Below are 57,309 nucleotides of genomic sequence, written 5' to 3' on the forward strand. Positions count from 1 at the left end.
GGTCATCTGGGTCAGGTCGGCGCCCTGCACGCGGAGCTTGGCGTACTCCAGCGCGTTCAGGTAACCGGTCGACAGAGTCGCGATGGCCTTGGTGCCGACCATCATGCGCGCGTTCTCGATGACGTCGAACATCTGCGCGATGCCGTTGTGCACCTCGCCGACCAGCCAGCCCTTGGCGGGCACGCCGTGGCCGCCGAAGGTGACCTCACAGGTGGCCGAGACCTTGATGCCCATCTTGTGCTCGACATTGGTGACGAAGACGCCGTTGCGGTCGCCCTTGGTGTTGGTCTCGAAGTCGTAGTGCCACTTCGGTACGTAGAACAGCGACAGGCCCTTGGTGCCCGGTCCCGCGCCCTCGGGGCGAGCCAGCACCAGGTGCATGATGTTCTCGAACAGGTCGTCGGAATCGCCCGAGGTGATGAAGCGCTTGACGCCCTCGATATGCCAGGAGCCGTCTTCCTGCTTGATCGCCTTGGTGCGGCCCGCGCCGACGTCGGAGCCGGCGTCCGGCTCGGTCAGCACCATGGTGGCGCCCCAGTTTCGGTCGGCGATGACCTCGGCCCACTTCTTCTGCTCGTCGGTGCCGTTGTTGTAGAAGACCTGGGCGAAGCCCGCGCCCGCCGCGTACATCTGGGCGGGCGGGTTGGCGCCGAGGATCATCTCGCCGAGCGCCCAGCCGATGACGCTGGGGGCGCCGAGGCCGCCGAGCTCCTCGCGGACGGGAACCTTGGACCAGCCGCCGTCCTCGAGGGCGCGGTAGGACTTCTTGAAGGATTCCGGCAGAGTGACCGTGTGGGTCTCGGGGTCGAAGGTCGGCGGGTTGCGGTCGCCGTCGGCGAACGAGTCGGCCAGCGGGCCCTCGGCCAGCCGCCGGACCTCGCTGAGCATCTCCTTCACCGTGTCGGTGTCCAGGTCGCCGTAGGCGCCCGCGTCCAGCAGCGATCCCAGGCCCAGAACCTCGAAGAGGTTGAACTCGAGGTCGCGGACGTTGCTCTTGTAGTGACCCATTTCGGTACTCACTCTCCGTTGAGTTGGTGCGGTCGGTTGTCTGCCGTTCCCGCCCGTTCTTCGCTCCACCGGGTAGCCGGTTTTCCGCATGCTACTCGCGGGTAACTTACCGATCATATTACCGGCCGGTAATCGACTCGGCAAAGGCTGGAGCGGGGAATGTGACGTGGAAAACACCGCCACGCCGTTGCCGCGCCGAGTCTCACCTAGTAGGCCGAAGCCGTGTGAGCGCCCGGTGAGGCCCCGACACCGGGATTGTGGCCGGTCACAAGACCCCGTTGGCGATACGGTGACGTATGCAGATCGAGACGAGTGCCGGGCCCGCCGAGATCGAACTCGTCAAGCCCCGTGGCGCGCGCTTCCTGTTATTGCTGACCCACGGATCCGGCGGCGGGGTCGACGCCGCGGACCTGCGCGCGGTCCGCGATACCGCGCTGGAACTGGGCGGCGCCGTGGCGCTCGTCGTGCAGCCCTACCGGGTGGCGGGCCGTCGCGCGCCCGGCTCCGCGATCGTGCAGGACGCGGCCTGGCTGGAGATCGTCGCCGCCCTGCGGAAGAAGGTGCGCAAACCGCTGATCCAGGGCGGTCGCAGCAACGGCGCGCGTGTCGCCTGCCGCACCGCCGTCGCCGCGAAGGCGCGCGGTGTGCTCGCGCTGTCGTTCCCGCTGCATCCACCGGGTAAGCCGGAGAAGACCCGGCGCGAGGAATTGCTCGCGGTCGGCGGTATCGAAGTCGTCGTGGTGAACGGGGCAAACGACCCCTTCGGCGTACCCGATCCCGCCGACGCCGCCGAAGTTCGCGTCGTACCCGGTCAGCCGCATTCCTTCCGAAGCGGATTCGATGTCATCACCGCGACGGTGCGCCCGTGGTTGGAGCGCTGGTCGCAGTAGCCCGCGCTCGATCATGGAGCGGTCGCGCGGTGTTCGGCCCGGTCGTGGTGTTCGACTGTCCCGCTGGAATGGGCCGCCGCCCTATTCGATCGACGCGGCGGGTGTCTGGGGACGGGTGGCGATCACCAGGGCGTCGATCGCGTCGCGGTGTTCGGTGGGTCGGTGGATCCGCTCGGCGACGCGGATGTCGAGGTGGGCCGGGACGAGGTCGGTGACGACGTCGTCGGGGGTGAAGTGGATGGCGGGGTCCCGCGGGCCGCCGTAGCCCTCGGTGAGGTTGAGGGTGTCGTGGCCGAGGACCAGGAGGGTGCCGCCGAGGGAGAGGCGGTCGGCCGCCGCGCGCAACACGGTGCGGCGCTGGTCGGCGGGCAGGTGCAGGAACACCATCAGGATCAGTTCGAAGGGACCGCTGATCTCGGCAGCGTTCAGGTCGGTGACGTCGGCACACTGCCAGATGATGCGGCCGCGCACCGAACGCGACAGCCGGGTCGCGACGGTCCTGCCCTTGTCGACCCCGACCTGGGAGTAGTCGACCGCGTGCACCTGCCAGCCGTGGGTCGCCAGCCAGAGGGAGTTGCGCCCTTCGCCGCACGCGAGATCCAGGGCGCGCGGCAACTCGGGGGGAGTGCCGCCGGGGGTGTCGGGCAGCAGCGGGGTCGCGCGTTCCAGTCCGTACACGTGCTCGACCACCGTGGCGTTCGCGGGCGCACCCCACACCAAATCGCCCTGCGCGTACCTGGCGTCCCAATCAGCGGCCTCCATGCTCGGAAGTCTATTGAGCGCCGGGCGTGAGCCGATGCGCGGTGCGCCGCCGCTCGGACCGTTCACGGGCAGGCCGCCGAACCGGCGGCCACGGTCATGTCCACCGGATAGGCGAACTCATTCGGGCAACCACTCGACCGGTGAGGTCTCTCGTATGTGAACGAGCACGTCGAAGGCGTCGAGCAGCGCGTCCACCGTCATATTGGCCTCGGAATCCTTCGACTCGTCGTAGATCCCGCTGATGACACGCATGGCGGCCGGTTCACGCCATCGACGGGCCACCGCGTCCGGCGCTTCGGCGTGCGGGTCGACGAAATACGCGTCGAGGTCCACGTGCCCGAGTTCGGCGTCGAGCAGGTCGGGCGCGGGGTCGGGAGCCCGCCCGGTCCCGAGATCGCCGTGATGGAAGCCCAGTGCGACCGCGACGTATCCGGTGTCGAGCCGAGCGCGCAGATGGCTGCCGGTGCTGACGAAGGCGTCCGGATCGGTGCGGCCGACGCCGACCGGGATCGCCGAGATATGCGCGATTCCGTCCCAGTAGACGATCCGGGACGCGGCGGCCCGCTCCAGAATCCTTCGTGCCGAACGGAGTTCGTCTCCGGCGAATCCGCCGCGGCCCGCCACGCTGTTCTCGTGGAATTCCACGATCACCCGCGCGTGGTCGAGCGCCGCGTCCCGGGCCGGTGACGCGGGCAATCCGTCGAGCACCGCGTACGCGTCACGGGCGTGTTCGGCGAACGGCCGTCCCGGATGGACGCCCCGGTGCCGCTGGACGTGTTCGTCCATCCGGTGGGCGGTGCGGATCGGCGTGAGATGGGCTTCGACGGCGGGTACCAGTTCGGGCGCCGCGACGCGCAGATGGTCGAGAACCGCGTCGTAGTCGGCGGATTCCGCGTCCGGTGGTCGCACGCCGAAGATCGTGACCGGATCGTGCGGATGCTCGATGTTGTACGCGCGCAGCCACGCCATCGTCGCGATCGTCTCCGCGGTGCGCAGCGGACGCCAGGCCTGGGCGAGCACATCCTCCGGCGCACCGGTCCCGCCGCGCACATAGGCGTCGAACCGGTCGCCCGAACGCGCGCTGTCCTGGATCGCGAGCGCGCGGAATCCGTGCCGGAGCACCAGTGCTCGCAGGATCCGCTCGCGCACCCCGTAGGTCTGACGGGAGAAGCGGGTGGATTCGCCGAGGCCGACGACGGTGGCGGAGGCGAGCCGGTCGATCAGCGGGTCGAGATCGGGGCCGGTGTGATCGGCCTCGGTCGCGATGATCGCGGATGCGTTGGCGCGCAACCAGTGACGAACGGCCGCGGTGGTCTCGGGGGCGGACAGGGCGGTCACGGATACCTCCTGGGGTCGACGAGTGGGTCTGCGAACCCAGTCGAATACATCAACCAACCTCGAGGTCAAGCCGTACGGGGAAAACAAAGGACCGGTGCTCGCCCGTGGCGAACACCGGTCCGGTCTCTCGTCGTCTCAGAGCGTGCTGCGCATGAGCACCACGTTGTACTGGCTGTGCACGGTGGTCAGGAAGTACAGGTCGCGTCCGGTCTGGTACGGGAAGATCGACGGCGCGTACGCGGTCGGGAGCTCGCGGGTGTCGATGAGCACCTCGGGCGGGCTCCACGGGCCGACCGGGGAGGAAGCGCGACGCATCACGACCGAATTGAACGCGTCGGTGGTGAGCGAGATGAACTGTCCGAGATAGGCGTTGTACATCACCGAGAGTTCGCCGACGCCGCCCATGATGGGCGCCGCGGCATTCACGTCACCCTTGCGCGACCATTTCTCGCCGTCCCAGTACTCGTATTCGCCCAGGTTCTGGATATCGTTCTCCGCGACCCTCCCGACGAACGCCGCGTTGTTCCGGCCGGAAGGGGTTCCGTATTCGTAGACGTATCCGCCGTCCTTCAGGAAAGCGTTCATCTGGAAGTTGGCGTTGCCGCCTTCGTTCGGGCGGCGGGTGTTGCCGAGATCGGCCCACGTCTCACCGTTGTCCGCCGACGCGGCGAGCCCGGAGAAGTTGGTGGTCCACTCGCCGACGTTGTCCCATGTCTTCACCGACATCAGGCTCATGTACTGGACGCCGTTCACCGCGATGCCCGCGGTCGGTATCCGGCTGATCTCGATGAACGGGATCTTCGGGCTGGGGACGAGATCGCGTGCCTGACCGACGATGTCGCGGACGACGCTGTCGAAGTAGATGCCGCCGGAGGGGTCCTGGGTATGGCTGCGGACCAGGATATTGCTGCGCCACGCCCAGGTACTGCCCGCGAGCAGGTTCGGGACTCCGACACCCGCGGTGTCGCCGAAGGCGGTCAGCATCTCGCCCTGGCCGTTGTCCCACATGATGCCGAGATCGGTGCCGAGGACGTTGTAGGACTGGGTGTTGTTCGGGCTCGCCATGCCGGTCACCTGGAATACGGCCTTCGTCCGGCCGCCGAGGTTCGGCAGGCCGGTCGTGCCGTTCAGCACCGGGATGGGGTTGATCGCGTTGGGGTTTGCCGCGGCAGGGGTAGTCGCCGTGAGGAGCAAAACCGTGGCACCCGCCAGAGTCGATAGCAGGATGGATGCGGTCTTGTTCAAGGTGTGCGGCCCTCCGGGGGTCTCGCCGAAGTTGGCACGATCCACAACCCCCGTTATGTGTTTCGAGCCACATTTCAGCTGGCTGGCAAATCGAGCAAATGCTAGCAGTAGAACCGACCGAATTGGTGACATGTATCCCGAATCAAACCAAAATGGCGGCTAATTCATCATCGATCGCCGCGTCGACCGGCAAGCCTCACAATCAACGGCAGTTGCGTGGCGCGCTCTATCGCGAGCGTACGGCGAGTCGATGCCTGCCAGGACCGCTCGAACAGCCGTTTGGCGCCCGCGACGGCGTGCGGTGAGCGGGTGGCGATGCGGTCGGCGAGTGCTTCCGCCGTCGCGATCGGATCGTCGCTCACCTCGGTGACGAGACCGATGCGCGCGGCGTAGGCGGCGTCGACGGTATCGGCGGTCATCGTCAGCAGTAGCGCCTTGTCCATGCCGACGAGCCGGGAAAGCGTGGCGGCGCCGGTCATATCGGGCACGAGTCCGTGCCTGGCCTCCATCACCGAGAATTCGGCATCGGGGGTGGCGAAACGGATGTCGGCGGCGAGGGCGATCTGGAGACCGCCGCCGAAGCAGCGGCCGTGCACCGCCGCGATCACCGGTACCGGAAGTCGACGCCAGGCCCAGCAGGCTTCCTGGAAGGTGTTGGTGCCGCGCCAGGGCAGCGGGATGAAATTCCGCGCCATCGCGAGCGGATCGCCGGTGGCCTTCGCGACGTCGAGACCGCTGCTGAAACTCGGGCCGTTGCCGGAGAGGATGACCGCGCGCACGCCGTCGCGGCGTCCGACGGTGCGCGCCGCGTCGACGAGACCTTCGAGCATGCCGATCGTCAGGCCGTTGTGTTTGTCCGGCCGATCGAGGGTGACGTAGGCGCGGTCGTCGTCGAATCGCACGGCGATATGGGAATCCATTCCCGGATATTACCCGTGAGTCAGTTTTATCGACCGTGACTATTGCCTGTTCCCGCCCCGCTCTGCTGTACTCGAACCCGAGTTACCGTCAATATTGACGGTAACTGAGCGAAGCGGAGGAATGATGCTGCCAGCCGGAATGGATCCGCGGACGCCGGTACTCGTCGGCGTCGGCCAGGTGGTGCACCGAAGCGGCGACCCCGGCCTGCCGGGACCGGTCGAACTCGCGGCCGAATCGCTGCGCCGCGCGGGCGCGGACAGCGGCGCGGGCGCGCGCCTGCTGCGTGACGCGGATCTGATCGCCGCCGTCGCCCCGGTGAGCAGGCCCTACTCGGATCTGGGCGCGCTGGTCGCGGCCGAAGTCGGCGCGAATCCGAAACGCACACTGCAATCGGTGCGTTTCGGCGGTGACGCGCCCCAGCGGCTGCTGAACCTTGTCGCGCGATCCATCGCCGAGGGGCGCTCGGAGATCGCGCTGATCACCGGCGCGGAGGCCGTCGCGTCGTGGAACGCGGCGAGTCGGGGCGGTATCGCCGTCGACTGGCCGGAGCAGCCGGAGATGGTGCTGCCGACCGAGATCATCGGTTCCGACCGCGGCCCCAATTCGGAGATGGAGACCGCGGCCGGGCTGTGGGGACCGGTGTACTTCTACGCGCTGATGGAAACCGCGCTGCGCGCCCGGCTCGGACTGAGCGAGGCTGAACACCTGGACCGTATCGGCGGGTTGTGGTCGCGTCTGTCGGAGCTGGCGGTCGGCAATCCCTATGCCTGGATGCCGACGCCGCGCTCGGCCGCGGATCTGGTGACGCCGACGCCCGCCAACCGCGCGGTGTCGAGCCCCTACACCAAACTCCTCGTCGCCAATCTCACGGTGGACCAGGGCGCGGGGCTGATCGTGTGCAGTGCCGCCGCCGCCGACGCGGCCGGGGTGCCGAAGGACCGCTGGATCTTCCCGCACGGTGGGGCCACCGCTACCGACGAATGGTTCGTCACCGAACGGGCCGACATGGGCGCCTCACCGGCCATCGCAGCGGCCGGAAGCGCCGCGCTCGCCGAAGCCGGTATCGGCATCGATGACGTCGCGCATCTCGATCTCTACTCCTGCTTCCCGATCGCGGTGCAGGTGGCGGCGGAGGCGTTCGGCCTGCCGATCGACGATCCGGGCAGGCCGCTGTCGGTCACGGGCGGACTCACCTTCGCCGGTGGACCGGGCAACAACTACGCCCTGCATTCGATCGCGACGATGGTGGGACTGTTGCGTGCCGAACCCGAGACCTACGGTCTCACCACGGCTCTCGGCTGGTACATCACCAAACACGGTGTCGGGGTCTTCGGGGCCCGCCCGCCGCGCTCGCTGTTCCGCGCGGTCGAGGCCGAACCCGTCGCCGCCCGCCGCGAGATCGCCCCCGGTTACACCGGTCCGGCGACCGTCGAGGCGTACACCGTCCCCTATCGCAAGGCCCGCGACGGCGGCGACGAACCGGAGGCGGTGGTGATCAGCGCACTGAACGCCGACGGCGCCCGCATACTGGTCAGGGCCTCGGACGCCGACACGATCGCGGCGTTCACCGGCGGTGACCCACTCGGCGCGCCCGTCGAGATCGCCGCTGCCGATAAGCTCACTCTGCTCTGAGGAGAGGACACCGATGACCGACCTGATTCTGGTCGAACGGCGCGATGCCATCACCGTGCTGACCGTGAACCGTCCCGAGGCGCGTAACGCCATCAATCTGGCGACCGCCCAGGCCATCGAGGCCGCGGTGGACGATTTCGAGGCCGACGATTCCGCGCGCGTGCTCGTGCTCACCGGCGCGGGCGGAACCTTCAGTGCCGGAATGGATCTCGTCGCCGCGTCGAAGGGTGAAATGCCCATCACGCAGCGACGGGGGCCGCTCGGCATCAGCGCGCGTCCGCCGGTCAAACCGATGATCTCGGCGGTGGAGGGGTTCGCGCTCGCGGGCGGTTTCGAACTCGCGCTGTCCGGTGACCTGATCGTCGCGGCGGACAACGCCCAGTTCGGCATCCCCGAGGCGAAACGCGGACTCGTCGCCGCGGGCGGTGGTGTGCTGCGTCTGACCCAGCGGCTGCCGCGTCCGATCGTCGCGGAACTGGCGTTGACCGGCGGACGTATCAGCGCCGCGCGACTCTACGACCTCGGTCTGATCAACCGGGTCACCGAACCCGGCGGCGCGCTCGCCGTCGCACTGGAACTCGCGGCGGAAATCGTTGCCGCGGCACCGCTTTCGGTCGCGGCCAGTAAGCGGATCATCGACGAGTCCCCGGATTGGTCGGTGGAGGAGGGTTTCGCGAAACAGGGCGAGATCGCGCTGCCGGTGCTGTTCTCCAAGGATGCCACCGAGGGTGCGCTGGCCTTCGCGCAGAAACGCGAACCCCGTTGGCAGGGGCAGTGATTCGATGACCGAACGCGTCCGGGAGACGCAGGAGCTGCGCCGGGCGCGCATGCGGACGCGGCTCCTGGACGCGGCGGTGCGATCGCTGGTGGAGGACGGTTACGCGGGCACCACCACCTTGGCCGTGCAGAAGCGGGCCGGGGTGGCGCGCGGCACATTGCAACATCATTTCCCGACCAGGGCCGCGCTGCTCGCCGGTGCGGTCGAATATGTCGCCGCGCAGCGATTCGACCAGCTCGGCCGGGAATTCGAGGCTATTCCCGACGGCACGGACCGCTTGGAATACGCCGTCGAACTGACCATGCGGATGCTCGACGGTCCGTCGTTCCTGGCGGCGCTGGAGATGTGGGTGGGCGCGCGGACCGATCCCGAACTGCTCGCGGCCTTCGTGCCGCTGGAACATCGGCTGTTCGATCTGATGCACACCAGTATTCGCGATCTCTTCCGCGCGGAGTTCCCGGATGATCCACGCGTGCCGACCATTACGGAATTCACCCTGGAGATCATGACCGGCCGTGCCCTGCGCGTGCTGCTGACCGGTGACACGGACAGCAACCGGATCATCCAGCAGCGCTGGGGCAATGCCGTGCGCATCCTGCTCGGCACCGCGGATCCGGCGACGCTGACCGATCGCGGCTGAATCGCCCTGTTCGCCTTGCCCGCCGGTCGGCGCGTCCGTCGGTAGGGTGGGCCGAATCGCTCAGGCGGCGCCCGCGGTGTCGAGGAGAACCTTCGCGCACGCGTCCGGATCGTCGTAGAACGGCGTGTGCCCGCTGCCGCGCAGGGTGACGTGTTCCGCGTCGGGTAGCGCCGACTCGGCACGGCGACTCTGGGTGGCGTAGGTGAGCAGGACGTCGCGGCTGCCCCATGCCACGGTGACCGGTATGTCGGCCAGCGCGCCGATATCGCGCAGGCGCGCGGTGTCGAACGAGGCGAGTGCCTGGGCGAACCCGGGTGCGTCACCGGCTCCGTTGGCGGTGTCGACGGCGACCGCCGTATCCACCGACCAGGGCTTTCCGAAGACCAGGTAGAGGAACGCGGTGCGGCCCGCGGCCGTGCCGAGGAGTTTCGGCAGCACCGACCGCAACGGCCGGACCAAACCCCTTGCTGCGCCCAGTGATCGCTGGCACCAGATGCGACCAGCCCGGTCCCAGAACCCGATCGGGGAGTAGGCGGTGACCGAACGGGCGAGTCCGCGCGCGCCGAGTTGCAGACAGATGAGCCCGCCCATCGAATTGCCCGCGAGGTGCGGGCGTTCGATCCCCTGCGCGCGGAGGAATTCCGCGAGTGCGTCGGCGAGGGCGGCGACGGTGGTGTGTTCCAGCGGCGCGGACCCGCCGAAGCCGGGGAGGTCGACCGCGATCACGTCGAAGTGCGCGGCGAGGGCGTCGATGATCGGTTCCCAGACCTGCCAGCGACTGCCGATGCCGTGTACCAGGACCAGCGGTTCACCGCTGCCCACCCGGTGATGGTTCAACGTCGTCATACTCATCCGATCGTTCTTTCATTGGCGCTGCGCCAACAGTAGCAGCGCGCCCCGCGTCGAAGGGCTGGACCATTGCATAGCAACAAAGAGTGATTTATTGTCGCTTTATTCACCGAGTGAACGAGAGTGTGATGACGACGATGTCGATCAACGATGACGCCGCCCGTGAAGACACAGCCAGTGAGGACACCGCCTGTGAGGACGCGGCCGAGGACGTGAGGACGCTCGGCCCGGATTCCCTGCTGTGGAAATACTTCGGCGACTGGCGGGTCATGCTGATGGCGCCCGCCGCGGGCATCATGCAACTCATGCTGCCCGCGCTCGGTGCGGGCGTCACCCAGCATTCGGATTTCTTCAACGAGCCGTGGGAGCGCATCTTCCGGTCGATTCCGCAGATCGCCGGAACCGTCTACGACGGACCGGAAGCCGTGGCCACCGCTGCGGCGGTCCGCGACTACCACCGCGGAATCAAGGGTTTCGACGCCGACGGAGTGCGCTATCACGCGCTCGATCCGGAAACCTATTTCTGGGCGCACGCCACCTTCGTCTGGTCGGCGATCATGATGGCCGACATCTTCGATCACCGGCTCACCGACGCCGAGAAACAGCGTCTCTACCGCGAGAGCATCCAGTGGTACCGGCTCTACGGCATCAGTGAGCGGCCGATGCCGCAGGACTGGTACGCGTTCCGCGCCTATTACGACCGCATGTGCGCCGAGCGACTGGTCGTCACCGAATCGGCCGCCTGGGTGGTGCGCCAACTGGATCGTCCCGACGAGATGCGCCTGCCATATGTGCCGGACGCGGTGTGGCGGCTGTTCGGTACCGCGTTCATGCATCAATACCGACTCGTCGCGGCGGGCACCATGCCCGCGGTACTGCGTGACCGTCTCGGACTGGCGTGGGGGCCGTGGCAGCGCAGGCAATTCCGGCTCCGCGTCGCGCTGATCCGCCGGGTCTGGCCGCTGCTGCCCGAACAGTTGCGCTACCAGCCGCGAGCGCTCGCGGGTATCGCGCGCGAGCGTGCCGCACGCGAACATGTCACTGCCGCATGACGTCCCGGCCCGCGTCGGCGGCGGCATGGCAGCATGAACCCATGGCCGATGCCGAATTCCCTTCGCTCGCCACGCTGCTCGATATGCCCGCGGGCGAACCGGATCCGATCACCGAGCGAATCCTGGACGCGGCACTGGCCGAATTCACCGAATTCGGGTTGCGGCGCGCCTCCGTCGACGACATCCGGCGCCGGGCCGGCGTCAACCGCGCGACCGTCTACCGTCGATTCGCCACCAAGAACGACCTGGTAGCGGCCACTTTTCAGCGATGGATACTCGGTCTGCTCGCCGAGACGGCCGCCGCGGTCTCCGATCGGGCGACCGTGCGCGAACGGCTGGTCGAGGGTTTCGTGCGCTCGGTGCTCATCGTGCGCACCGACGCCCTGGTTGCGCGATTGCTGACCAGCGAACCGGAGATGTTCGTGCCGTATCTGACCACCGACGGCGGTCCGGTGCTGCGGGCCTGCCGTGAATTCCTTGCCGCGCAATGCCGGGAGTTGCTCGCCGACGGCCAGACTATGACGGTCGACGCCGACGCGGCGGCGGAGATCGCGCTGCGTCTCGCCCAATCGGTGGTGCTCACCCCCGAGGGATATTTCGACCTGCACGACGAGACCGCCCTGCGCGCGTTCGCCGACCGGTTCGTCGGACCGCTGGCCGGATGATTCGTCCGCACTCGCTCGCCCCCGACCTACCCGGTGCGGCATTATCGGGGTCACCGAAGCGAGAAAGAGGACTGAGGTGCGGATCTTCCTGGTCACCGCGGCCGTCGTCGCGCTGCCGATCCTGTCGGCGTGCGGCTCGGACAGCGCGACCGAACCCCCGGCGTTGACAGCGGCCGACCTGTCACGGTCATTGCAGGACAAAGGCCTGCGCGACAAGGATCTCGCCGACTGCGCCGCCGCACTCTACGTGTCCGAGGGCATTTCCCAGCAGGGGCTGCGCACCATGATCGGCGACGAATACGACAACAAGACGGCCGATCCGGCCACGCTCGGTATGAGCAAGGAGGACGGGGATCGCGCCCGCGCCGCCAACGCGAAGATCGCCACCGAATGCCTCGGTAAATAGGGGTCGGCACGCATTCCGATCCCGCTGCGCGCAACCCGTGAACGCGCGCCGACGCGGGTCCATCGTGGGGTGATGACATCGATCGAGGCGACAACCACCGCGGACTCCGATCTGGATGAGATCTTCCGGCCGATCTTCGACCGGATCGCCGAAGGCGCGGTCGAGCGCGAGGTGGACAGACGGCTGGCCCACGAGGAAATCGGCTGGTTGCGCGCCGCCCGCTTCGGCGCCCTGCGGGTTCCCGTCGAATTCGGCGGATACGGCGCGACGGTCCGTCAACTGTTCCGCCTGCTCATCGACCTGGCCGCCGCCGAATCCAACCTGCCGCAGGCATTGCGCGTGCACTACTCCTTCGTGGAAGATCAGCTGCTCGCCGAGCCCGGCCCCGCGCGCGAACACTGGCTGCGCGCGGTGAGCGAGGGCACGCTGGTCGGCAACGCCATCACCGAACCCGGCGTCGGCGCGGTCGACCGCTACCGCACCCGGCTGACCCGCGACGGCGCGAGCTGGCTGCTGAACGGCACCAAGTACTACAGCACCGGATCGCTGTACGCCGACCACATCCTCGCCGCCGCCGACCTGGACGGCGAGCGGGTCGGGGTGCTGGTCGCCGCCGATGCCGACGGGGTGCGTCAGCACGACGACTGGGACGGCTTCGGGCAGCGCATCACCGCGAGCGGCACCACCGAATTCAGCGACGTCACCGTCACCTCGGAACAGATCCTCGGACCGGGATACGGCGTGCCCGGTCCCACCTACGCCACCGGCTACCTGCAACTGGTGCAACTCGCGGTGCTCGCCGGTATCGCCGCGCGCGCCGAAATCGACGCCAGGATCTGGGTCGGCGCGCGCACCCGCGGCTACACCCATTCCGCCGCCGACCTCCCGCGCGAGGATCCGCTGGTGCAGCAGGTGATCGGGCGGCTGTCCGCCGCCGCGTTCACCGCGCGGGCCGCGGTGCTCGCCGTCGCGGATCTGCTCGACGAGGTACTCGCGAACGGTGCCAAGGACGAAAGCGCGCTGGTCGCGGTCGAACTCGCGGCGGCACAGGCGCAACTCGGGGTGATCGACACCGTGCTCCCCGCGACCAGCCTGCTGTTCGAAGTGGGCGGCGCGTCCATCGTCGCGGAGAAGTTGCGGCTGGACCGGCACTGGCGCAACGCCAGAACCATCTCGGTGCACAATCCCGCGATCCAGAAGGCCAGGGCCATCGGCGATCATCTGCTCAACGGCGCCGAACTGCCCTTCGGTTGGAGTGCGGGCGAAAGGTCGGCGAGCGCAGCGCGATCGTGACGAATCGACGGTCGTCGCGGTAGGCCCTGTCGACTCTCCCGGAACGGAATCGCCGGGAGAGTCGACAGACCGCGTTCTACAGCGCTTCGAGGAATACTCGCGCCACAGCCTCCAGTCCGAGCCGATCGGTGTCGTCGAATCGGCCGGGATCGGGGCTGTCGAGATCGAGCACGCCGATCAGTTCGTCTCCGAGTACCAGCGGCACCACGATTTCCGATCGGGAATCCGCGTCGCAGGCGATATGGCCCGGAAACGCGTGCACATCCGGGATGACCTGGGTTCGTCGCGTCCGCGCCGCGGTACCGCAGACACCGCGTCCGATGGCGATCCGCACACACGCCGGTTTCCCCTGGAAAGGCCCGACGACGAGTTCGTGCCCGTCGAAGAAATAGAAACCCGCCCAATTCAGCCGGGGCAGTGCGTGGAAGATCAGCGCGGATAGATTCGCGGCATTGGCGACGCGGTCGGATTCCCCGGCGATCAGGGCCGTGGCCTGCGCATTCAACTCACGGTACTGCTCGGTGCGGTCCCCGGACAATGCGGCAACGGTGAACGACATGCGTGCATCGTAGGCCCGCGAGCCATCACGGACGGGCATCTGTTCCCACTGATCGCAACCCTCCACGAGAAGTTCTCGCGGACGCACCATGCAAATATGACATCGCAGAATTCCGTTTCACGTTCCACGCGTTCGGCCGCGATCGTCGGCGCCGGCCAGACCGGCGTCACCGCGGCCATCGGACTGCTCGACGCCGGCTTCACCGTCACCCTCTACAGCGAGCGCGATCAACGCGCGTTACGCGACGAGGTACCCGCCACCGGCACCGCGCTCGAATTCGGTGTGACCCAGCAGGCCGAACTCGCCCTCGGACTCGATACCTACACCGCGAGAGCGCCGCGGCATACCGGCCTCAGCGTCCGCATCGCGGGCCCGGACAACGCCGAATTGATCGCCTTCGACGGTGAATTCGACGGATATGTCGGCGTCGCCGTCGACACCAGGCTCAAAGCCGACGAACGGCTGACCGCGTTCCGGGAACGCGGCGGACGGTTCGTCGTCGAACCGGTGAGCCTCGACCGGCTCGACACCATCGCCGCCGAGAACGACCTCACGCTGGTCGCGACCGGCCGCGGCGGGCTGTCCGAACTGTTCCCCGTCGACGACACCCGCACCGTCTACGACGCGCCGCAGCGGTCGCTGCTCACCGTCACGGTCACCGGACTCGGTCACGACCGCGAGGTCTTCGCCCATCGCGGCCCCGCGGGCGGCGGGCACAGCGGATTCTCCATCCTCGCCGAACAGGGCGAGGCCTGGTGGGGTCCCTATCTGCACAAGGACGCGGGCCCGAGCTGGGCATTCCTCGGCTGGGCGCGCCCGGGCAGCGAGTGGGAGAAGCGTTTCGCCGCCGCCGATTCGGCCGAATCCGCGCACCGGATCGTCACCGAGCTGTACCGCGACTACATCGACTGGGATCTGCCCGAGGTACTCGCCACGAAGGTGATCTCCGACGACCCGCATTCCTGGCTGAAAGGTGCGGTGCGTCCCGTCGTGCGCGCCGGGGTCGGCCGCACCGCGAGCGGTCACGTCGTCGGCTCGCTCGGCGACACTTCGGTCGCCTACGACCCGATCGCGGGGCAGGGCGCGCAGAGCGGATTGATCCAGGCTCAGCGCCTGGTCGTCGCGGCCGCCGTGCACGAGGGCGCGTTCGACGAACAGTGGCTCGCCGCCCGCTACGCCGAATTCCTCGCCGCCCGCAGCGACGCCGCGGCCAAGGTCACCCGGCTGTTCCTCAGCGATCCCGAACTGGGCGATATCGCCAACCAGTTCTTCGCCGCCGCCGCGGTCGAACCGCGTTTCGCGAGCGCGTTGGTCGGATTGCTGCACCACCCCCAGCCGTTCCTCGGCATCGAGACCCCCGAGGACGCGAGCGCCTATATCGAGCAGGTCACCGGGCAGCCCGCCACCGATATCCTCGCTCGATTCCAGCCCGCCGGGCGCTTCGCCCGATCCGAATACGCGGGCGGATTCGCTCGCACCTGATCGGGACACGCCGGTGATCGGATCGCGGGGATTCAAACCCTCCTGTCGATCCGGTCCCGGTGTTGAAGTGGACAGACCGGCAGATATTTCCGGACCTTTGGAGTAACTATGACCACCGAGCAGATCGCAGACCAGATCCGGTTCGCCTACTGGGTGCCCAATGTCAGCGGTGGACTGGTCACCAGCGAGATCGAACAGCGCACCGGCTGGGATTTCGAATACAACAAGAAACTCGCGCAGACCGCCGAGCGCAACGGCTTCGACTACGCGCTGTCGCAGGTGCGCTACACCGCCTCCTACGGTGCCGAATTCCAGCACGAGTCGACCTCGTTCAGCCTCGCGCTGCTCGGTGCCACCGAGCGGCTCAAAGTCATCGCCGCGGTGCATCCCGGCCTGTGGCATCCGGCCGTGCTGGCCAAATTCGGCGCGACCGCCGATCACCTGTCCAACGGTCGTTTCGCCATCAACGTCGTCTCCGGATGGTTCGCGGGCGAATTCCAGGCGCTGGGCGAACCGTGGCTCGAACACGACGAGCGCTACCGGCGCAGCGCCGAATTCCTCGAGGTGATCCGCAAGATCTGGACCGAGGACAATGTGAACTACGGCGGCGATTTCTATCGCATCCGCGATTTCACCCTCAAACCCAAACCGCTCAACACCCCCGAACGGCCGAATCCCGAACTCTTCCAGGGCGGTAACTCGACCGCCGCCCGGCGCAACGGCGGCCGCCACGCCGACTGGTACTTCTCCAACGGCAAGGATTTCGACGGCGTCACCGAACAGTTGGACGACCTGCGCGCCATCGCCCGCGCCAACGATCGCGAAGTGAAATTCGGTCTCAACGGCTTCATCATCGCCCGCGACACCGAGCGCGAGGCCCGCGATACGCTGCGCGAGATCATCGAGAAGGCGAACAAACCCGCCGTCGAAGGGTTCAGGGACGCCGTGCAGCAGGCCGGTGCTTCGACCGGTGATCGCAAGGGGATGTGGGCGGATTCCACCTTCGAGGATCTCGTCCAATACAACGACGGTTTCCGCACCCAGCTGATCGGCACCCCCGAACAGGTGGCCGAACGTATCGTCGCCTACAAGAAATTGGGCGTCGATCTGATTCTCGGCGGCTTCCTGCACTTCCAGGAGGAAATCGAGTACTTCGGCGAGAAGGTACTCCCGCTGGTGCGTGAACTGGAGGCTGCCGAGCAGCCCGTCGCGGCGGTCCGCTGATGACCGCGGTCATCGCCGACCGCATCGAATCGGCAGCTCGGGCGATCGGTGTCGCGCGAAATCTCGCGGCGGAATTCGCGCTGGGAGCCGCCGCGCGGGACCGCGACAGGGAGCTGCCGTACGCGCAGGTGGACCGCTTGGCCGCGAGCGGTCTGCTGGCGATCACCGTGCCCGCCGCGTTCGGTGGGGCGGACCTCCCGCCCACCGTGGTCGCGGAGGTCGTCCGGATCATCGCGGCCGCCGATCCGAATATCGCCCAGATTCCGCACAGCCATTTCGTCTACCTGAATCTGCTGCGATTGGCCGGTGACCCGGCCCAGCAAGCCCGATATTTCGGCGCGGTTCTCGACGGTGCCCGCATCGCCAACGCGCAATCCGAGCGCGGCGGCGCGACGGTCGCCGACATCGCCACCACCGTGCGGCCCGAAGGCGAGCGTCTCCGTATCGATGGCGCCAAGTACTACTGCACCGGTTCGCTTTTCGCGGATCTGCTCGCCGTGCTCACCCGGCTCGACGACCCGAATGCCGAAAGCGGTCTCGCGCCAGGCGAATACGTCGTCTACCTACCCGCCGACACTCCCGGCGTGCGGATCGTCGACGACTGGAACGGCATCGGCCAGCGCACCACCGGCAGCGGAACGATCATCTTCGACGGTGTGCTCGTCGAACCGGATCAGTTGGTCGCCCGAAACGCCGCGGTGCGCGCGCCGACCGGGTACGGCGCGTACGCGCAACTCCTGCACGCCGCGATCGACGCGGGTATCGCGCGCGGTGCGCTCACCGCCGCAACGGATTTCGTTCGGCAGTACAGCCGTCCGTGGTTCGAAGCGGGTGTGGAGCGAGCGGTCGACGATCCGTTGCTTATTCAGCGGTTCGGTGAATTGGCCGTCACCGTGACCGCTGCCGAGGCGACGTTGAGCGCGGCGGGACGCGTCGTCGATGCCGCTGTCGAAGGTGATGGTACGCGGTCGGCGGTCGCACTGCCGGGCGATGTGACCACCGATCGGTCCGACGCCGTCGCTCACGCGTCACTGACGGTCGCCACCGCGAAGATCCTCGCCGACCGGGCCGCCAACGAGGTTTCGGCCGCACTGTTCGAGGTGGCCGGAACCCGCAGCGCGGCAGCGGATCTGAACCTGCACCACTTCTGGCGCAACGCCCGCACCCACACCCTGCACGACCCGGTCCGCTGGAAGTACCAGCACATCGGCCGCGCCCTGTTGCACGACGCCCCGCCGCCGCAGCATGGTGTCTTCTGAGCCGTGAGCGAGAGAAGGATACGAATATGTCAGTGACGGTCGTCGTCGGAAACCCCAAACCCGCCTCGCGCACCCTGACCGCGGCGACACTGGTCGCGCAAGCGCTGCGGCCCGATTCGGCGCCCGCTGTCATCGATCTGGTCACGCTCGGCCCCGGCCTGCTGTCCTGGGGCGATCCGGCCGTCGGCGAGGCCGCTCGCACGGTCGCCGAATCCGAACTCGTCGTCTTCGCCAGCCCCACCTTCAAGGCCACCTACACCGGCCTGCTGAAACTGTTCCTCGAACAGTTCGACGGCGGTACCGGCCTCGCCGGAGTCGTGGCCGTCCCGCTCATGCTCGGCGCGGGCCCCGCCCACGCCCTCGCACCGGATCTGCTGCTCAAGCCGGTCCTCGTCGAGATCGGCGCGACCGCCGCACTGCCCGGCCTCTACCTCACCGACCGCACCTTCCACGAGGACGGCGCGATCGCCGCCTACGCCGAGCGCTGGCGGCCGGTAGTCGACGCATTGACCACGAAATCCCTACAGTCGAACACCGAGAAGGCGACGAATCATGCATGACCTCTTCGAATTCCCCGCCGACGGTGACGGCCTGCGCCGCGCCTTCTCCAACTTCCCCAGCGGCGTCGTCGCCGTCTGCGCCGAAGTGGACGGCGTCCCCCACGGACTCGCCGTCAGCACCTTCGTCCCCGTCTCCCTCGACCCACCCCTCGTCTCGTTCTGCGTCCAGAACTCCTCCGCCACCTGGCCACTCCTCGAACGCGCCGACCACCTCGGCCTGAGCCTGCTCGGCACCGACCAGCAAGCCGCCGCCAAAGCCCTCGGCGCCCGCAACGGCGACCGCTTCCGCGACTCCGAACTGCACCGAGGCACCGGCGACGCCGTCTTCATCGACGGCGCCTCGGCCTGGATCGAAGGCGTCCCCGAAGCCCAGGTCCCCGCGGGCGACCACACCGTCGTCATCCTCCGCATCCACCGCCTGGCCACCCGTTCGGATATCGAGCCCCTGGTCTTCCACGGCAGCAAGTTCCGCCGCCTGCTCGCAAGCTGAGGGGGATCGCGGGCTAATCCGCAGAGCCTGGGTACCCAACTCGGGGCGGTGCCGCCCGACCAGGTCAGCGGAGGATTCAGCCCAAGCTCGGCGGAACCCGAGTTCTGCCTGGGCAGCGGGGACGAACCCGACGGTTTCGGCGGGTTCGGCCTGTCTCACCGTCCCGAGGGGGAGCCCGGTCCTCGCCTGGGCACTACCGGGCGCCGTCGACAGGGCGATCGTCGCTATCACGGCAGCGGTCGCTGTACTTCGCATGCTTTTGCTCACGCGCTGGCGTCTGCCGTTCGGCACGATCGAACTCGAGCCGGGCATTCGCGGCGTCGCGCCCGCTGATCTGCGCCGTAATGGAGTCCTGCCGCTGGAGCGGCTGGCAATGCCCGACCATCCGCCGGAGTCGTGAGCGATCCTCCGGCTAGGTGGGAGTACGGGCGCTTCGTCCGATTCGACCGGTGTTCCTTGGCAAGTTCATAGGGTGCAGTTTTGGGTATAGTCCCCGTACTTGCTGTGTGCGATTGCGGGAAATCCCTTGTCTACCAAGGGATTCAAAGGAGCCGATGACGGGAATCGAACCCGCGCTGTCTGCTTGGGAAGCAGAAGTTCTACCATTGAACTACATCGGCATGCGTCGTGACGCGACCGTCAGCGTAGCAGACCAGGCACTATGCGACGCAAGTCCACAGGTGTGGAGCCTGGGATCAACCCCTGAACGGGCTTGGTCCCTATTTCCTCCTTGCCCGTACCATCACTCTTGCAGCCGCTGACCCAAGTTCGCCGCCGAACTACGCCGCGCGAAGTATGTGGCTGGTCTCGAGATCGACAAAGCCTCCGGAGCGAGCACCCCGAACCAAGCCCTAAGTCGTCAGCCTGCCCTATCCACGTAGGGGTGAGCTCGGCGGCTGACATTGCGGATCCGGTATCACGATCCGTAGCATCTGCGGGGTGAGCGATACGGGGGACGCTTCGAGCTCGGGGCAGGATCTTGCGGTTGTACCGGAGCGGGTTCGTGAGGTCGGGCGGTATGTCTACGAGTTGTCCGAGGCGCTTCGTTCCGCGTTGAGTTCCGCGGCGCGAGATGTGGATGGTGTGGTCAGCGATACCTGGACAGGTGCTTTGGCGACGGAGTTCACCGCGGGGTGGACCGATGTCCGTGAGGGTGGGGATCAGATCATCACGGCCTTGGCCGGGATGGCGGAGAAGCTCGGCGTCACCGCGCAGAGCTATCAGGTTCGTGATGAGAACAACGCTTCCGCGCTCGGGAGTTCCAGTCTGGATCTGCCGTGAGCGAGTTCTCGGTCAATATCGATGACCTCGACCAGCTCGTGGCCCGCTTGTCGGGTCTGGCCGGGTTCATCGAGGACCATCTCGACGAGATCGATGACAAGGTCGCCACTCTGACCGGTACCGGTTGGGAAGGCGTTGCCGCTCAGGCATATTCCGACGCTCACCGGCAGTGGGTGACCGGAGCGCGCGAGTTCACCGACGGTGTCCGGGCAATGAGCGACGCGGCGATTCGAGCGCACACTCGCTACAGCACCGCCGCTGACATCAATAAGCAGATGCTCCAAAGCGGCTAGAGGGTGGGGGACACCTGGATCATCGACTCCGGCATGTACCTCGACGCGTCGAAGAAATGCCAGCAGTTGGCCACCGATATCTCCCTGGCGTTGGGGCCTTTGCAGCGCGCGCTCGTCAACGACTGCGCAGGGATGGCCGGTGATCACGAAAAGTCCCGACCGTGGACGACCGGCTATGACCAGCATGCCCGCGACATCGTCACCTTGGCCGCGGCACTGTGCAATGCGTTGCAACGTTTCGGCGATGTCTTGGCGGCTACCGGCTACAACTGGTGGCATTCGGACCGCACCCACGCCAGCGGTCCGGAACCTGCCCGTCCCAGCGTCTCCGAGCCTCTCTACGACTCGGGTATGGCGTTGCCTGCCAGTGCCAGCGGCAACAACGGTGAGGGAATAGACACATCGATCACCGGCCTCATGGAGCAGGTGGGAAAGATCCCGAACGGCGATGTGACCAAACTCGGGATAGCGAAGGACGCGTGGAAGGCCTTCGCCGACAACGCCACCATCACCGCCGCCGCCGACCGCATCAAAGGGGTCAACGCCAAGTTCACCGGCAGCACCGACCCCAATATCGCCGACATCGAACAGAAACTGACCACGCTGCAGAATGCCGCGCAGTTGTTGTCCCAGGCGGCGTCAGGGCTGGCGGGACCGGTCAAGGACCATCACGACGCGCTCGAATCGATGCGCAACGATGTCGAAGCCGCTGTGGCAAGCGCCGCGAAGGAAATCGCCGGCGCGATCGTGGTGACCGTCCTGGTCGTCGGGGTCCTGGCGGTCGTTACCGCGGGCACAGCCGCCGTGCCCGCCGCTGCCGGTGGTGGATTGGTCACCGCCGAGATCGTCACCACGACAGCCACGCTGATCCGCACCACCGTCACCGCGAGTCGTGTCCTTGCGCTGTTCGGCGCTGTCGTTGTCGCCGGAAGCGCCGGTGGTGTCTTCACCGCCATCCCCGACCTCACCCAGAACGGTATCAACGCCGCACTCGCGGGTATCGCGGCCATGACGGTCAAAATCGTTGGTGACGAGGACGCACCGTCCGGTTCTTCCAACCCTGGCAACACGCCAGGGACAACCGAGTACCAGAAACGTGTGGAGGAGTTGGCTCAGGATCCCGCGAAGAACGGGAAGGTGAGCCCGCAGTCGACGAGAGAGGCCGAGGTCGGACTCGCCAACGAGAACGCCGGACTCGTCGGACCACTCGAACGGGCTCCCCTCGGTCCCAATGGCGAGGATCAGGGAGAATTCATCGACAAGAACAGCAACACGCGATGGGATGTCAAGAGCTCACCCGATGTCATCCCCGACTATCGGCCTGCCGAGGTCGCAGGCAAACCGATAGCCAACCCGCAGACCGATGAGCAATTCATCGAAATGATCGAGGACTCCCTTGCCGACGGCGAGGGCGTGATGATCGACGAAAGTGGCATGACACCCGCTCGCAAGGCGCACCTGCAGGAGTTGGTGCAGAACAATCCGCAATGGCAAGGAAAGGTGCTCTGGTAAACAGTGACCACCGCACACGGTCGTCCACTCAGCGACGTTCGTCGCTGGCCCGAAGACCCGAAAGCGCGCCAGGCGCTGGCCGACTACCTCAAAGCCCTCCCCGCCGACCCGGACGCCGATCGGACCAGCGCGTCACAGCTCAACGGCCACGGGCTCGATTTCACCGGTGCGGACCTCTCGGGGCTGGACCTGCTGGGCGCCGAGCTCTCCGAATCCACCCTGACCGGAGTGCTGTTCGTCGGAGCCGACTTGTACACGGCATGGCTGATCGAGGCGCGACTGTCGGAAGCCGATCTCAGTGGCGCCGATCTTCGAAAGGTCCAGGGGCGCGGATGCCAGGCCCGAGCCGCGAAGATACGCGGCGCCGATCTACAACGGGCCGATCTCAGCCAGTCGGATCTACGGGGCGCGGACCTCAGTGGTGCCCGATTACAACGCGTGTCGTTCTCCGACTCGGATCTGCGGCAAGCCAGCCTGCGCGACTGCAGTTTCGGACGCACGCGGTTGTCTCGCGCACGACTGGCGGGCTGTGATGTCACCGGTTCCAGCGGCCTGGCCATAGGACCTGTCGATGTCGGCATCGATTCGCCGCACCTGCTGGACGGGCCAGAACTTCATGATTGGTTCGTCTCGAACGGCGCGACTGATGTCGAGGTACACCAAGCCGCGTAGATCCATGAACCTGGTCAGGCGTCCCGCGCCAGTTGAGCGGTCGTTGGGTGAAGACCGCTCCAGTTTCGCCGCTGACACATATCCCCACCGGTGCACGTTCTGGCAGAGGTGTCGCGGCAATGCTCCGATCGCGGCTATGCGTCGCTGACGTGTATCGTCAGCCGGTTCACCACATCGTGAACCAACCTGATGCTGTTCCGGTGCGGTCGGGTTCGCTTCCCGCACCGGGGGATTGTGCAATTGCATGCCGACGCGAGCCCTTTGCGTCAGAAAGAGACCTCACACACATGCACCTCATGAAGTTCGCGGTGGCCACCGTCATGACTGCCGCAGTCACGGTGACCGCCAGTGGATTCGCCCACGCCGACGTGCCCGCGGCACCGCAGGAGCGACCGTTCGCTCTTCGGGGCACCGACCACGGTGTCGCCTTCACCATTTCTCAGTCCTCCGATCTGAAGGAGGTCACGGTCAACCTGGACAGCGGACGATTCACCGCCACCGATACCGGGTACACCGTCTCCGACGCCACCGGTGCACGTATCGGCGAAATCCCCTTCCGGGCAGATACTTCCGACGGCACTGTCGAACTCTCCGCCACCGTCGACCGAACCGGCACCCACCTGACCGCCAAGCCCATCGGCGAATGGCTCTCCCAGCGTCAGGTCAACACCGAGATCGGGGCGGGCATCGGCGGTACCATCGGATTCGTTCTGGGGAGCTTCCTGGGCCTGTTCGGCCTGATCGGCATGGGCGTGCTCGCCATCATCACGATTCCGGTGGGAATGATCGCGGGCGGTCTCATCGGCGCCGGGATCGGCGGGGCGATCGGCAATTCCCTGCCCGCGTCCGACGAGCCCAACATCTACAAGTACTACTGCGGCGGCCTGTACGAGCCTCCCTGCTGACCGAACAACCGACACGGCACCGCCTGGGCAAAGCCCCACGGTGTCGAGCTCGGATCACCCTGGATGCCCCGCGTCGGTCCATCTCTGAACTTCGTTGACTACGACCGGCGCGAAACGCCCGATTCTGTGCTGTGATCTCGCTCGAAAGACGCTCTTGCACAAGTGGTTTGTGGACAGCTAGCGTCGGTTCCGCGCCAGTAGTGTGCCTCACCCCCTTGCCATTGCTGGCGGTGCCGAGAGACCCCCGGATTGTCCAAGGACGCCGGGGGTTTCGTCGTATCTACCGCCTTCCGCTACTCCGATCCTGGAGGTCGATCATGAGTTACGGTGCCACCTGCCCATCTGGCTCGAAGTTCTGACCTCCGTGGTCGAGGTGGTCAATTCGATCCTCGGAGGTGCACCCTTGTGACCGTGCCCGGCATCCGCAGTCGCACTGGCAGGGCACTCGCTCGCGGTGTGTATCCAGCTCTGTGTCCTGTAGGTGCCGGTGCACTCGTCATGGCGCTCGAGCAAGCACGACATGCTGACATCGGCCCCGGTGCTGCTCGGCGACGATGTCGATGGCGATACCGCCGATATCGACACCTTGTCGAGGAAGTGCGACATTCGCCAGCCGTCGCGCAGGACTTGTGCGACTGCTTCCCGTCGGCAGTATTCGCGCGAGGGCGCAGTCGGCGAATGTGGCAGTCAATTGCGCTGTGAGACTGCTGAATTCATATTCGGCCAGCGATGGTTCGCCCGGTGTCACCCGCCGTAAGGACTCGTCCCCTGCTGGCATCGGAAGAACTTCGTCACCAGGTCGTCGGTGGGCGACATGCCCGGCATCGGAGCGGTCAACGCGACACTCATACCGACGAGACCTCCGATGATGGCCACGACGAGCAGCCCTGGCATCAGCAGCGGGAACCCGACGATCGCTCCGATGGCCACTCCGATCGCCGTGCCCAGCGTGGCGTTCCAGCAGTACGCGCGCTGATCGGGGGTCAACGGTTCCTGGGCGATGTCGGCGTTCGTTTCGGTCGGAGCGGTGGAGGCTATCGTGACGGCGCGATTCGAATCGGCCGTCCGCGCCGTGAACGACACGACCCGATCGGCGACACGGAACGTCAACGGGACCTGCCCGATCAGTTCGCCGGACTGGTTGCTGATGTCCAGATGGCTGCCGTTGAGGGTGAAGGTCCCGCCGTTCAGCGCGACGTGGATCGCGGGTTCCCCCTCGGTCGAGGTCGACACGGTGTAGTCGACTCCGGAATCGACTCCGTGTGTCGGTTCCGTGGCCGCCGCACTGTATTCACTACCCGGCCGCAGATCGGCCGGAGTGCCGTTGGCGGTAGCTGTCACGATCGACGTGCTCGCCGCCGCGATGATCGCCGCAATGGCAAAACGCTTGAATCTCACTGCAATATCCCTTGTTGTGTTCGGAGAGAACGAGAACGAACCGGCCATGCCGTGAGGCTGAGTGGCCGGTGCTGTGGGTAGTGAAGACCATGTCCCGCATGGCATATGAGAAGACCGTCGACAGAATGGGCGAACCGCTGAGACTGTCGGATGTGCTCTGATTTTCCTCCCCGGTGCGGCAGTCCCCGCTGCCCGCGCAGAACGGTATCACGCCGAAACACGCATTTGCCCGGTCTTCGCTCACCGCGTGACTTCGCGTTCATGTGGACAGGCTCGCCGACTTTTCAGGTTCGCGTCGCCGTCGGTCTCGACCCGAAAATCACCGACCCCCGGTACGTCGATGGTCAGCGCATCTCGGAACACGCTCACCCGCAACAGGTCGCACGGAGGAGAAACGACATGCGCGATCGGGTTCGATCCGCGCGGGGTCGGTCGTCGGTCACTGCATGCCGGTGACCTGTGATCTGACGGCGGCGCAGCAGACGAACAGTTCCCGCCCTACGCGCGCGGGCCGATCGATGTGGCACGATTCCGCGTGGCCGAGATCGGAAGTTGACTACCGAGGCAACGTGTCGGTCGGTCGGATCCCCGATGTTCGGCGCGGCCGGAGCCGATATCTGGCCGTGCGCGTTCTGGCCCTCCGAACCGACAGAGCCCGCGTGCGGACCGATGGCAGGGGCCGTCGAACGTGCTGAGAGCGCAGAATCTCCGCGATCCGGCGACACCCTCTGTCGGGTGCCCGACGACTGCGGCAGGCGTTCGGTGACCGCGCCCGGATGGTGACGGCGGATAAGGGCGGGCACCTGGCTTATCTGTTCAAGGCGAACACCTGCTTGAACGGCACGGTCACCACGTTCCCGGCAACGGGGCAGCGGCCCGAAAACGACGTGGTCTGTGCCGCGGAGTCGGCCTCGTCGGGGCGGTGATCATGGTCCCGGGGAGTGGTTGCGGCGGGTACTCGGGAGTATCCGAGTGACGGTCGTGACGAAAAGACTATTCACGCTGGGGCTCTAGCTGGGAGAATGGGGTGTATGGTTCGCCCTGGGGGCAGAGTGATCCACACTCGTGTCACTCGGTGGACGTACCATGCGAAGGAAGCATCGGCCTTGGGCATATCCCGGCCGGTCAGGTGCGGACGCCACGTTCGGCTATTCGCCGCAGATCAAAGGAGGCTCGAGTATGAGTCAAGAAGATGGGCATGTGCCCGGACTGTTCAGTCACGAGAACGTCGCCGAAGAGGTGTACACCCCGGCGGACACCGTTATGCACTACCCCGTGTTCAGCGGGGCCGAGGATGGGTCTTTCCGGGCGCAGGCCGCTGACGGCGACGCCTAGGCAATCTCGAGCTCGACGGCGGGCGGTGGAACACCGCGGTCGCCGTCGGAGATCGGGTATCAGGAGGATTCGGCATCGCGCGCACTCGGTTCGCGCGGTCCCGCATTGGTGAGCGCCCCATCGCGAGGCGCTGGAGTACTCATCGCACTGGTTTTCCATCGGTAATTCGGGTACGTGTACGCGCCGAGGCAGATGATCACCCAGAGCGCGCCGATCGCCCATCCCGCGAGGACGTCGGTCGGCCAGTGCACGCCGAGGTACACCCGGGAACTCCCCACCGCGACAATGAGAATCACGGCGGCGGCGATCGCCGCCACGCGTGTCACGGTGCGGTGCAACCGGGGAATGAGCGCCACGGCGATGATCGAGATCACGGCCATCGAGCCGAGGCTGTGCCCGGACGGGTAGGACAGACTCGACTCGAAGGCGAGTCGATCGGCGGTCGGCGGACGTGATCTGCCGACCAGTCGTTTGCCCGCGAAGGTGAGCACCGCCGCGCCGATTCCGGTCCCGGCGACCAGCGTGGCCTTGCGACGATGTCCGCGCCAGATCAGCGTCGCGCACACCAGCACGGTGATGATGGTCAGGGTGAGGGTGTCGCCGAGCGTGGTCACCACGCGGGCGAGGGCGGTCAGGGTATCGGTGCGATGCTCGACGACCCAGCCCGAGATCTCGGGATCGATGGCGGCCAGGCCGTCCCCGCGCAGGATATTGCCGGTCAGCACGGTGATGAACGCCGTGAGCAGTACCGCCACGGCCGCGAGCGCCGGGAACGCGCGCCCGGACCTGTCATTGTTCGGAATCGACGACATCTGTTCCAGCGTCCCTCCCGATGCTGAGAAATTGCTGTGGAGTGGGTGGGCTGGTGCGTCGGTATCGCCGGTCTCCATGGTCAGGGCGTACCCGGTGATCGACGATGTAAATCGGCGATGCTGCGAAGACGCGGGCGGAGGCTCGGAGAGCGGGCGGCGCTGATGTGCGGTTCGATCCGGTCGGCGCGGCTGCCTATTCGTGGCCGAGTGGCGGTCCTCGGGTGTGTCGAATCGTATTCCACCCGGGGTGGGATCTCGGGGGCGATGAGGGGGTGCTCCCGGCGTCTGCGTGCGTCGACGGGGCGAAGTCGCGAGTTTGCACGTGTGGTCGAACGGTCGAGCCGAGCGACCGCTACTCTCGTCGCGTGCTGCTTTCCGATCGTGACATCCGTGCGGAGATCGCCGCTGGGCGTCTCGGCGTCGAACCGCTGCTGGAGAATCTGATCCAGCCGTCGAGTATCGATGTGCGCCTCGATCGGCTTTTCCGGGTCTTCGACAATTCCCGGTACACCCATATCGATCCGGCGCAGCGCCAGGACGAGCTGACCAGTCTGGTCGAACCCTCAGAGGGTGAGCCGTTCGTGCTGCATCCGGGCGAGTTCGTGCTCGGCTCGACCCTGGAGATCTGTTCGCTGCCCGACGATCTGGCCGGACGGCTGGAGGGCAAGTCGAGTCTGGGCAGGCTCGGCCTGCTGACGCATTCCACCGCGGGCTTCATCGATCCCGGGTTCAGCGGTCACATCACGCTGGAATTGTCGAATGTGGCGAATCTGCCGATCACGCTGTGGCCGGGGATGAAGATCGGCCAGCTCTGCCTGATCCGGTTGACCAGTCCGGCCGAGCATCCCTACGGCAGCGCGGCTGCGGGCTCGAAGTATCAGGGGCAGCGCGGGCCCACGCCGTCGCGGTCCTACATGAACTTTCCGCTGTCCGACGAGGTCGTGCAGACGGTCGAATCGCGCTGAGGGTCGCGCTCGTCACCCCGTGTGATCGAGAGTCGTGTCCGAGATGATCGCCTGCCCGCGAGTCCGCTTGCCGCGCAGGATCACCCGACCGATCGCGCCCCGTCGACCCGGAGAGGCGCAATCGGCCGTGTGACGTGCCGGACATTGCGGGGACCGATGACGCGTCAGTCCCCGCTGCCCGCTCCCACCGCCATCGCCGCCGTGAGGACGGCGGAGAGCGGCGGGAGCGTGCCGCCGCGGCCGGGCGGACTGACCCAGGAGCACCCTTCCCGGGTCAGCCGGCCGAGGCCGGTCGGCAACATCACGGCACTGCCTATGGCGGGTATGCCGATATCCAGCCGGTCCAGTACCTCCAATACCTGCGCACCCGGACGCGAATCCGGGTGCGCCAGGAAGCTCCATCGGATCTGCCTGGCCAGCACAGGGCCCCTCGTCCCCTGCTGTTCCAGTGCCGCCCTGACCTTTTCGGCTCGTGCGGTCGGTAGATGAACGGCGCAGACTCGGCCGCTGACGGGTAGCATCACGAAACCTCCACGTTCGGTCACCGGTAGCCCGAATTCGTCTCGGTAGAAGGCCACCCAATCGTCGACTGTCATGAGTCTGTCCATGTTCACGGCCAACTCCTTGCCTCCTGCCTCACAAGGGTCGCGCGTGAGAGCGTGACACGGTGTCGCCCGCACGCCCGCTTTCTGCTGCCATTCCACTGCCTCTCGCGCGAGCCGGTGCGACGCCGCGCGCACTGCACAGGCCAGTGCATATAGCAACACCGAATTATCTGTGGCCGTAACCACAATCGGCTCGTACCCTGGGATGAGGAGATCGTCGGAAGGGGTGACACGTGGTCCGGCAATGGTCAGGAAGAGAGACCCGTGCCCTTCGCGATGCCAAGCGGATGAGTATCAGGGAGTTCGCGGCGCACCTGGGGGTTCACGAACGTCTGGTGTCGAAATGGGAGGCGGGTGGCGTCCGGGTGCACCCGCGCCCGATCAACCAGGCCGCGTTGGACACCTCCCTGGCCAGGTCCGACGATGTTGTGCGTGCACGTTTCGCGGCGCTGATCGAACAGCAGTCGACCGATCGGACGGCCGCCCCCGGAGCCGATACGCGTCCCGCTTCCGGGACGCACGCCAATTATTCGAGCGAAGCGGATCTCTTGGCTCTCATCGACGCCGGTGCGATGAGAGGCGATGCGTTAGCCGCGATTTCGGAGAGGGATCTGATCATGGCCGCTGCCCACGAGGCAAGCGATCACGCCGGGCGGGCCGAGAGCACCAACGTGGGTGCCACCACATTGGACCAACTCGACGCCGACGTCATGCGCATCGCGAACGATTACGTGAGCATTCCCCCCGTTCCGATGATGGTGGAGATGCTGCGGGTGCGCCGCCGGGTGTACCGGCTGCTGGAAGGGCATCAGCGCCCCGCCGACACCAGTCATCTGTATCTGCTCGCGGGCACGCTGTCCGGGTTGCTCGCCAACGCGAGTACCGACCTCGGCTATTACGACGCCGCGGGGGAGCAGGCGCGCGCCGCCTGGGCGTATGCCGAACTCTGCGGTCACAACGGGCTGCGCGCGTGGACCAGGGGAATGCACGCGCTCATCGAGTACTGGTCCGAGCGGCCGCGGCGCGCGGTGCTGCTCGCGCAGAGCGGGCAGGAGTTCGCCGAATCGGCGACCGCGAAGGTCCGGCTGCACAATATCGAGGCCAGGATCTGGTCCAAGATCGGCAGCGCGAGCGATACCGAGCGCTGTGTCAGGGCCGCCGACGACGCGCGCGAGATCGGCGAGGTCGACGACTTGCACGACGCGATCGGCGGGGTCTTCGGTTTCAACGACGCGAAGGCCCAGTACTACGCGGGCGCGACCTATATCCATCTCGGCTTGGCCGAACCCGCGCTGGCCGCGACCGGTCGCGCCATCGATCTCTACGCCAACGGGCCGTCCGAGCAGCGCTCCTACGGCGCGGAATCGCTGGCCCGGGTCGACTGCGCCGCCGCCCACCTGATCAACGGCAGTCTCGACGGAGCTTCGGCGGCGTTGCATCCGGTGCTCGGTCTCGACGAGGACAAACGCATCGCCCAGCTGGAGGAACGGCTCATCGGCGTGCGCCGCCGGATCGCGGCCCCCGCTTTCCGCGATGCGAGCGAAGCGCGTTTCCTCGACGAGCGCATCGAGGAATTCTGCGGGTCGACCGCCGCCAAGGGCATCCCACCGGGTAATTCCCCGGCGTGAACCCGCCGCACCCCCGTGCGCGTGCGAAAACACAGTTGCGGGGGATGGCACCATGGGACGGGTGAGCCCGAGTCATCAACCGCAGCGTCCGCGTGTTCTGGAGCAGTCCACGAAGCTCCAGAACGTCGTCTACGAGATCCGTGGACCGGTACACGCGCACGCGGCACGGCTCGAGGCCGAGGGACATCGCATCCTGAAGCTGAATATCGGCAACCCCGCCCCGTTCGGCTTCGACGCCCCCGACGTGATCATGCGCGACATCATCGCCGCGCTCCCGGTCGCCCAGGGGTATTCCGAATCCAAGGGCATCCTGTCCGCGCGGCGCGCGATCGTCACCCGCTACGAGCTGGTGCCAGGCTTCCCCGTGCTCGACGTGGACAGCGTGTACCTGGGCAACGGCGTGTCCGAGTTGATCACCATCACCATGCAGGCCCTGCTCGACAACGGTGACGAGGTGCTCATCCCGGCGCCGGACTACCCGCTGTGGACGGCGATGACCAGTCTGGCAGGCGGCACGGCGGTGCACTACCTGTGCGACGAGTCCAGTGGCTGGCAGCCCGATATCGCCGATATCGAATCGAAGATCACCGACAAGACCAAGGCCCTGCTGGTCATCAATCCGAACAATCCCACCGGCGCGGTCTACTCCGCCGAGATCCTGCAACAGCTCGCCGACGTCGCGCGCAGACATCAGCTGTTGCTGCTCGCCGACGAGATCTACGACAAGATCCTCTACGACGACGCGAAACATATCTCGCTGGCGACCATGGCCCCGGACCTGCTGTGCCTGACCTTCAACGGCCTGTCCAAGGCCTACCGGGTGGCGGGGTACCGGTCGGGATGGTTGGCGATCACCGGTCCGAAGGAGCACGCGGCCGGATTCCTGGAGGGCATCGACCTGCTCGCCTCCTCCCGCCTCTGTCCGAATGTGCCCGCGCAGCACGCGATTCAGGTCGCCCTCGGTGGACATCAGAGCATCGAGGATCTGATCCTGCCCGGTGGCCGTCTGCTCGAGCAGCGCGACGTGGCGTGGGAGCGGCTGAACATGATCCCGGGCGTCTCGTGTGTGAAGCCCAAGGGCGCGCTCTACGCGTTCCCCAGGCTGGATCCGAATGTGTATGAGATCCACGACGATTCGAAGCTGATCCTGGATCTGCTGTTGCAGGAGAAGATCCTGATGGTGCAGGGCACCGGGTTCAACTGGCCCGACCACGATCATCTGCGCATCGTCACGTTGCCGTGGGCGCGGGATCTCGCGGTCGCCATCGAGCGTTTCGGCAACTTCCTCGCCAGCTACCGGCAGTAGTCGCTAGCGCCTTCCTGACAGGTAAATCGCCCTGCTTCCAGGGCTGAAACAGACCTAATGTTGGGATAGTGGCGAGTTTTGAAGATGGACTAGCGCAAAACTTCAGCTTTTGTGTACAGTAGCTCTTGGCACTTAGGTGCCCGGCCAAGTTGTCTACCCCCCCTGGACAACCTGGCCTCGGGTTCGGCCGCCTACCCCCCTGGGCCGCCGGCCTGCGGGCGGCGGAGACATCCCCCTGCTCTCCGCCGCCCCCTCCCGAATCATCCGGTCACCGTACCGATTCTCGCCGCACCGATCAGTGTGCTCTCCTCGTCGTAGCGCGATCTTGAAAATGAAATCCTTTAAGCTCGGCACCGGGCGGATGCGCCCAGGGCATACGACGGACAGCTAGGAGCCCGGTGACCGACCATCATCACCACCATCATCACGACAATTCCGAACCACTCGCGATCGGCGCCACCGCCGCGCGGGTAGTGATCGGTCTGCTGACCGTGATCGGGATCGCCGTCGTCATCGGCGCGATCGCGCTGTGGCCGAGCGCCCAGCACGTCGACATCCCGCTGCCGATGCAGAGCGCGGGCGGCGGAGCGGTGGAGACCGAAGCGGGCACGGTCGTGGTGCAGGATGTCGGCGCGTGCGGCAGCTCCTCGATCGGCAAGGTGTTCGCCGACAAGCCCGAGCCGCCGCGCAACAACGCCTACACCTGCCAGCGCAGCCTCATCACCATCGACTCCGGTCCGCACGCGGGTAACAAGACGCTGTTCGAAATCGCGCCCGGCCCAGGACAACCCGATCTGCGGGCGGGCGATCACATCCGGTTGGTGCGCCAGACCGATCCCGCCGGAACCCCGCTGTACTCCTTCGAGGACTACTCGCGCGGATTGCCGCTGACCCTCATCGTGGTCGCGTTCATCGTGGTGGTCATCGCGGTGGCCCGCTGGCGCGGTCTGCGCGCGCTGCTCGGCCTGGTCTTCGCCTTCGCGGTGCTCGTGGTCTTCCTGCTGCCCGCGCTGCTGGACGGGAAACCGGCGATACCGGTGGCGCTGGTCTCGGGCGCGGTGATCCTCTACGTGGTGCTGTATCTGGCGCACGGGGTGAACCTGCGGACCAGCTCGGCACTGCTCGGGACGCTCACCTCGATGCTGCTCGCGGCCGTACTGTCCTGGCTGGCAATCGAAGTCACGCACCTCACCGGCCTGTCCGAGGAACAGAACACCAACGTCGCGACCTATATCCAGCACGTCAGCATCACCGGGCTGCTGCTGGCGGGGTTCATCATCGGCACCCTCGGCGTCCTCAACGACGTCACCATCACGCAGGCGTCGGCCGCGTTCGAGCTTGCCGCCGTCGACGAATCGACGTCGCGGCGTGAGGTTTTCACCGCGGCCATGCGCGTCGGACGCGACCATATCGCCAGTACGGTCTACACCCTCGTACTCGCCTACGCCGGTGGCGCGCTGCCGCTGCTGCTGCTGTTCAGCGTCGCCGGACGGTCCATCCGCGACGTGCTCACCGGTGACGCCGTCGCCATCGAGATCACCAGATCCGCCGTCGGCGGTATCGCCCTCGCGCTCTCGGTGCCGTTGACCACGGGGATCGCGGTCATGCTCGCGCGACCGTTCGGAGCCAAGCCCGTGCGCAAGGCCCCGCCGCCGCGTCGGCAGCCGCCGTCGCGCCATGCCAGGCACGCCAGGAACTGAGTCGAGTCCCGGGTCCGGCCGGTGCCGGTCGGATCAGGGGACCTTCGGGAACATCTCGGGGGGAATGGTCGGGACCACGATCGGCGGAAGGCCGGGAACCACAAAGGTGTTCGGTCCCTGCGTCGGCGGCTCGGGGGCGGCAGAGGTCTGTGGACGCGTCGGCGCGGCGACGGTCGCCTCGGTCTCGGTGGTCGTGGCGGGCGCGACCGCGATCTGCGGTTCGAGGGTGGTGGTGCGCGGTACGCCCGATGTCGACACCGAGGTGGAACCCTCGCTGCCCTGCGAACCCCGCTCGAGCACCTGGGGGCCGTAGCCGAGGCCGAGTCCGATCGCCGCGACCACCGCGAGCGCGCTGACCGTCAACACCGCACCGCTGACCTCGCGCTTGCCGCGCATGGGGCGCACGGCCGACCAACCGGACGGCAGATCGGCGCGGCCGCGCTGGGCTCGCGGCCAGTCCTGCGACTGATTCGGGTTGCCCCAATCGTCCGCGGCGAGGTCGTCCTCGACGACGTTCTTGCTCTTCTTGCCCTTCTTCGGCGGCGCGGAAAGCCAGGCGGGGGAAAGCGCGTCGGCGTTCATCGCCGTCGTCGCGGGAGCCGCCACGTCGACCGGCCGCGCCAACAGGGCGGCACCGCGCGCGGTGACCGTCTCCGGACTCGCCGGGACGATCACCGGAACGCCCATCCAGCGCTCCAGCACCTTGGCGATCAACGGGATCCTCGCGCAACCGCCGATGGCGAGCACACCGTGGACGGGGCGATCCGAGCGCACGATCACATCACGCGCCATCCGCGCCGACGATTCGATCGCGAGCATGATCAGCGCTTCGAAGTTCTCCTGCGCCAGCAGAACCAGGCCCTGCTCACTCGGCAGTGCCACGGCGGTATTGCTGGACAGCTGCTCCTTGGCCTCGCGGCACAGCGCGTCGAGCGCGGCGAGACCGGCCTGATCCGGCGGATGCGCGATGCGGCCGGAGGCGATCTGCTGTTCGCGGATCAGCGAATCGAGGTAGTCGCCGCTGATATCGCTGGTGCGCTCGGTGTGACGCACCTCACGTGTCTGGGTGTCGACGACGCTCACCGAGAGACCCGAGCTGCCCAGGTCGTAGACGACCAGCGAGGAGATGCCGCGAATATCGCCGGTGGACTGGGCGAATTCGAGCGCGGCGAAGATCTCGGGAATGAGTTCGTAATTGGTGATCTGCTGGTTCGCCATGGCGGCGCGGACCGCTCTGGCCTGCTGCTCGCTGCGGTAGGCGACCGCCGTCGCGGTGATGTCGCGCGAGGATTCCAGCGTGACGCCGACGGCTTCGGCAACCAGTTCCTCGGCCCGGTTGTCGACCACCGGCACGGTCTGTAGATCGAAGGCATGCGGCTCGACGTGCCCATGGGGCAACCCGGTGTGCGGTCGCGCCATACGGATGGCGCCGGCCCCCACCGAAATCCCCAGTACCGAACTCATCAGTTGCCCATCCCGTTTCACGCTTCACGACAAGCGAACCGCCGCCACACAGGGCGGATGGCCCATATCGGACAATACCCGGTCCGCCGCGCCACCCCCGCTTCGCTGTGCCCGTTCACAATGTATCCGGGGCCCGACTGGGTGGACGTCGACGGTCTCGGAAAAGGTCGCTCTCGTCGCCCGCAACTCTACGGCGTACCGAGTCCCGCGTACACCCATCCGGCATCTCGCCAGGTGGCACGATCGAGACAGTTGCGGCCGTCGATGATGGACCGCGCGCGGACAACTCGCTCGAGGTCCCCGGGCCGCAACGCCGTGAACTCGTCCCATTCGGTGAGCACGAGCACCACATCGGCCCGCTCGCACGCTTCGGCGACCGATGTCGCGTAGTTGAGCGTCGGGAACACGCGGCGCGAATTCTCCAGTGCCTTGGGGTCGTACACCGTGACGACCGCGCCGTGCAGCTGGATCATGCCCGCCACATTCAGCGCGGGGGAATCGCGGACGTCGTCGGATTCCGGTTTGAAGGCCGCGCCGAGTACCGCGACATTCGCGCCGAGCAGCGACCCGCCGCACGCCCTGGTCGCCATGTCGACCACCTTGGTGCGCCGGCGCATATTGATGTTGTCGACCTCGCGCAGGAACGCGACGGCATGGTTCGCGCCGAGTTCGCCGGACCTGGCCATGAACGCGCGGATGTCCTTGGGCAGGCAGCCGCCGCCGAAACCGAGGCCCGCGTTGAGGAAGCGGCGACCGATGCGTGCGTCGTAACCGAGTGCGTCGGCGAGCATGGTGACGTCGGCTCCGGTCGCTTCGCAGACCTCCGACACCGCGTTGATGAAGGAGATCTTGGTCGCCAGAAAGGCGTTCGCCGATACCTTGACCAATTCCGCGGTCGCCAGATCGGTCAGCAGGAACGGCACCTCGGCGGCGATCAGTTCCGCGTAGATCTCGCGCACGAGTTCCTCGACGCGATCCGCGCCCGCGCGCGCCCTGTCCACCCCGAGCACCAAGCGATCCGGGTGCAGCGTGTCCTTGACCGCGAAACCCTCGCGCAGGAATTCCGGATTCCACGCGACTTCGACATCGGTCGACGTCAGCGCGCGCGCCCTGGCGCCGAGGGCGGTGGCCGTGCCGACCGGCACGGTGGATTTGCCGATGATCACCGAAGGACGTTCCAGCAGCGGGGCGAGTGTATCCACCACGGCGTGCACGTATTTGAGATCGGCGGCGTATTCGCCCTTCTTCTGCGGGGTGCCGACGCCGAGGAAATGCACATCGGCGTGTGCGGCGGCCTCGGCGTAGGAGGTGGTGAAGCGCAGGCGGCCCGCGTCCAGGTTGCGCCGCAGCACGCTCTCCAGGCCCGGTTCGTAGAACGGCACCACGCCGTCGGACAGTTTCGCCACTTTGCCGGGGTCGATATCCACCCCGATGACGTCGTGTCCGAGTTCGGCCATGCACGCAGCGTGCGTGGCCCCGAGGTACCCGGTCCCGAAGACTGTGCATCGCATGATTGATTGGTAGGCCCCGCCGGTGGCCGCGCCGCGTCAGCGAGGCAAGTGTCAACGCAACAGCAGGTGTACAGGTGGCGACGTGCCCACCGGAATCGCTGTGACCTGCGGTGATGGGTCGTCGCTAGCATCGAGGGCATGCGTGGGCGCAAATACGCGGTGACACTGCTCGGCGCCGTGGTGGCCGTGGTCGTCACCGTCGGGCTGTGGCCGGTGTACGTCCGTCCCCTCGTCGACCGGCCCGGACCGGCAGACGCCATCCTGGTTCTCGGCGGCGCCCACGACGGCCGCGAACAACTCGGCCTGCGCCTGGCCCGCGACGGCTACGCGCCGCGCGTGCTGTTCTCCGACCCCTACGAATACAGCGCGCGGATGAACCGGATCTGCCACGGCGGCTACAGCTTCGAGGTGATCTGTTTCGATCCGTCGCCGCGCACCACCCGCGGCGAGGGGCGGGAGCTGGCTCGGCGTGCCGAGGCGCAGAACTGGCGGCGCGTCGTCGTGGTCACCTTCACCCCGCATATCTCGCGTGCCCGCTACATCCTCGGAAAGTGCTGGTCGGGGGAGATTCTGTTCGTGGACGCCGCGCCCGGGTTGTCGGTTGGCCGCTGGGCCTACGACTTCGTGTACCAGTCCGCGGGTTACGCGAAGGCATTCGTCGAGGACTGTTAGTCGCTATGTGATTGCCAGATGAACAGAATCGGGCGAGAGCAATTCGTGAAAAAGTCTGGCTTTTCGGCTGATCTCCAGGCAGCATGTCGTTTCGATGCCACTTTTCATCGGGGAACAAGTGCGCGCCAATCATTAGCTCAGTCATAACATGTGGGGAGTTAGTGCATGAGACATCAACAGCGTCCGCGACAGTCGAACTACTACCGCCCGCCTCGCGGTGCAATGCAGCGCAGTGGTGTGCCCCGAGGCGGTGTGCCCCGAGGCGGTGGGTCAAGGGGCGGTGCGTCCAGGGGCGGCGTGCCGACTCCGCACCGGAAGCAGACGACGACACCCTCGTGGGCGTGGTTCGCCGCGGCGCTGGGCGCATTGCTGCTCGCGGTCTTCGTCGGGTCGGTGGTGGGGGGTGGAGACGACGCGGAGTCGTCCGCGGCGACCGTCGGCACCCCCGCGCCGGTGAGTTCCTTCAGCGGTGCGCCCATTGAGGTGGTCGAAGCCGGGAATCCGGTGACCCCGGCGACCACGGAGCTACCGGAGACGCCGGTGATCCCCAGAGCTCCGGCCACGTCGGTTGCCGCCGTTCCCGGGACGCGGATGTCGGCGGCCGAGGAGGTGGCCGAAGATGTCGCGGTGCCGAATGTCGTGTGCATGAATCTGCGGGACGCGCAGTACGAGATCCTGGCGGCGGGGGCGCGGTACTCGGGCTCGGTCGACGCGACCGGCCAGGGGCGGAGGCAGGTTCTCGAACGCAATTGGATCGTGGTTTCCCAGACGCCGGCGCCCGGCGCGATCGCCGGTGAGGAGGATGTGGTCCTGTCCGTGGTGCAGCTCGGCGAACTCAGCGTGTGCGGCTGAACGGGGCCGACGTGGCCACCGTCCCGCTCGGTCGACTCCCGGACCGTCGACCACCGAACTGCGGGCATGCGGCTTCAGTTTGATTTCGGTGCGCGCCGGACATAGATTGTGTCATGTTGGCAGGTAGTCAACAGTGGTGCGACGCGGCATATCCCCTCCGGGAGGGCAGATGGATTACGACTGGTCAGCGGCTGATCTTGCCTTTCGGGACGAGGTTCGGGCGTTTCTCGACGAGAAGCTGACACCGGAACTGCGTCGCGCCGGTCGGCTGGCGACGAGCGTCTACCCGGACCACGGCGCGAGTATGGAATGGCAGCGACTGCTGCACGAGCGTGGCTGGGCCGCGCCCGCGTGGCCGGTCGAGCACGGCGGCTGCGACTGGAGCCTGACCCAGCACTACATCTTCGGCAGGGAAACGACCCTCGCCGGTGCGCCGACACTGTCGCCCATGGGCATCAAAATGGTGGCCCCGGCCATCATCGCCTTCGGCACACCGGAACAGAAGAATTACTACCTGCCCCGAATCCTGACCGGCGAGATCTTCTTCTGCCAGGGATATTCCGAGCCCGAGGCCGGTTCCGACCTGGCCGCCCTCACCATGTCCGCGGTCGACGACGGCGACGATTTCGTCTGCACCGGCAGCAAGATCTGGACCACCCACGCCACCGAGGCGAATTGGATCTTCTGCCTGGTACGCACCTCGCGCACGGGTAAGAAACAACAGGGCATCACCTTCGTGCTCATCGATATGACCTCGCCCGGCATCGAGGTCAGACCACTGGTGATGACCTCCGGCGAGGAAGTGCAGAACCAGGTCTTCTTCGACAATGTGCGGGTGCCCAAGAGCAATGTGCTCGGAGAGATCGACCAGGGCTGGACGGTCGCGAAATATCTGCTCGTCCACGAGCGCGGCGGCGCGGTCGCGCCCATGCTCCAGGTGATGGCCCAGGCTCTGGCCACCGCGGCCGCCGAGCAGACCGGTCCCGACGGCAACCCGCTGATCGACGATCCCGCGTTCGCGGCGCGACTGGCCGAGGCCAGGATTCGCACCGAAGTGCTCGAAATCCTCGAATACCGCACCGTTTCCGCGATGGCGGCGGGTAAGGATCCCGGGCCCGCGTCCTCGATGCTCAAGATCATCTCGACCGAATCGAGTCAGCAACTCACCGAACTCGCCCTGATCGCGGCCGGACCGCGCGGACGGGTCTACCAGCCACACGCCACCGCGCCGGGCGGGCCCGTCACCGAATTCACCCCGCCCGCCGACGGATATCGCAGTGGCCGCGAATGGGAAGCGGTCGCGCCACTGCGCTACTTCAACGATCGCGCGGGTTCGATCTACGCGGGCAGCAACGAAATTCAGCGAAATATCCTCGCCAAGGCAGCATTGGGGCTCTGATGGACTTCACACTCACCAAGGAGCAGGAACTCCTGCGCGACGCGCTCGCGGGATTCCTCGGTGCGCGCTACGACCTGGAGAAGAGCCGCACCGCCGCGAAATCCGGCGAAGGCTGGCAGCCCGCGATCTGGCGCGGTTTCGCCGACGAACTGGGAATTCTCGGCGCGACATTGCCGGAGCGCGTCGACGGAATGGGCGGCGGCCCCGTCGAATTGATGGTCATCGCCGAGGAACTCGGCCGGGCGCTGGTCGTCGAGCCTTTCGTCGACACCGTCGTCGTCGGCGCGGGACTGCTCGACCGTTCCGGTGGCGAACGAGCCGAAGACGTACTGCGCGCGATCGTCGCCGGTGACGCGCGGACCGCCTTCGCCGTCCTCGAACCGACCTCGGGCCAGACCCTGCACGACCTCTCCACGACTGCGCGCCGCGACGGAGATTCGTGGGTGATCGACGGTGCGAAAGTCGTCGTGACCAGCGCGCCGCTGGCCACGCACTTGATCATCGCCGCCCGCACCGGCGGGCAGCGCCGGGACCACGATGGAATCTCGCTGTTCCTCACCGAATTCGACGCGGCGAACCCGCCCGCCGGAATCGAGGCGCACTCCTACCGCACCATCGACGACCGCGTCGGCTCCGACCTCACCTTCACCGGCCTGCGCCTGCCCGCCGACGCACTGCTCGGCGGCGAAGGCACGGCGTGGGAGACCATCGACGCGACGGTCGACCATGCCATCGCGGCCATCGCCGCCGAATCGGTCGGCTGTATGCGCAAGGTGCTCGCGGACACCATCGACTACGCCAAACAGCGTCAGCAGTTCGGTGTGCCGATCGGCAGTTTCCAGGTGCTCCAGCACCGGATGGTCGATATGTACATGGAACTCGAACAGTCCATCGCCGCTGTCTATCTCGCGATCCACTCGCTCGGCGCGGCGCGAGCCGAGCGGGCGAAGTCGATCTCGGCGGCGAAGGTCACCGTCGCCCGCGCGGCGCGGTTCATCGGCCAGAACGCCGTGCAACTCCACGGCGCGATGGGCATGACCGAGGAACTGGCGATCGGCCACTACTTCAAGCGGCTTACCGCCATCGAGAACGAATTCGGCTCCACCGATTACCATCTCGCCCGGTACGCGGCGTTGACCCGACCCTGATTCGGTCGAACGCCCGGCCGGTCGCCTCGGCGACGAGTCGGTGGTCTTCGCCGACCGTGCCGGGGGCGTGGGTTACTGGACTTTGACGAGTTTGATGGTCGGGGCCCCGTCCGGGCCCGCGATGTAATCGATGTGGACGCGGTCGCCCGCCTTGAGCGGAATATCGCTCTCCACCACGGCATCTCGCGCGATGATCTCCTCGCAGTCCTCGGTGATGAGGACGCCGAAACCCTCGTACTCACCGGCGTACCACTTGTCGACGACCGCCCACATATCAGCTCCCACCCTCTGCCCGCGCGATACGCCCGAACTCTAGACGCCGGTCGGCCGGTCACGCTGTCATGGGCGGTCAGCGTGTCCGGTGGATTCTCGATGGTCGCCGGCGCGGCGGGCGGTGACCAGCCAGGCGCGGGAGTCGAATCGGACACCGTCGTCGGTCAGGTGCGCGGAGAGTTCTCGGCGCAGGCGCTGCGTCGCGCGCGCGGCGGCGTCGGGGTCCAGTCGCCGCGATATCTCGCCGGTGCAGCTGAATCCGCGGACCCAGTCGAGGGCGGTGTCCACATCGGGACCGTAGTGGACCGGTTCGTCGACGTCGGCGAAGGTGATGTCGACGAATCCCGCGGCGTCCAGGACGCGCCGCACGGTCGAGGGATCGGCCAGTGCGAACGGGTCGGGTCCGGTGGTCGCGGTCAGCGCTCGATCGGATCCGGCGAGGGCCCGGCGGATTGCGACATCCCACTCGTTGCGCTCACCGGATTGCCAGACCACCATCACCAGGCGTCCGGCCGGGCGCAGTGCCCGGCCGATATTGGTGAACGCGACGATCGGGTCGTCGAAGAACATCGTGCCGAATCTGCTGATCGCCAGGTCGAAGTACCCCTGTGGGAAACGGTGGACCTGGGCGTCGGCGTGGTCGAAGGTGAGGTTTTCCAGGCTCGCGACGCGGGCGAGGTCGCGGGCACGGGCGATGGCTGGCGCCGAGATATCGACGCCGTACGCGCTGCCGGTCCGGGCCGCGCGTGCGGCCTCGCGGGTGGTCTGTCCGGCTCCGCAGCCGATGTCGACGACGTGATCGTCGGGCTGGATATCGCAGGCGCGCAGTAGTACGCGGGTGTGGTCGCGCAGTTCGGCGTCGTAGCCGCCGGGCGCGAGCGTGTCTTCGCTCTCGGAACGTCGGTTGTCAGCGCTCAACGAGCAATCCTTGTTCGCGGGCGTACGCCTCGAGACGGTCGGCGAGTTCGCGCGGACGGCTCAGCGCCGGGGTGTGCCCACCGTCGATCTCGTCGGGGACGATGCCGAGGCGTTCCATGGCGACGCGGCGAAGATAGCGGGGCGGAAACAATCGGTCGTCGCGACAGATCAGGACTCGCGTGGGGATTTCGGGCCAGGCCCGCAGCGGTGACGGTCCGCCGAGCCCGGCCTCGGACTGGTCGCGGCCGCGTCTCAGCGCTTCGGCGGCCAGTTCCGGTGGGACATCCTGGTAGAACAGGTCGACGGCATTGCCGTAGTGCCCCTTCTCCTCCTCGCCGTAGCCCGTATGGGCCCAGTAGTCGGCGGGAGTCTCCGACGGTGCGGGGATCATGGGCGCGACCAGGACGAGCAGTTTCGCGCGCACGCGATCGCAGACGAGCGGTGCGATGAAGCCACCGAGCGATTGCGCGACGACGACCGGATCGGACCTGTCGCCGACCGCCTCGACCACGGTGTCCGCGTATTCGGACAGACCTGCCGAATCGTCCTCGCACGGAAGGTCGGGGGCGACGGAGTCGTGACCGCGCGCCCGCAGTTCGGCGATGACCAGATGCCAGTACCAGCCGACGTCGCCCGCCCCGTGGATCAAGACGAATGTGGCCACGTGACCTCTCTCCCGTTGCTCGGATCGATTCGGACCGCCATCGGAACCGGTACGGACATGCCGTGGTTCGCGTTCCGGCGTGGCGTCGATCGACGACATCGACATTCTCGGCGGCGTCACCCGGTTCGTCCAGGGTGCCGGACGGTGGTCGTCATCGGTGGGTTCTCGTGCTGGTTCTGGTATTTCGCCCGCCTCTGTTCCGTCAGGGCGTCCAGGCTCGATGACACAGGGAGCACAGGGAATCGGTACGAGGGCGCAAACGCCGATCGGCTCGGATTCGCGGTGCGAACCCGAGCCGATCGGCGTGGCTGTACTACTTACTCAGTTCTTACGGCCCGGGGCTTTGGCTCCGGACTTGAAGCCGAGTCCGCCCGGTTTGGCGGTCGGCGGAGCGACGGGCGGGGTGCCGTTGCTCGAAGCGGGCTTCTCCTCGGCGGGTTCCGTTGCCGCCTCGGTGGTCGCCGGTTCGGGATCGGCGGGGGCAGCCGGTTCGGCGGGAGCCGCCGGTGTCGCCTCGGATTCGGTGGGAGCCGGTGCCGTCGCGGATTCGGCCGGTGCCGCTGCCGCCGCGCCCGGCGCCTTGGGACCGGGCCGCTTGAACCCGGACTTCATGGCGAGACCCTTGGCGGCGACCGTCGGCTTGATCTCCTCGGTCTCCGAGGCCGCCCGGGTCGCGGCCGATTCCTCAGCGACCGATTCGGGGGCCGGTTCCGGTGCCGTGGTTGCCGCGGGGGCGGCCGGAGCCTTCGCCCCGGGCGCCTTGGCCGCACCCTTCATACCCAGGCCGCCACCCGGCGCCTTGGCGCCGCCCTTCATACCCAGGCCCTTGACCGGCGGTGCCGCGGGAGCCTCGGCCGCCTGCGCGGCTTCGGCGGGCGCGGCTTCGGCCGCGGGAGCCTTGGCGCCCGGCGCCTTCGCCGCACCCTTCATGCCCAGCCCGCCACCGGGTGCTTTGGCCGCACCCTTCATGCCGAGCCCCTTCACGGGCGGCGCTGCCGGAGCTTCGGCGGCCTCCGGTGCGGCTTTCGCCCCGGGCGCTTTCGCCGCGCCTTTCATGCCGAGTCCGCCACCGGGCGCCTTCGCGGCGCCCTTCATGCCCAGACCCTTGGCAGGCGCCGGTGCTTCGGCGGGTGCTTCTTCGGCCTTCGCGCCCGGCGCTTTCGCCGCGCCCTTCATACCGAGTCCGCCGGGCGCCTTGCCGCCGCCCTTCATGCCGAGTCCGCCGCCGGGCGCCTTGCCGCCCTTCATCGCGAGACCGTTGGCCGCAGGCGCCGCCTTGGTCGCGGCGGGCGATGCGGTCTGCTCGGCGACGGGTTCGGGCTCCGCCTCCGGTTCGGGCTCGGGTTCGGCCTTGGGCTCCTGGATGACGACCAGGTTCTCGCTGAGCACCGACGCTTCGACGCGGTCGATCGAGTCGAGCATCAGCTGCGCGACGTCGACGACCTCGACGCCTTCGCCTTCGCCCTGCTCCTGGCGCGCGGTCACACCGTCGGTGAGCATCACGCGGCAGAACGGGCAGCCGGTGGCGATCTTCTTGGGCGAGGTGGACAGCGCCTCGTCGACGCGATCGATATTGATGCGCTTGCCGAGTTGCTCTTCCATCCACATGCGCGCACCACCGGCGCCACAGCACATGGAACGTTCGCCGTGGCGCGGCATCTCGATGAGGGTGGAGCCGGACGCCGCCATCAGCTCACGCGGCGCGTTGTAGACCTTGTTGTGACGGCCCAGGTAGCAGGGATCGTGGTAGGTCACGTTCTGCGAGACCGTGGCGACCGGGATCAGCTTCTTCTGCCGCACGAGGCGGTTGAGCAACTGGGTGTGGTGCACCACTTCGTAGTTGCCGCCGACCTGCGGGTACTCGTTGTTGAGCGCGTTGAAGCAGTGCGCGCAGGTGACGACGATCTTCTTCTTGCTCTGTTCGACGCCGTCGAAGACCGAATTCAGCACCTCGATGTTCTGCGCGGCGAGCTGCTGGAACAGGAATTCGTTGCCCGCGCGACGCGCGGAGTCACCGGTGCAGGTCTCCTCCGCCCCGAGCACCATGAATTTAGTGCCCGCGGTGGCGAGGAGTTCGGCGACGGCCTTCGTGGTCTTCTTGGCACGGTCCTCGTAGGCACCCGCGCAGCCGACCCAGAACAGGTATTCGTATCCGTCGAAGGAATCCGCATCCTTGCCGAAGACCGGGATCTGGAAATCCATCTCGTTGATCCAGTTGAGCCGATCCTTGGAGTTCTGACCCCAGGGATTGCCCTTGTTCTCGAGATTCTTGAACAGGCCCGCCAGTTCGGACGGGAATTCCGATTCGATCAGCACCTGGTAGCGGCGCATATCGATGATGTGGTCGACATGTTCGATATCGACCGGGCACTGCTCGACGCACGCGCCACAGGTGGTGCACGACCACAGGACCTCGGGGTCGATGATGCCGCCGATATCCTCGCCGCCGACCAAGGGCCGCTCGGCCTCGGCGCGCGCCGCCTCGGAGATCTTGGCCAGTTTGGCCTCGTCGGGTTTGCCTTCGGCGTCGACAAGGCCGATCTCGTCGCCGCCCATATCCTTGCGCCCGCCTGCCAGCAGGTACGGGGCCTTGGCGTAGCCGTGGTCGCGCAGCGACATGATCAGCAGTTTCGGCGACAGCGGCTTACCGGTGTTCCACGCGGGGCACTGCGACTGGCAACGACCGCATTCGGTGCAGGTGGTGAAGTCGAGAACGCCCTTCCAGGAGAAATCCTCGAACTTTCCGGCGCCGAGGGTGTCGGTGTCGGCGTCGACGTTCTCCATGTCGAGGGCCTTGCCGTTCGACATCATCGGCTTGACCGTGCCGAGCGCGACGCCGCCGTCGGCCTCGCGCTTGAAGTAGATGTTCGGGAACGCGGCGAACCGGTGCCAGGCCACACCCCACGTCAGGTTGCGGCCGACCAGCAGCAGGAACACGCTGCCCGACATCAGCTTGACGAACGCGAAGACCGAGATCAGCACCGCGCTCTCGGGCAGGATCTTGGCGACCTGCATCGTGAAGAAGTCGGTGGCGGCGTTGGAGTGGTGGTAGGTGGCGATCTTGCCCGCCTTCACCAGGATCATGCCGAGACCCTCGACCAGGACGATCGATTCGATCACGTACGCGGGGCCGAATTTGGAACCGCTGAAGCGCGAGAGCCGGTCGGGCACACGCGGGTGGTTCAACTGGCGGATGACGATCAGCGTCACGATGCCGACCACTGTGCCGATGCCGAGGACCTCGTCCATCAGGTGGTAGAGCGCCCAGTTTCCGAAGATCGGCCAGTGGAATTCGGGATCGAAAGTCTGGCCGTACGCCTCGAAGAACAGGATGAAGCCCGCGAGGAAGCCGATCATCACGAGCCAGTGCGCCCAGCCGACTGTCCGGAATTTGTTCATCCGGGTGTGGGCGAGGAATTCGATCAGCATCTGCTTGATGCGCGGGAAGAACGGCCGCCAGCGATCGGGAGCGGACTGGCCGACCATGATGGTCCGCGTGATTCCGCGGACGCCGCCGAAGAACGACGCCCAACACAGGAGGCTGAGCGCCGCCCCAATCGTGCCCAGCGTCAGTGTCAGGGCATTCATGTCGCGACCTTTCTCTAGAGGCAACACGAGTGGTCGAGGTCGGCTGTGCCGCCGACTCGGTTGGCTCGTATCGTAACCGCCGGTAAGTTACTCACCAGTAACTATATGCCCCATCGTACGATCGGGATTTGGTTGTTATCCCCGTACGCTGGGGCTTGACCCGGAATTTACCTGTGTGGAACATCACAGGAAGTCATTCGGAAGCCGTGAGTGCGCGGAGGTTTCTCACCGTAAAGTGCGAGGACATGTGTCCGAACGGTTAGGACAGGCTTACTCTCATTGGCGGGTAATGGATCTCGCATCTCGGGACCGATTCGACTAGGCTCAGCTCGTTCTGTTTGCTGTGCTCGTATTCACACTGCTCGGGGAGAATCCGGAAGGGCCGACCACCTCTCGGATTGAATGAGCTCTCGCGTGACGAAAACGAGCTGCCACAACTCTGATGATGGATTGGAAAACCGAATGAACCTCCGCAGGACCACCGCGGCGGCCACGCTGGTCATCGGCGCGATGACCGTGGGCATCGGCACCTCGCACGCCGATCCCGCACCGGCGCCCGCCGCTGAAGAAGGCATCAACTACTCCGTCAAGCTGGTCGACAAGGTCGTCGTCGCGACGCTTCGTGGGGGAACCTTCGCGCTGACGCAGAAGGACGGCGCGACGCCGGACGCTCCGAAGGTCGACGTCGTCGATGTCAAGGACGACAAGGGCAACGTCGTCATCAGCCTGCCGCTGGAATTCGATGCCGCAGGCACCGAGATCCCGGTCAAGCCCGAGGTCAAGAAGGACGGCACCGTCCTCGAGGTCACCCCGCAGAAGCCCGCGAACCTGCGCCTGGACGCGCCGGTCGCGCCCAAGGCGGTTTCCGCGCAGCCGATCGCCTCGGCCAACGAGAACCAGCGGGCCCAGAACGACTTCGCCAGCAAGTTCGGCATCGGCACCGCCATCGGCGGCTTCGTCGGTACCGCTGTCGGCGCGGTCATCGGCTGTGTCGTCACCCTGGTCGCCGGCTGCGTGCCGGGCCTGGTGACCGGCGCGGGCGTCGGCGGCATCCTGGGCACCATCGCCATCGGCGGACCGACCCTGGTCGCCGCGGGCGTCGAGCTCATCAACGTGATGCAGGCCGAGGCCGACACCACCCAGTGGTCGGACAAGAAGCCGGCCGAAGCCCCCAAGGCGGCCTCGGGGGAGGCCCCCAAGGTGGCCGACGCCCCGAAGTAATCTTTCGGACGCAATTCATCGCACCGATCGGCCCGTTCCCGCTGGGGACGGGCCGATCGGCGTTCTAGGCCGTCGCCCTCGCCCCGCCCATCGGCACGGTGCCGCGAAACGCCGCTTCGCCCTGCGGGTTGCCGAGTCTGCCGAACGAGCGCTCGGCCATGTCGAATGTCCCGTCCTCGCGTACGAGCAGGACCGTGCTCGCCCGCGTCCCGTGTACCGGGTGGGCGATGAATCTGGCCGAGAGCGCGCGTTCGTCGTCCAGCGGAACCCCGGTGTGCGGCAGCGCTTCGTCGGGCGCCTGGACCGGATCGGCCAGCACCTCGAAATAGTCGTCGAGGGAACCGGGTTCGGATTCGACGACCTTGCGCAGCCCGGCGAGGCCGTTGCGCACCTTCGGCCAGATCGGGCGCGCCGCCTCCGGTTCGGCCGACGGGCCGAGGGCCGCGGAGGTGACGAAGGTGCCGTTGGACAGGCCGTGGAAACCGGGAGTCAGCTCGCGGGGCGGTGCGGCGCTGCGGTTGGAATGCCACCACAGCCGCTCGAGATCGGAAACCACGACGTTGTATCCGTTGTAGTCGTCGGGAGCCGCGGCGACGTCTTCGAGGTACCGGCGTGGGTCGGGGAATTCGCCGTGCGCGCCGCGATCGGAGAGTCCGCGCAGAAAATCCATCAGCAGTGCGCCGCGGGAGCGGGCGTCGGCGCGCTGGTCGTCCGGATTGCGGACGTTGGTGACCGCGGTGAATCGGGCGTGCCGCTCGTTCAGCCCGAGCCAGGTGCCGGGCGGATCGGTGTCGGAGACGCCCTGCGCGCCGATGTCACGGCCGGCGAGTACCCCCGGCACCTCGGTCCAGCGCCGCATCGACTCGGTCGGCCGGGTGTAGTACTCGTCCCGATTGGCCGCGACGATCAGCCGATAGTCCGGGTGCGCGCGCCAACCGATCAACACCAAACACATACGGTCCAGAATGCCCCACCGGGGCGGTCGACGGCACCGGATCGCAGCGCGTTCAGGCTGCGTAAGGGCAGTGGAAACCTGCCGTGGAACAGCGAAAAGGCCGGTAGCGACGCGCGCTACCGGCCTTTGTCGTCTGTACTGATTACTCGGTCCGGACCCGCAGTCCCGGATTGTCCGAGAGGACGACGCTGACCGGCTGCGCGAACAGCTGCGGCACATCGCCGGTGAGGGCGCCGATCAGGTTGGGGATCGCGCAGATCGGGTAGTCGGCCACCGACGAGGCACTGGAGATGCCGAGCGCCAGCCGACCGGTCACGACCGCGCCGCCGCTGTCACCGGGCAGGGCGCAGATGTTGGCGGAGAAACTCTGGGTGAGTTCCCGGTCGCCCACCAGGACCGTCTGGTCCACGGCGTTGATCACACCGCAGCTGAAACCGGTGCGCGTACCCGACTTGCAGACCGGCGCGCCGACGACGGGTGTGCCGACGCCCTCGATCAGGATCGGAGCGGCACCGGGCACCCGGACGCCGTTATTGGTGAAACGGTCCTTGACCTGGTCGTTGATGCGCACGATCGAGTAGTCCTGCGACCCGAGCACCGACTTCTGGAACACGCCCAGTTGCGCGCCGATCCGCTCGCCGTTCACCAGTTCGTGCACGGCCGCGGCACGGTCGGTGCCCGCCGACGGCAGATCCGGGTTGCAGTGGCCCGCGGTGATGTTGACGACGTTGCCCGAGCGGTCGGTGCCGTTGAAGCCGAAGGAGCAGCGCAGCGAGCTGCGACCGGCCACCGAGGCGAAGCCGTCGCCGCCGATGAGCGAGCCGCGATCGGCCGCGCTCGCGATCTCGTCCGCGGCGGGAAGCGCCTCGCCCGCGATCGGCGGGGCCATCACGATGATCCGGGCGGGATCGATGAAACCGGGCAGCGGCAGTCCGGCCTGATCGACCCTGACCGCGATGCTGTTGTTGACGGTGTCGATCACGGCACCGCGCACCAGGTTCGAGATCGCCTCGGGCTGGCCGTCGAGCCAACGCTCGAACGCGGTCTTCTCACCGCGCAGCGTGGCCTCGCTCTTGGCGACGTTGCGGACCTCGAAACCGGCCGTCTGCGCCGACTTGCGGGCCTCGTCGGCCCCGGGGCCCTGGGCTACGGCGACGACAGCCTTGCCCGAGTCGTCCAGCCACGATCCCGCGAAGACCTGGGGGTACTGCCGCTGCGCGGTGGTCGCGAAGGCCGCGATCTGCTGTGCCAAGTCGGCGCGACGCAGGTATTCGTCGGGGGAGATCTTCAGATCGCGGGTGACCGCGGCGACCAGTTCGGCGGGCAGCCCCGGCGCCTCGGCGGGTTCCGCGTTCGCCACGGCGGCGGTGGGTCCGAACAGCAGGATCGCGACCGAGGCCGCGATCACTGACTTCTTGACTCTGGTCCGTCGCACAGCTGATCGGAACTGACCTCTACGTGGCAGCAAGAGCATGCCCAGACTATATGGGTTCGCGACCGGTATCACTACTCATCCCAAGGTGCGGTAATGCCGGACTCGGACTCGATCGGCCCGGGTCCGGCGATGGTCATAGGTTCTGTGTCACTGGTCGGCGGGCTTGGTGCGGACCGAGATGCCGCTCCCGACGCCGCCGCCGGAGTTGGCGTCGATATCGGCCAGGATCGCGCGGATCGGAATGCCGAGCGAGGCGGTGCCGCCGTAGGGGGCGAGCTGGGTGTTCGCCTCGGTGCAGTTGGGGGCGTCGGCGGCGTTGGAACCGCTGGTGATGCCGAGCGCGAGTGTTCCGGTGACGATCGAGCCACCGCTGTCGCCGCCGAGGGTGCAGGCCGAGCTGGCGAATCCGCGCACCGTCTTGCTCTCGCCGTCGGCCGTGTACAGCTGGGTCTCGACCCGGTCCGCCACCACGAAACCGCAGGTGAAGGTGGATGACTGCCCGGATTTGCAGACGGGAGCGCCGGTGACGGGTTCCGCGGTGCCGGTGATGTTGAGCGTCGTGCCGTTGGCGCCGCGCACCGACGGCTGATCCATGCCCGCTTCGACGGCGCGCGAGTTCAGGCGGATCACCGAGTAATCGAGTCCGGACTGTCCGCCCAGCTGCGCGGAGACGAAGGTGCCAACCTCGGGACTGTTGGTGATGTCCTTGATGTTGGGCAGGTAGACGCTGGCCTGCTGGTTGGCCTTACTCAGGTTCGGATCGCAGTGCCCCGCACTGATGTTCAGGGCGTTACCGGACGCGTCGACGCTGTTGAAGCCGAAGGAGCAGACGTCGACGCCCCGCAGCGAGGTGTCGTGCAGGGAGGTCGGCGCGCTGATGTAGGTGTCGCCGCCCATCGGACGCCGCTCGACCGGTCCGCCGCCGCCGGGCGACAGGATGACCTTCACGTTGGCGATCAGGGTCGGCAGATTCAGCACGTGGCCCGCCGGGGTGTTGGCGATGCTCAGCACGAGCTGGCTGTTGAGGATGTCGATGGCCACCGAGTTGATGGCCTCGGACAGGTCGCGCGGAAGTGTCGCGATCCACTGATTCACCTGGGTCAGCGAATGTTCCAGGTTGTTCGCCGACACCGCGGAGATCCGGGTCTGGTAGCCGTCGGCGCTGGCGATCCGCGCGGCGTCGGTGGAGGTGACCGCGACGACCGGTTTGCCGTCGGTGCCGATCCACGCCCCCGCGAAGGTGTCCGGGCGCTGGGAACGGAAATCGCGCGCGTAGCGCCCGAGCTCCTGGGCCTGGGCGGCCCGGTCGAGATATTCCGACGGGGTGAGGTTCAGGTCGCGCGAGATGGCCTGCACGAGTTCCGCCGGCAGGTTTTCGGCGGACAGTTGTTCGGGAACTTCCGCCGAGGCGGACCCGATGCCGAGCAAGGGTGCGAGGAGAACGGTCGTGGCCACTCCGATCGAGGCAGCCTTGACCGCGGCGCGACGCGCCACCAACTTGCGCATGAAGTCCCTTCGTCGGCACTGATGTGCCAGCTAAATCCATGGGCCAGGGCAGAATCCGTTGGCGCACAGTCATCGTCCAGCATCGCACCGGCGCCCGCGAACATTGCGTCGAACGTTGCGACAACACCGGTCAGCGCACCACTTTAGGGCACAAACCGTTGTCCGGCGTCACTAAATCATCGGATCGGCGGGACTTCCACGGTGAACGTGGGTGGCGTCCAATCGGAGTCCGTCGGCATCCACCCGGGCGGCGTCGGAAACCACGGGCGTGTCGTCGACCGGCGGGCGGTCGTCCGACTGGTGGTACTCGGCGCCGTCGTCGTGGGTTCGGCCGTGGTCGTGACCGGTTCGGGAGGCGGGGGTTCCGGCGCGGTGGTCGTCGGTTCGGGTTCGGTGGTGCCGGTGATGACGATCGTCGGCTCGGCGGTCGGCAGCTGCGCGATCGACAGCGGCGGGGGCGGCGCGGCGGGTGTCGACTGGTCGGATTGCGCGTCGCGCACCGGCGGTGGTTCGGGCGCGCTCTCCCCCCGCAACACGACAGCGACCCCCAGACCCCCCAGTGCCAGTCCGAAGAGCGCGGCCACCGCGATGAGCAGGGGGGTGCGTCGCTGATTCGCGGCGGCGACCGGGGCAGCCGGCGCGGCGGGCGGCACCGTGTCGGCCCGCGCGGTATCGCTGAGCACCTCGGTGGGCAGCGGCGCGGCGGCGGGCATGGCCTGGGAGTAGGCCTGCGGAAGTGCCGTGGCCGCGGCGACCGTCGGGATCACGTCCGTCTTGACCGTCGCGTTCTCGCTGTTGGCCGGATCGGGCGGCGTCGCACCCGCGGGGGTGGCCAGCACGGCGGCCAGCGCCGCGCGGGCCGCGTCGTAGGCGAAGGACCTTCCGGGTTGGGCGGTGTCGATGGCGGGGAGGTCGGCTTCGCTGACCAGGACCACCGAGCGCAGGCCGAGATAGTCCAGCGCCTCGCGTGAGGACTGCACCAGGGCGGGCGACCATTCACCGGGGTGGGTCGCGTAGAACTCGGCGGGGCCGCTGAGGAATTCGGTGGTCTGGTTGATCAGACAGAACAGCGCGGTGGCGAAGAGATCCTCGGCCCGATACGCCTCGCCGTCGTCGACGGACAGCCCGGCCGGATTACCCACCGCGCCGACGAAACCGGTGATCGAATGCGAACCGGGCGGCGCGTCACCACCGAGGACGGTGTCACCGTCCTCGGCCATGTGCAGGATCGAGTCGCGGACGAGGAAATCCAGCTGACCGGCGTCGGTGACGATCGCCGCCGTGCACTCGTCCTCGGCGATCCGCAGGCCCACCCCAGTGGCCATCCCAATTCCTCGCTTCGACATCGTCGGGCCCGTGCCGCGATCACACCAGCAGCGAGCCGTGTCCCATGGCGCGAAGCATCGACAATAGCTCCGAACGCGACCCGGCACCGATTCGGCGCCGTATGCGGGCGACGTGATGCTCCACCGTCTTCGCGGAAATGTACAGGCGAGCGCCGATCTCCCGATAGGTCAAACCGAGCAGGACCAGTTCGGCGACCTCCCGCTCCCGTTCGCTGAGGATGGGATTGCCGTCGGTGCTCCGCACGGCGGGATCGGGCGTCGCGCCGCGTCCGCGCGCGGGCTGCGCCGCGGTGGTCGGTGGCGGCGAGAATTCCTGCGGGCGGGAATCGGACCGGATCGCGCGTGCCAGTTTCAGCAGCGCGGTCGCCGTGGCCGAATCGTCGGCGGACAGCGCGGCCTCGCTGGCGAGACGAGCGGCGTCCCAGGTCAGCCCGATACCGCGCAGACCGGTGACGGCCTGCTCCACGTGCGCGGCCGAGACTTCGCCGCGCAGGACGAAAACCCAGGTGCGTCCGGCGTCGGCGAGCACGGCGGCATGCCGATCGCCCGATTCGGCGGCGGATTTGAGCAGATGGGCGTGCGGAAGCAGGTCGTCGGGACTCTTGTGCGCGATAGCGGCCTGGACGCCGTACCAGTGGAACGCGTTGGCCCAGGTCGGTGGCTGGTTCAAGGATCGGAGCAGCGACAGCGACGCCTCCACCAGGGGCGTGATCCGGCGTTCGTCGCGCAACCGGATACCGGCCAGCCAGAGTTCGCCGACCGGCAGCAGCGTCAGCAGGTCGGCGTCGACGTCGTCGAAGAGCGGGTAGGCCGCCTGCCAGGCCTTGGTGAGTGCCACGTGGTCGCCGCCGCGCCGGGCCAGACCCACCGCGACGCCGTGGGCGAGCAGCCGGTCACGGATGTCGAGCGCGTCCCAGTCCAGTGCGGCGACGGTGGCCGCCGCGCCCTGCTCGTCCCCGCCGAGCATCGCCACCCAGGCGGCCAGCACCCGCGGTTGTCCGCTGCGCGCCCCGCTATCGGTCGCGCGCAGCAGCGATTCGCCCGCCCGGCGGGGATCGCCGGTGCTCAGGCACAGCAGTGTCGCGATCGACACCGGCGTGCACGGCAGGAAGCGATCCGAATTCACGTCGATATGCGCGGCCTGGAGCAATGTCGACACCGCGACGGCGGACTCGCCACGGGTCAGGGACGCGCCGAGCGCCGTCGCGATCAGCCGGGCCTGGGTGTTCGCCTCGGTCGGCGGCCATTGCGCCGACGCGCCGGAGAGTTCCGCGGCGTCGCGGACATTGCCCGCCAGCGACAGCACTGTCGCGCCGACGGCCCAGTCGGGACCGATGCGATGCGCGCCGAGCCAGGTGTAGAGCTGCGCGGCCCGGCCGACGAGGCCGCGTCGGGTCAGCACTCCGGCGCAGATCCGCACGGCGTCGGCGAGTTCGGCGCCGGTCACCTCCGCGCGGGCGAGTACCGGCTCGGCCAGGCGCATGGCGGTCTCACCGTCGCCGGTGCGCGCCGCCGCCTCGGCCCAGCGCAGCGCGATCCGGTCCTGATCCGCGCCCGCGGCCGCGGCGGCGCTGTAGAAGCGGACGGCGGCGGGGCCCGCGTGTTCGGCCGCGGCGCAGAGGAAGTCGGCCAGGCGGTCGTCACGGACACCGGACTCGGCCAGTGCCAGCGCCGTCTGGTCGCGCAGCAGGCCCGCGTCCAATCTGGCGGCGAGAAGTCTGCGCTGGACGGCGAGATAGCGGCGATCGCCGAGGATGGTGCGTAGCGCGGGAACGGCGGGGGCGAGCAGCAGATCGGCGTCGGTGACCAGGGCGGTCGCCCGTGCCCGATCGATGAGACGTTGGGCCGCCGGGGGATCGACGCCGAGTACTTCGGTGAGTTCGGTCGAATCGAGTCCGGTGCCGGTGGTGGCGACGGCGAGCGTCTCGAGCAGATCCGGTTCCAGATTGTCCAGAAGTGAACGCGCCCAGTGCGAGACGGCGTCGTCGACCGCGCGCACCCCCGCGTCCAGGCGGGCGGAACAGGCCGCCGTGAGCGCCGCGACGACGCCACCGCGGATACCGCCGGTCTGCTGGTGGATGTGCTGAGCCACCGCGCGCGGCACCGCCATCCCCAACTCCCTGGCGAAAGGGGTGATATCCGAAACCCCGAGCGGGCGCAGGTCCACGACGCGGCCACGGCGCGCGACCGCGTCGGCCAGTGTGCGCAGGCGAGTGTCGTGCGGGCGCGGCTGGGCCGCGACGACGACCGTGTACTTACCGGATTCGATACTCGCGCAGAGTGATTCGAGATCGGTCGGACTCAGGGTGTGGGCATCGTCGATGATCAGCGCCGGACGCGGGCCCGATCCGCTGTGTCGACGCTCCGCGCTGTCGCCCGCGCCGATCGTGATGTGCTCGGGCATCGGCGCGTAGAGATTCTCGCGGATGGTCTCGCGCAGCGGCACGCCCCTGGCTCGCAAACGGGTGCGGACCGCCGCCAGCAGGGTCGATTTACCGGTGCCGGAACGGCCCCGGATCAGCACCGTGGAGGTTTCGGGGTCCGTCGAATCCAGTTCGCGGAAGATCTCTCTGACATAGGGCATGGTGTCGAACGCGATGTCAGCCACCGTTGCCTCCGAGGATCTCGCCCGGTGCGTCCAGGATGGTGCCTACCGCCCCGCCGACCCCTTCACCGACGCCGTCGATGGTGTTCTCCAGCACGCCCGTCGGCAGGCTCGGCACCTGCGGTTTGGGCACCGTGGGGGCGGGCAGGGGAATCTGCGTGGGCTGCGGCTGCGGCTGCGGCACGGGCTGCGGCTGGGGTTGTGGTTGCGGCGCCGGTTGTTGTTGCGGCGCGGGCTGGGGTGCTTGCGCCTGCTGCGGTGTTCCGTTCTCGGGGGTCGCCGCGGTCGCCGGGCCGCCCGCGGGGGCAGGTTCGCCGGTTCCGGCCTGAGCGGGAGTGCCCTGACCGTTCACGACGCCGACCGTGCTGCCGGGGGACGCGCCCGTGGGTGATCCCGCCCCGCCCGTCGGATTGCCCGCCTGCGGCGCACCGGGAGTGCCCGGACTCGCCGGCGCGGTTCCGTCGGTGCTCGAGGTCGTATTCGCTGAGGCCTGTTCACCGGGCGTCACCTGTTGCTGCTGGGTGGACGCGGGCTGATTCGGGCTTCCCGGGAGACCGGTGCCGATGGCGAGCGTGCCCGCGCCGATCAGGCCCATGACCAGCGCGGCGCCCGCGGCGATCGCGACACGTCGCCGGGTGGTCATCCCCGTGGCCGGTGGCGCGACGGGCAGTGCGTCGGCCTGGAGATCGGTGGCGGGCCGGGCGGCCGTGATCACGGCGGGCAGTGCGTCGGTGGGGGTGTCGGCGACGAAGCCGTGCGGGGTGGTCGCCACCTCGGCGGCGAGCAGGTCGGTCGCCAGCGCCGCCGCGCCGCGCGCGCTCGTCTGCGCGGGGTCGGGCGCGGCGACCACCGGAAGTCCGAACTCGGTGGAGATCAACTCGGCGACCAGGGGGATCGAGCTGCCGCCGCCGGTGAGCAGCACCCGGCCGATATCGCCGATTCCGAGTCCGGCGCGGTGGACCGCGTCGCGGATCAGATCGAGCGAGACCAGCAGCGGCGCCCGCAGTAGTTCCTCCAGTTCGTCGCGGACGAGACGGATCTGCTGGCCGCCGGGAACGGTGGGATCGAGTCCGACCGGAACAACGGTCGCGGTATTTATGGAAAGCGCTTCTTTCGCTTTTCGGCAGTCGGTGCGTAAACCCGACAATTCCCTTTCGATCACCGGGTCGAACGGGTCGAATTCATTTCCCTGCCGCGCATTAGCCAGAATGTAGCGCATCACCAGCAGGTCGAATTCGGCACCGGCGACATCGGTTGTTCGCAGGGGAGTAGCGAGCGGACCGGCGTGCGCTCCGGTGCGCATCACCGAGATCGTGAGCCCGGTCGCGCCGAGGTCGTAGACGACGACAGCGCCGTCGTCGAGCCGTCCGTGCGCGGCCTCCAGCCAACTCATCGCCGCGGTCGGCTCCGGGATCAGGGTCACCCCGGGCAGGTCGGCGGCGACGAGCGCGCCGCGCTGCACGTCCACCGTGTGACGCGACCACCAGGCGGGATGGCAGACGATCACCGCTTCCGGCGCTTGGCCTGTCGCCGTGGCTGTTTCGTCGACCAGGCAGCGCACGGCGGTGGCGACCAGTGCGGCCGCGGAATGGGTCGAACCGTCCTCGGCGAGCAGATCGACCGGATCGCCGACGCGATCGAGGAACCCTTCGAACACGATGTCGTTCGAATGTCGGCTGCTCGGACCGGCCGTCGTCCCGAAAACAGGCGCGGAATCGGCGCCGAGGCGCAGCACGCTGGGATGGGTCAGGACGGTGCCCCCGTAGGCGGGGCCGACGTCGACATCGTCGACGGTCCCCGATGTCGCCACGGCGACCGAATTCAACGCCCCGACAGTGATGCCGAGCGCCAGACGCTCTGTCATTCGTGAACCTCGCTCGAGAATTCAGTGGGTCCGATGGTCGCTGCTGTGTTGTCCCTGTACGAACGCCGAGTCTCGCGCCGACGCATCAGATCTGTCGGTTGCTGGTTGAGAACCGTTACCGACGGCCGGGGAAAGACGGGGAAATTCCCCTAATCCGGCGGCGGCCCCTAATGGGTTGCCGAGGTGAGCCATAGGGGTGAACCCCGTTTCCGGTAACGAGTTCGATCCCTAGCGTGAAATGTATTCCAACTGCCGCGGATGGAAGCGGTCCGCCGATCCCAGGAGACGATTCCAGATGACACCCAATGCGATTCTCGAGTTCATCCTCGGCCTTTTGCGCGATCGTGAAGCGGCGCTCGGCTACTGCGCCAACCCCGAGCAGGCCCTCGCCGCCGCCGGACTCGCCGCCGTGACACCGGAAGA

The 57,309-nt window shown here is 67.4% G+C and carries 53 protein-coding genes and 1 tRNA gene (2 of these 54 only partly in view); 31 read left to right on the forward strand and 23 right to left on the reverse strand.

Translation table 11 applies throughout. From position 1 onward, the window contains the following. A protein-coding gene (locus DAT37_RS03505; RefSeq protein WP_109523136.1) for an acyl-CoA dehydrogenase crosses the window boundary here: on the reverse strand, positions 1-1,008 show its 5' portion. 828 nt of this gene lie to the left of the window's left edge; only the first 1,008 of its 1,836 coding nucleotides appear in the window; it begins with the start codon at positions 1,006-1,008; its stop codon lies off the left edge, out of view. A gap of 296 nt (positions 1,009-1,304) precedes the next feature. Between DAT37_RS03505 and DAT37_RS03510 the strand changes: the two genes are divergently transcribed. Next, positions 1,305-1,898: an alpha/beta hydrolase family protein gene (locus DAT37_RS03510; protein WP_109523137.1), complete on the forward strand. Its 594-nt coding sequence runs from the start codon at positions 1,305-1,307 to the stop codon at positions 1,896-1,898. Between the two features lie 81 nt (positions 1,899-1,979). Here the strand turns inward: DAT37_RS03510 and DAT37_RS03515 are convergent, their stop codons facing one another. The 4 genes from DAT37_RS03515 to DAT37_RS03530 form a co-directional block, all read right to left on the reverse strand. After that, positions 1,980-2,660, reverse strand: coding sequence for a class I SAM-dependent methyltransferase (locus tag DAT37_RS03515; protein ID WP_109523138.1), 681 nt, complete (start codon positions 2,658-2,660; stop codon positions 1,980-1,982). Between the two features lie 117 nt (positions 2,661-2,777). Then, positions 2,778-3,998 (reverse strand): erythromycin esterase family protein, encoded by a 1,221-nt coding sequence (locus DAT37_RS03520; RefSeq protein ID WP_232839474.1) that lies wholly within the window; start codon positions 3,996-3,998, stop codon positions 2,778-2,780. 135 nt (positions 3,999-4,133) lie between these two features. Beyond that, positions 4,134-5,243 carry a DUF4185 domain-containing protein gene (locus DAT37_RS03525; RefSeq protein WP_109523285.1) on the reverse strand — a complete coding sequence of 370 codons (1,110 nt, stop codon included), beginning with the start codon at positions 5,241-5,243 and terminating at the stop codon, positions 4,134-4,136. Positions 5,244-5,410: 167 nt separating this feature from the next. Continuing rightward, positions 5,411-6,163, reverse strand: coding sequence for a crotonase/enoyl-CoA hydratase family protein (locus DAT37_RS03530; protein WP_109523139.1), 753 nt, complete (start codon positions 6,161-6,163; stop codon positions 5,411-5,413). Between the two features lie 124 nt (positions 6,164-6,287). Here DAT37_RS03530 and DAT37_RS03535 point away from each other — a divergent pair, with 124 nt between their 5' ends. From DAT37_RS03535 to DAT37_RS03545, 3 genes are read left to right on the forward strand one after another with little or no spacing between them, the layout of a single operon-like run. After that, the gene (locus DAT37_RS03535; RefSeq protein ID WP_109523286.1) at positions 6,288-7,796 is read left to right on the forward strand and encodes an acetyl-CoA acetyltransferase; all 1,509 of its coding nucleotides are present in this window, start codon (positions 6,288-6,290) and stop codon (positions 7,794-7,796) included. 13 nt (positions 7,797-7,809) lie between these two features. Beyond that, complete coding sequence (locus DAT37_RS03540; protein ID WP_109523140.1) at positions 7,810-8,574, forward strand: crotonase/enoyl-CoA hydratase family protein; 765 nt, start codon at positions 7,810-7,812, stop codon at positions 8,572-8,574. A 4-nt stretch (positions 8,575-8,578) separates the two neighbouring features. Further along, positions 8,579-9,214: a TetR/AcrR family transcriptional regulator gene (locus tag DAT37_RS03545; protein WP_109523141.1), complete on the forward strand. Its 636-nt coding sequence runs from the start codon at positions 8,579-8,581 to the stop codon at positions 9,212-9,214. A 60-nt stretch (positions 9,215-9,274) separates the two neighbouring features. Here DAT37_RS03545 and DAT37_RS03550 read toward each other — a convergent pair whose 3' ends face one another. Beyond that, positions 9,275-10,066: an alpha/beta fold hydrolase gene (locus tag DAT37_RS03550; protein WP_332873261.1), complete on the reverse strand. Its 792-nt coding sequence runs from the start codon at positions 10,064-10,066 to the stop codon at positions 9,275-9,277. Positions 10,067-10,200: 134 nt separating this feature from the next. Between DAT37_RS03550 and DAT37_RS03555 the strand changes: the two genes are divergently transcribed. The 4 genes from DAT37_RS03555 (at position 10,201) to DAT37_RS03570 (ending at position 13,479) form a co-directional block, all read left to right on the forward strand. Next, positions 10,201-11,115, forward strand: coding sequence for an oxygenase MpaB family protein (locus DAT37_RS03555; protein ID WP_157978253.1), 915 nt, complete (start codon positions 10,201-10,203; stop codon positions 11,113-11,115). A gap of 41 nt (positions 11,116-11,156) precedes the next feature. Beyond that, positions 11,157-11,780: a TetR/AcrR family transcriptional regulator gene (locus DAT37_RS03560; protein WP_198654057.1), complete on the forward strand. Its 624-nt coding sequence runs from the start codon at positions 11,157-11,159 to the stop codon at positions 11,778-11,780. Positions 11,781-11,856: 76 nt separating this feature from the next. After that, entirely contained in the window at positions 11,857-12,186 is a 330-nt protein-coding gene (locus tag DAT37_RS03565) for a hypothetical protein (RefSeq protein ID WP_109523145.1), read from the forward strand. 72 nt (positions 12,187-12,258) lie between these two features. Continuing rightward, positions 12,259-13,479 carry an acyl-CoA dehydrogenase family protein gene (locus DAT37_RS03570; RefSeq protein ID WP_109523146.1) on the forward strand — a complete coding sequence of 407 codons (1,221 nt, stop codon included), beginning with the start codon at positions 12,259-12,261 and terminating at the stop codon, positions 13,477-13,479. A gap of 76 nt (positions 13,480-13,555) precedes the next feature. On the opposite strand, the gene DAT37_RS03575 is transcribed toward DAT37_RS03570, so the two are convergent. Further along, positions 13,556-14,038, reverse strand: coding sequence for a GAF domain-containing protein (locus DAT37_RS03575; RefSeq protein WP_109523287.1), 483 nt, complete (start codon positions 14,036-14,038; stop codon positions 13,556-13,558). A 96-nt stretch (positions 14,039-14,134) separates the two neighbouring features. On the opposite strand from DAT37_RS03575, the gene DAT37_RS03580 reads away from it, so the two are divergent. The 6 genes from DAT37_RS03580 (at position 14,135) to DAT37_RS43805 (ending at position 19,453) form a co-directional block, all read left to right on the forward strand. After that, a complete protein-coding gene (locus DAT37_RS03580; RefSeq protein WP_109523147.1) occupies positions 14,135-15,520 on the forward strand; it encodes a styrene monooxygenase/indole monooxygenase family protein in 1,386 nt (461 codons plus the stop codon). A 108-nt stretch (positions 15,521-15,628) separates the two neighbouring features. Further along, on the forward strand, positions 15,629-16,744 hold the full coding sequence (gene sfnG, locus DAT37_RS03585; protein ID WP_109523148.1) for a dimethylsulfone monooxygenase SfnG: 1,116 nt from the start codon (positions 15,629-15,631) through the stop codon (positions 16,742-16,744). Next, positions 16,744-18,003, forward strand: coding sequence for an SfnB family sulfur acquisition oxidoreductase (locus tag DAT37_RS03590; RefSeq protein ID WP_109523149.1), 1,260 nt, complete (start codon positions 16,744-16,746; stop codon positions 18,001-18,003). The genes sfnG and DAT37_RS03590 overlap by 1 nt, the downstream gene beginning before the upstream one ends. A gap of 26 nt (positions 18,004-18,029) precedes the next feature. Next, positions 18,030-18,563, forward strand: a complete 534-nt coding sequence (locus DAT37_RS03595; RefSeq protein ID WP_109523150.1) for an NADPH-dependent FMN reductase — start codon at positions 18,030-18,032, stop codon at positions 18,561-18,563. Beyond that, positions 18,556-19,053, forward strand: a complete 498-nt coding sequence (locus tag DAT37_RS03600) for a flavin reductase family protein (RefSeq protein ID WP_109523151.1) — start codon at positions 18,556-18,558, stop codon at positions 19,051-19,053. The genes DAT37_RS03595 and DAT37_RS03600 overlap by 8 nt, the downstream gene beginning before the upstream one ends. Positions 19,054-19,306: 253 nt before the next feature. Beyond that, the gene (locus tag DAT37_RS43805; RefSeq protein ID WP_157978254.1) at positions 19,307-19,453 is read left to right on the forward strand and encodes a hypothetical protein; all 147 of its coding nucleotides are present in this window, start codon (positions 19,307-19,309) and stop codon (positions 19,451-19,453) included. 149 nt (positions 19,454-19,602) lie between these two features. On the opposite strand, the gene DAT37_RS03605 is transcribed toward DAT37_RS43805, so the two are convergent. After that, positions 19,603-19,673: transfer RNA gene (locus DAT37_RS03605), tRNA-Gly, on the reverse strand. Between the two features lie 319 nt (positions 19,674-19,992). Here DAT37_RS03605 and DAT37_RS03610 point away from each other — a divergent pair. From DAT37_RS03610 to DAT37_RS03630, 5 genes are all read left to right on the forward strand, one after another. Then, complete coding sequence (locus tag DAT37_RS03610; RefSeq protein ID WP_109523152.1) at positions 19,993-20,334, forward strand: type VII secretion target; 342 nt, start codon at positions 19,993-19,995, stop codon at positions 20,332-20,334. Beyond that, positions 20,331-20,627: a WXG100 family type VII secretion target gene (locus DAT37_RS03615; protein ID WP_109523153.1), complete on the forward strand. Its 297-nt coding sequence runs from the start codon at positions 20,331-20,333 to the stop codon at positions 20,625-20,627. Before DAT37_RS03610 ends, DAT37_RS03615 begins: the two co-directional genes overlap by 4 nt. A 3-nt stretch (positions 20,628-20,630) precedes the next feature. Next, positions 20,631-22,139, forward strand: a complete 1,509-nt coding sequence (locus DAT37_RS03620; protein ID WP_109523154.1) for a hypothetical protein — start codon at positions 20,631-20,633, stop codon at positions 22,137-22,139. Positions 22,140-22,142: 3 nt separating this feature from the next. Further along, complete coding sequence (locus DAT37_RS03625; RefSeq protein ID WP_109523155.1) at positions 22,143-22,811, forward strand: pentapeptide repeat-containing protein; 669 nt, start codon at positions 22,143-22,145, stop codon at positions 22,809-22,811. Between the two features lie 287 nt (positions 22,812-23,098). Further along, positions 23,099-23,716: a hypothetical protein gene (locus DAT37_RS03630; protein WP_109523156.1), complete on the forward strand. Its 618-nt coding sequence runs from the start codon at positions 23,099-23,101 to the stop codon at positions 23,714-23,716. Between the two features lie 744 nt (positions 23,717-24,460). Here DAT37_RS03630 and DAT37_RS03635 read toward each other — a convergent pair. Beyond that, positions 24,461-25,114, reverse strand: a complete 654-nt coding sequence (locus tag DAT37_RS03635) for a hypothetical protein (RefSeq protein ID WP_109523157.1) — start codon at positions 25,112-25,114, stop codon at positions 24,461-24,463. 728 nt (positions 25,115-25,842) lie between these two features. On the opposite strand from DAT37_RS03635, the gene DAT37_RS45240 reads away from it, so the two are divergent. After that, complete coding sequence (locus DAT37_RS45240; protein WP_269814732.1) at positions 25,843-26,040, forward strand: alpha/beta hydrolase; 198 nt, start codon at positions 25,843-25,845, stop codon at positions 26,038-26,040. 253 nt (positions 26,041-26,293) lie between these two features. Next, positions 26,294-26,449 carry a hypothetical protein gene (locus DAT37_RS43810; protein ID WP_157978255.1) on the forward strand — a complete coding sequence of 52 codons (156 nt, stop codon included), beginning with the start codon at positions 26,294-26,296 and terminating at the stop codon, positions 26,447-26,449. A gap of 59 nt (positions 26,450-26,508) precedes the next feature. Here DAT37_RS43810 and DAT37_RS03645 read toward each other — a convergent pair whose 3' ends face one another. Next, positions 26,509-27,261, reverse strand: coding sequence for a phosphatase PAP2 family protein (locus DAT37_RS03645; protein ID WP_109523288.1), 753 nt, complete (start codon positions 27,259-27,261; stop codon positions 26,509-26,511). A 365-nt stretch (positions 27,262-27,626) separates the two neighbouring features. Here DAT37_RS03645 and dcd point away from each other — a divergent pair, with 365 nt between their 5' ends. After that, positions 27,627-28,226, forward strand: a complete 600-nt coding sequence (gene dcd, locus DAT37_RS03650; RefSeq protein ID WP_109523158.1) for a dCTP deaminase — start codon at positions 27,627-27,629, stop codon at positions 28,224-28,226. Between the two features lie 164 nt (positions 28,227-28,390). Here the strand turns inward: dcd and DAT37_RS03655 are convergent, their stop codons facing one another. Continuing rightward, complete coding sequence (locus tag DAT37_RS03655; RefSeq protein ID WP_232839502.1) at positions 28,391-28,834, reverse strand: hypothetical protein; 444 nt, start codon at positions 28,832-28,834, stop codon at positions 28,391-28,393. Positions 28,835-29,118: 284 nt separating this feature from the next. On the opposite strand from DAT37_RS03655, the gene DAT37_RS03660 reads away from it, so the two are divergent. The 3 genes from DAT37_RS03660 to DAT37_RS03670 all read left to right on the forward strand — a co-directional run bounded on the left by DAT37_RS03660 (position 29,119) and on the right by DAT37_RS03670 (position 33,465). After that, positions 29,119-30,459, forward strand: coding sequence for a helix-turn-helix domain-containing protein (locus DAT37_RS03660; protein ID WP_109523159.1), 1,341 nt, complete (start codon positions 29,119-29,121; stop codon positions 30,457-30,459). Positions 30,460-30,511: 52 nt separating this feature from the next. Beyond that, a complete protein-coding gene (locus DAT37_RS03665; RefSeq protein WP_109523160.1) occupies positions 30,512-31,765 on the forward strand; it encodes a pyridoxal phosphate-dependent aminotransferase in 1,254 nt (417 codons plus the stop codon). 398 nt (positions 31,766-32,163) lie between these two features. After that, entirely contained in the window at positions 32,164-33,465 is a 1,302-nt protein-coding gene (locus tag DAT37_RS03670; protein ID WP_109523161.1) for a YibE/F family protein, read from the forward strand. Between the two features lie 33 nt (positions 33,466-33,498). On the opposite strand, the gene DAT37_RS03675 is transcribed toward DAT37_RS03670, so the two are convergent. Next, positions 33,499-34,929, reverse strand: coding sequence for an Hsp70 family protein (locus DAT37_RS03675; protein ID WP_232839476.1), 1,431 nt, complete (start codon positions 34,927-34,929; stop codon positions 33,499-33,501). 188 nt (positions 34,930-35,117) lie between these two features. Next, positions 35,118-36,440: a UDP-glucose dehydrogenase family protein gene (locus tag DAT37_RS03680; RefSeq protein WP_109523162.1), complete on the reverse strand. Its 1,323-nt coding sequence runs from the start codon at positions 36,438-36,440 to the stop codon at positions 35,118-35,120. Between the two features lie 138 nt (positions 36,441-36,578). Between DAT37_RS03680 and DAT37_RS03685 the strand changes: the two genes are divergently transcribed. The 4 genes from DAT37_RS03685 (at position 36,579) to DAT37_RS03700 (ending at position 40,511) form a co-directional block, all read left to right on the forward strand. Next, complete coding sequence (locus DAT37_RS03685) at positions 36,579-37,112, forward strand: YdcF family protein (RefSeq protein ID WP_109523163.1); 534 nt, start codon at positions 36,579-36,581, stop codon at positions 37,110-37,112. A 297-nt stretch (positions 37,113-37,409) separates the two neighbouring features. Further along, the gene (locus DAT37_RS03690; protein WP_109523164.1) at positions 37,410-37,964 is read left to right on the forward strand and encodes a hypothetical protein; all 555 of its coding nucleotides are present in this window, start codon (positions 37,410-37,412) and stop codon (positions 37,962-37,964) included. 169 nt (positions 37,965-38,133) lie between these two features. Further along, positions 38,134-39,363, forward strand: coding sequence for an acyl-CoA dehydrogenase family protein (locus DAT37_RS03695; RefSeq protein ID WP_109523165.1), 1,230 nt, complete (start codon positions 38,134-38,136; stop codon positions 39,361-39,363). After that, positions 39,363-40,511, forward strand: a complete 1,149-nt coding sequence (locus DAT37_RS03700; RefSeq protein WP_109523166.1) for an acyl-CoA dehydrogenase family protein — start codon at positions 39,363-39,365, stop codon at positions 40,509-40,511. The genes DAT37_RS03695 and DAT37_RS03700 overlap by 1 nt, the downstream gene beginning before the upstream one ends. Before the next feature lie 72 nt (positions 40,512-40,583). Here DAT37_RS03700 and DAT37_RS03705 read toward each other — a convergent pair whose 3' ends face one another. The 4 genes from DAT37_RS03705 to DAT37_RS03720 form a co-directional block, all read right to left on the reverse strand. After that, positions 40,584-40,784, reverse strand: a complete 201-nt coding sequence (locus DAT37_RS03705; RefSeq protein ID WP_109523167.1) for a hypothetical protein — start codon at positions 40,782-40,784, stop codon at positions 40,584-40,586. 66 nt (positions 40,785-40,850) lie between these two features. Next, a complete protein-coding gene (locus tag DAT37_RS03710; protein WP_109523168.1) occupies positions 40,851-41,702 on the reverse strand; it encodes a class I SAM-dependent methyltransferase in 852 nt (283 codons plus the stop codon). Beyond that, entirely contained in the window at positions 41,692-42,366 is a 675-nt protein-coding gene (locus DAT37_RS03715) for an alpha/beta hydrolase (RefSeq protein ID WP_109523291.1), read from the reverse strand. The genes DAT37_RS03710 and DAT37_RS03715 overlap by 11 nt, the downstream gene beginning before the upstream one ends. A gap of 321 nt (positions 42,367-42,687) precedes the next feature. Further along, positions 42,688-45,954, reverse strand: coding sequence for a (Fe-S)-binding protein (locus DAT37_RS03720; RefSeq protein ID WP_109523169.1), 3,267 nt, complete (start codon positions 45,952-45,954; stop codon positions 42,688-42,690). A gap of 462 nt (positions 45,955-46,416) precedes the next feature. Between DAT37_RS03720 and DAT37_RS03725 the strand changes: the two genes are divergently transcribed. Then, a complete protein-coding gene (locus tag DAT37_RS03725) occupies positions 46,417-47,175 on the forward strand; it encodes a hypothetical protein (protein ID WP_232839477.1) in 759 nt (252 codons plus the stop codon). A gap of 64 nt (positions 47,176-47,239) precedes the next feature. On the opposite strand, the gene DAT37_RS03730 is transcribed toward DAT37_RS03725, so the two are convergent. The 6 genes from DAT37_RS03730 to DAT37_RS03755 all read right to left on the reverse strand — a co-directional run bounded on the left by DAT37_RS03730 (position 47,240) and on the right by DAT37_RS03755 (position 56,886). Next, the gene (locus tag DAT37_RS03730) at positions 47,240-48,130 is read right to left on the reverse strand and encodes an NRDE family protein (RefSeq protein ID WP_109523170.1); all 891 of its coding nucleotides are present in this window, start codon (positions 48,128-48,130) and stop codon (positions 47,240-47,242) included. Positions 48,131-48,272: 142 nt separating this feature from the next. Further along, a complete protein-coding gene (locus DAT37_RS03735; RefSeq protein ID WP_109523171.1) occupies positions 48,273-49,604 on the reverse strand; it encodes a S1 family peptidase in 1,332 nt (443 codons plus the stop codon). Positions 49,605-49,712: 108 nt separating this feature from the next. Then, a complete protein-coding gene (locus tag DAT37_RS03740; RefSeq protein ID WP_109523172.1) occupies positions 49,713-51,071 on the reverse strand; it encodes a S1 family peptidase in 1,359 nt (452 codons plus the stop codon). Positions 51,072-51,247: 176 nt separating this feature from the next. Then, the gene (locus DAT37_RS03745; RefSeq protein WP_109523173.1) at positions 51,248-52,396 is read right to left on the reverse strand and encodes a hypothetical protein; all 1,149 of its coding nucleotides are present in this window, start codon (positions 52,394-52,396) and stop codon (positions 51,248-51,250) included. A 40-nt stretch (positions 52,397-52,436) separates the two neighbouring features. Next, a complete protein-coding gene (locus tag DAT37_RS03750) occupies positions 52,437-55,025 on the reverse strand; it encodes a LuxR C-terminal-related transcriptional regulator (RefSeq protein ID WP_109523174.1) in 2,589 nt (862 codons plus the stop codon). Beyond that, positions 55,018-56,886 (reverse strand): Hsp70 family protein, encoded by a 1,869-nt coding sequence (locus DAT37_RS03755; RefSeq protein WP_109523175.1) that lies wholly within the window; start codon positions 56,884-56,886, stop codon positions 55,018-55,020. Before DAT37_RS03755 ends, DAT37_RS03750 begins: the two co-directional genes overlap by 8 nt. Before the next feature lie 295 nt (positions 56,887-57,181). Between DAT37_RS03755 and DAT37_RS03760 the strand changes: the two genes are divergently transcribed. Next, a protein-coding gene (locus tag DAT37_RS03760) for an IniB N-terminal domain-containing protein (RefSeq protein ID WP_157978256.1) crosses the window boundary here: on the forward strand, positions 57,182-57,309 show its 5' portion. The gene runs 3,658 nt beyond the window's last position; only the first 128 of its 3,786 coding nucleotides appear in the window; the start codon lies at positions 57,182-57,184; its stop codon lies beyond the right edge, outside the window.

The sequence above is a fragment of the Nocardia aurea genome, from assembly GCF_003123685.1.
Classification (GTDB): Bacteria; Actinomycetota; Actinomycetes; order Mycobacteriales; family Mycobacteriaceae; genus Nocardia; species Nocardia aurea.

Bases quoted from the DNA above. Each gene is read 5' to 3' on its own strand.
- DAT37_RS03510 (WP_109523137.1), top strand. From the start codon at position 1,305: ATGCAGATCGAGACGAGTGCCGGGCCCGCCGAGATCGAACTCGTCAAG.
- DAT37_RS03515 (WP_109523138.1), bottom strand. From the start codon at position 2,660: ATGGAGGCCGCTGATTGGGACGCCAGGTACGCGCAGGGCGATTTGGTG.
- DAT37_RS03530 (WP_109523139.1), bottom strand. From the start codon at position 6,163: ATGGATTCCCATATCGCCGTGCGATTCGACGACGACCGCGCCTACGTC.
- DAT37_RS03535 (WP_109523286.1), top strand. From the start codon at position 6,288: ATGCTGCCAGCCGGAATGGATCCGCGGACGCCGGTACTCGTCGGCGTC.
- DAT37_RS03540 (WP_109523140.1), top strand. From the start codon at position 7,810: ATGACCGACCTGATTCTGGTCGAACGGCGCGATGCCATCACCGTGCTG.
- DAT37_RS03545 (WP_109523141.1), top strand. From the start codon at position 8,579: ATGACCGAACGCGTCCGGGAGACGCAGGAGCTGCGCCGGGCGCGCATG.
- DAT37_RS03550 (WP_332873261.1), bottom strand. From the start codon at position 10,066: ATGAGTATGACGACGTTGAACCATCACCGGGTGGGCAGCGGTGAACCG.
- DAT37_RS03555 (WP_157978253.1), top strand. From the start codon at position 10,201: ATGTCGATCAACGATGACGCCGCCCGTGAAGACACAGCCAGTGAGGAC.
- DAT37_RS03560 (WP_198654057.1), top strand. From the start codon at position 11,157: ATGGCCGATGCCGAATTCCCTTCGCTCGCCACGCTGCTCGATATGCCC.
- DAT37_RS03570 (WP_109523146.1), top strand. From the start codon at position 12,259: ATGACATCGATCGAGGCGACAACCACCGCGGACTCCGATCTGGATGAG.
- DAT37_RS03575 (WP_109523287.1), bottom strand. From the start codon at position 14,038: ATGTCGTTCACCGTTGCCGCATTGTCCGGGGACCGCACCGAGCAGTAC.
- DAT37_RS03580 (WP_109523147.1), top strand. From the start codon at position 14,135: ATGACATCGCAGAATTCCGTTTCACGTTCCACGCGTTCGGCCGCGATC.
- sfnG (WP_109523148.1), top strand. From the start codon at position 15,629: ATGACCACCGAGCAGATCGCAGACCAGATCCGGTTCGCCTACTGGGTG.
- DAT37_RS03590 (WP_109523149.1), top strand. From the start codon at position 16,744: ATGACCGCGGTCATCGCCGACCGCATCGAATCGGCAGCTCGGGCGATC.
- DAT37_RS03595 (WP_109523150.1), top strand. From the start codon at position 18,030: ATGTCAGTGACGGTCGTCGTCGGAAACCCCAAACCCGCCTCGCGCACC.
- DAT37_RS03600 (WP_109523151.1), top strand. From the start codon at position 18,556: ATGCATGACCTCTTCGAATTCCCCGCCGACGGTGACGGCCTGCGCCGC.
- DAT37_RS43805 (WP_157978254.1), top strand. From the start codon at position 19,307: ATGCTTTTGCTCACGCGCTGGCGTCTGCCGTTCGGCACGATCGAACTC.
- DAT37_RS03630 (WP_109523156.1), top strand. From the start codon at position 23,099: ATGCACCTCATGAAGTTCGCGGTGGCCACCGTCATGACTGCCGCAGTC.
- DAT37_RS43810 (WP_157978255.1), top strand. From the start codon at position 26,294: ATGAGTCAAGAAGATGGGCATGTGCCCGGACTGTTCAGTCACGAGAAC.
- DAT37_RS03645 (WP_109523288.1), bottom strand. From the start codon at position 27,261: ATGTCGTCGATTCCGAACAATGACAGGTCCGGGCGCGCGTTCCCGGCG.
- DAT37_RS03655 (WP_232839502.1), bottom strand. From the start codon at position 28,834: ATGGACAGACTCATGACAGTCGACGATTGGGTGGCCTTCTACCGAGAC.
- DAT37_RS03660 (WP_109523159.1), top strand. From the start codon at position 29,119: ATGAGTATCAGGGAGTTCGCGGCGCACCTGGGGGTTCACGAACGTCTG.
- DAT37_RS03665 (WP_109523160.1), top strand. From the start codon at position 30,512: ATGGGACGGGTGAGCCCGAGTCATCAACCGCAGCGTCCGCGTGTTCTG.
- DAT37_RS03675 (WP_232839476.1), bottom strand. From the start codon at position 34,929: ATGAGTTCGGTACTGGGGATTTCGGTGGGGGCCGGCGCCATCCGTATG.
- DAT37_RS03680 (WP_109523162.1), bottom strand. From the start codon at position 36,440: ATGCGATGCACAGTCTTCGGGACCGGGTACCTCGGGGCCACGCACGCT.
- DAT37_RS03685 (WP_109523163.1), top strand. From the start codon at position 36,579: ATGCGTGGGCGCAAATACGCGGTGACACTGCTCGGCGCCGTGGTGGCC.
- DAT37_RS03695 (WP_109523165.1), top strand. From the start codon at position 38,134: ATGGATTACGACTGGTCAGCGGCTGATCTTGCCTTTCGGGACGAGGTT.
- DAT37_RS03700 (WP_109523166.1), top strand. From the start codon at position 39,363: ATGGACTTCACACTCACCAAGGAGCAGGAACTCCTGCGCGACGCGCTC.
- DAT37_RS03705 (WP_109523167.1), bottom strand. From the start codon at position 40,784: ATGTGGGCGGTCGTCGACAAGTGGTACGCCGGTGAGTACGAGGGTTTC.
- DAT37_RS03720 (WP_109523169.1), bottom strand. From the start codon at position 45,954: ATGAATGCCCTGACACTGACGCTGGGCACGATTGGGGCGGCGCTCAGC.
- DAT37_RS03725 (WP_232839477.1), top strand. From the start codon at position 46,417: ATGAACCTCCGCAGGACCACCGCGGCGGCCACGCTGGTCATCGGCGCG.
- DAT37_RS03730 (WP_109523170.1), bottom strand. From the start codon at position 48,130: ATGTGTTTGGTGTTGATCGGTTGGCGCGCGCACCCGGACTATCGGCTG.
- DAT37_RS03735 (WP_109523171.1), bottom strand. From the start codon at position 49,604: ATGCTCTTGCTGCCACGTAGAGGTCAGTTCCGATCAGCTGTGCGACGG.
- DAT37_RS03740 (WP_109523172.1), bottom strand. From the start codon at position 51,071: ATGCGCAAGTTGGTGGCGCGTCGCGCCGCGGTCAAGGCTGCCTCGATC.
- DAT37_RS03745 (WP_109523173.1), bottom strand. From the start codon at position 52,396: ATGGCCACTGGGGTGGGCCTGCGGATCGCCGAGGACGAGTGCACGGCG.
- DAT37_RS03755 (WP_109523175.1), bottom strand. From the start codon at position 56,886: ATGACAGAGCGTCTGGCGCTCGGCATCACTGTCGGGGCGTTGAATTCG.